Source organism: Georgenia halophila, from assembly GCF_039541595.1.
In genome coordinates, this window is record NZ_BAABGN010000002.1 from 1 (window position 1) to 57,671 (window position 57,671).

Consider the following 57,671-nt stretch of genomic DNA (forward strand, 5'->3'; position numbering starts at 1 on the left):
GTTCGTCCTGAGCCAGGATCAAACTCTCCGTTAAAAACATTCCCCAGCAGCACCCGACCCGAAGACCAGGCACCACGAGAAAAACCATACGAAGAAAACCCCCACCAAAAAAGCAGGAGCCATCAAAACCCAGCCCAACACACCAACCCAAGGACGGGGCCCCAGGCCAGCGCATCAAACCAAAAATACAAAACAGAACACCCAGAACAACCAGCAACCCGACCACCCCAAAAAAGGACCAGCCAAAGCCACCGACGCCCAGGCATCCCACATGGCATCAAAAAACTTGGCACACTGTTGAGTTCTCAAAAAACAGACACACACCGAACGAACCAGAACAACCGCCCTGACCCGAACCGGGGCAACCTCACCAATCTAACTGAGGCGACCGACGCTGTCAATTCGGCCGACTAGTGCTGACCAGGTCGCGCTGATCACATCGATTGGTATCCCGAGCAGGCGCGCCGAACTGCGGCGCTTCTGCTGTTTGGGAGCTCCGCGGGACCGGCCACCTTCTCGGTGTCCGTGCCTCCCTGGCGGAACTCGACAATATTAGGCAGGCGCTCGAGCGAGGGTCAATCCGGACGGACATGGCCTGAGTCACAGGCCGACGTTCACCCCGCGTTTACGGCAGGTTCCTGCCGTTCAGGGCGGTTCAGCGCAGCTTTGCGGGCGCTGCCGTGCTCAGACAGGGACAGGTCCGTTGCCTCCACCGCGCACGAGGGCCTCCTGGGCCCGTCTCCGTCCGCCCGTCTCCGTCCGCCGGTTTCCGTCCAGCCGTCTCCGTCCGCCCGTCCCGGATGCGCCCCTGCGTCCTGACCGACACTGACTCTCCCCGCCGTGCCTGTGTCGCGTCAGGCATGCTCGGTGCTAGGTAGACCGCGGCGTGGAGTGATTATTTCATTCTACGGAAAGTCGTCGATCCGGTGATGATGCCGGTACCTGGAGTGCTCATGGATAACCTCGCGGTCCTCGCACTGCTCGCCGTCCTGCCGATCCTCGTGATCGGCACCCTGCTGATCGGCTTCAGATGGCCGGCCAAGAAGGCCATGCCGGTCGGCCTCGTCGTCGTCATCGTCATCGCCCTGAGCGTCTGGCAGATGTCGTTCACGACGATCGCCGCGTCGATCGTGCAGGGCCTGCTCATCGCAGTGGGTCTGCTGTGGATCGTCTTCGGCGCGCTGCTGCTCCTCGAGACGATCACCAAGAGCGGCGCGCTCCAGTCCATCCGCGCCGGCTTCACGAACATCAGTGCCGACCGGCGTGTCCAGGTCGTCATCGTCGCGTGGCTCTTCGGGTCCTTCATCGAGGGCGCCGCCGGCTTCGGCACGCCGGCCGCCGTCGTCGCCCCGCTGTTGCTGGCGCTCGGGTTCCCGGCCATGGCCGCCGTCATGGCTGGCCTGATCATCCAGTCCACACCGGTGAGCTTCGGCGCGGTCGGAACACCGATGATCACCGGCATCGGCACCGGTCTCGCCGGCAGCGACGGCTCGCTCGTGAGCGGCGCGCAGGCACGCGCCGACTCGCTCGGGCTGGACCACATGGGCTTCGTCGCCCACACCGCCGCACAGGTCGCCACGATCCACGCCATCGTCGGCATCCTCGTCCCGCTGTTCCTGGTCACTCTCATGACCGGCTTCTTCGGCGAGAAGCGCAGCTTCCGGGACGGCCTCGCCGTCTTCCCGTTCACGGTCTACGCGGCGCTCGCGATGATCGTCCCGTACGTCACCGTCGCGTACGTCCTCGGCCCGGAGTTCCCGGCGATGATCGGCGGCTTCGTCGGCCTGGTGCTCGTGATGTACACGTCCTCCAAGGGCTTCCTCATGCCGAAGAAGATCTGGGACTTTCCGCCCCGGGAGCGCTGGAGCAACCGCTGGATGGGCACGGTGAACCCTGACGCGGAGGCCGCGACCCTGACGAAGCGCATGTCCCTGCCGCTCGCCTGGAGCCCATGGTTGTCGTCGCCGTCCTGCTGCTGATCACGCGGAACGTGCCGGCCATCCAGGAGTTCCTGAACGTGACGGCCGTGATCCCGATCCAGAACATCTTCAGCACCGGGATCTCTCAGGACATGAACCTGCTGTACTCCCCCGGCGCGATCTTCCTGGTGGCGTGCCTGACGACCTACCTCCTGCACCGGATGGGCCGCCGGCAGATTGCCTCCTCGTGGAAGGTCGCGAGCGGCCAGCTGGCCGGGGCGGCGTTCGCCCTGCTGTGCGCGCTGCCGCTGGTGCGGATCTTCATCAACTCCGGGCAGGGATTCAACGGCGCCGGGCTCGACTCCATGCCGATCACGCTGGCCGAGGCCGCGGCGAACGCAGCCGGTCAGGGCTGGCCGGTGCTCGCTCCCTTCATCGGCGCCCTCGGCGCCTTCGTGGCAGGGTCCAACACCGTGTCCAACATGATGTTCTCGTTGTTCCAGTTCTCCACCGGTGAGGGAATCGGCGCCTCCGCCCCGGAGACCGTCGTCGCCCTCCAAGCGGTCGGCGGCGCGGCGGGCAACATGGTCGCCGTGCACAACGTGGTGGCCGCGTCCGCCACCGTCGGACTGCTCGGCCGCGAGGGCGACCTCATCCGCAAGACCATCGTCCCGATGACCTACTACTGCCTCGCTGCGGGTTCGATCGGCTACATGTGGATCTTCGGGATCGGTCTCAACGTCGGCACGATCGTGTTCCTGGTCGTGGTCGCTGCGCTGGTCCTCGCGGCGGTACGCATCACGACGAAGACGGACATGGACAACCCGGAGCTGCAGCTCGCCAAGGTCTGACGGCCCACGTACCAGGCCCCCGTCGCGTTCGTCGCGGCGGGGGCCTGGTACATGCTCGAAGGGCGTGCCAGCGGGTGCTCAGCCGCCGCAGCCACCGTCCTTGCCGCACGCGCACGTGCCGCCGTCGGACGTCGTCCGGGCGACGTCCTGCCGGCCGGAGGCCGGCGGCTCCTGCAGAAGCGTCTCGATGCCCTTGCCGCGCAGGGACGCGTCCAGCACGAGGATCATGTGCGCCGTCGACATGTGCTTGCCCTGCCGACCGAGCGCGTCGGTGATCTGCAGCAGGCAGCCCGGGTTGGACGTGACGAGCAGCTCGGCCTCGGTGGCGGCCACATTGGCGGCCTTTCGCTCACCCAGCTCGCGTGCCGGCTCCGGGTTGGTGAGGTTGTAGATGCCGGCGGAGCCGCAGCACAGGTCACCCTCGGCGATCTCCTTGATCGTCAGGCCGGGGATCGCGCCGAGGAGCTGCCGGGGCTGCGAGCGCACGCGCTGCGCGTGGGAGAGGTGGCAGGCGTCGTGGTACGCGACCGTCACCGGAAGCGGATGGCGGCTGGCCACCGGACCGAGCTCGACCAGCACCTCGCTGATGTCGCGGACCTTCTCCGAGAACGCCTGGGCACGCTCGGCGTAGTCCGGGTCGTCGGCCAGCAGGTGGGCGTAGTCCTTCATGGTCGAGCCGCAGCCCGCGGAGTTCACCACGACGCGCTCGACACCGGCGTCAGTGAAGGCGTCGATGAGTCTACGGGCATACCGGAGGCCTTCCTCCTCGCGCCCGGAGTGCACCGACAGGGCGCCGCAGCAGCCCTGGGCCTGCGGCGTGACGACGTCGCAACCCTCCATGTTCAGCACACGCACCGTGGCCGCGTTGACACCCGGGTAGAACTCGCGCTGCACGCAGCCGAGCAGCAGCCCAACCGTCATCCGCTTCTCGCTGCGGGCGCGGACGAGCTCCGGGATGCGCACCTGCCGCTGCATCGGCGGCGCGATGGCCTCCATCGTCGCCAGCGTCGGGGAGAGCTTGTCGAGCACCCCGGACCGGCGCACCAGTGCGCTGAGTCCGCTGCGTTGGTACAGCGAGAGCGGTCCGCGAACGAGTCGGAGGCGGTCCGGCCGCGGGAACAGCGCGAAGATGGCCTCGCGGAGCGCACGGCCGGCCACCGAACGGTGCTGAGAGCCGCGACGCTCGACCTGCTGGCGCGTGGCCTCGATGAGCTTGTCGTACTGCACGCCGGAGGGGCACGCCGTCACGCACGCCATGCAGCCCAGGCACGCGTCGATGTGCTGAACCATCGCCGGCGACATGGGCTCGCCCTCGAGTCCTTCCTTCATCAGGTAGATGCGCCCGCGCGGCGAGTCCATCTCCTCGCCCCACAGCGTGTACGTCGGGCACGCGGGCAGGCAGAAGCCGCAATGCACGCAGTCGTCGACCAGCTCACGTGCCGGTGGGTGGTGGGCATCGAAGGCAGCCAGGCCGAGCACGTCGGGCAGGGTGCTGCCCGCCTCGACCGGTTCCGCCTCCCCCATCTGGCCCTTCGGGGCGTCGACGCTCATCAGATCCCTCCCACGAATCGTCCCGGCGCGAGGTTGCGGCCCGGGTCGAGCTGGTTCTTGATGCTGCGCATGAGGTCCAGACCGGCGACCGGACCCCACGCGTCGAGCCCGGCGCGCAGCTCCGGCGGCGCGACCAGCACCGTGACGGTGCCTTCGCGCGCGCTCGGGGCCGCGGCACGCAGACGGCCGACGACTGCGGCCACGGCGGCCGGGTCCGGCGCCGTGATCCCGAGGTGCAGCACACCGACGGCGGAGCCGCGCACCGCGACCGCGGCACCGTGCTCCTGCTCGGCCGCGCGGGCCGTCCTGAGCAGATCGCTGACCCCGGTGAGCGTGGCGGTGGCCTTGGCGGTCACATCACCGCCGGGCATCCGGGCCCACCACGACGGCGGCGCCTCCCCGACCTCGCCACCGACGAGCGCGGCGGCCTCCGCCGACCGGGACCGGACGGCGTCGTGGGTGCCCTCGAGCAGCACGGCGAGCGTCGCCTGGTCGCTTCCTGCCGCGCGGTCCAGCTCGACGGCGGCCGGTGCGAGCTGGGAGGCGACGACCTGACGCGCCAGGCGGGCGACCTCCTCCGTGGGACCGGCGCGGGTCACCGTGGCGCGCTCGGGGCGTGCGGGGTGGAGCCGGAAGGCTGCCTGCACGATGACGCCGAGGGTCCCCAGCGAGCCGGTCATGAGCTTTGCGAGGTCGTACCCGGCGACGTTCTTGACGACCTTGCCGCCGGAGGCGGTCACGGTCCCGTCGGCGAGCACGACGGTGGCGCCGAGGACGAGGTCGCGCAACGCCAGCCGCTGGAGGCGGCGGGGGCCGGAGGGGCCGGTGGCCAGGGCACCGCCGACGGTCGAGCCCGCGGCGAGGCGTTCGGGCGGCAGGTCAGCGACCAGCTCCTGGCCGGCACGGCCGACCCGCTCCTGCAGATCGCGCATCGCCAGACCGGCCTGGGCGACGACGACGAGGTCGCCGGCCTCGTGCTCGACCAGGCGGTCGAGCGCGGTCGTCTCGAGTAGCAGGTCGGCCCGCTCGGGCGGGTTGCCCCAGCTCATGGCCGTGCCCGCTCCGCGCGCGACGGTGACCAGCCCCTGCCCGGTCGCCTCGCGCAGCAGGGCGGACAGCGCTGCGACCGAGCTGGGGCGCGCGACGGCGGAGGCAGGGACGCCGTCGACCATGTCGTCGGGGCCGGCCTCACGGATCTCTCCGGCGCCGTCGAGACTGCGGTTGAGCGCAGCGAGATCGACCGGTGCGGCGGGGGACGTCGACGTCACCATCAGAAGACCTCCGCCACGCCGGCCTCCTGCAGCGGGTGCGCGCCCTGCTGCCGTCCGGGCCGCTCGCCGCACAGTCTCGGTGTGGGGAAGACCTTGCCCGGGTTGGAGACGTGGTCGGGGTCGAAGGCGCAGCGCACGGCCTGCATCGTGTCCAGGTCGTCCTCGGTGAACATCCTCGGCATGTACTTGGCCTTGTCCGAACCGACCCCGTGCTCACCGGTGATGGACCCGCCGTTGGTGATGCACAGGTCAAGGATGCCGCCGGCGACCTCCTCGGCCCGCTCCACGGCGCCCTCCTCCGAGTCGTCGAAGAGCACCAGCGGATGAAGGTTGCCGTCGCCGGCGTGGAAGACGTTCGCCACCCGCACGCCGTGCTCGGCGCCCAGGTCGGCGATCTGGCGCAGTACTGTCGGCAGCGCAGTACGAGGGATCACTCCGTCCTGGACGATGTAGTCGGGGCTGATGCGGCCGACGGCGGCGAACGCCGACTTCCGGCCCTTCCAGATCAGGGCGCGCTCGACGTCGTCGGCGGCGACGCGCGTCTCGAAGGCGCCGTTGTCCTGGCAGTGGTGCATGACCTCGTCGAACTCGCCGGCGACGTCGGCGGCGTGGCCGTCGAGCTCGATGACCAGGACGGCGCCGGCGCCGTCCGGGTAGCCGCAGTGCACGGCCGCCTCCGCGGCCTCGATCGCGAGTGCGTCCATCATCTCGATGGCGGCCGGGACGACGCCGGCCGCGATGATGGCGGACGTCGCGGCGCCGGCGTCGTCGATGGAGCGGAAGCCGGCGAGGATGGTACGCACCTCCTGCGGCAGCCTGGTCAGGCGCACCGTGACGGACGTCACGACGCCGAGGGTGCCCTCGGAGCCGACGAGGGCCCCGAGCAGGTCGTATCCGGGCGGGTCGGGCGCCGTCCCGCCGATCTCGACGAGCTCGCCCGCCGGGGTCACGAGATCGAGACCGGTGACGTGGTTGGTGGTGAAGCCGTACTTCAGACAGTGCGCGCCGCCGGAGTTCTCGGCGACGTTCCCGCCGATGGAGCACACGGACTGGCTCGACGGGTCGGGCGCGAAGTAGTACCCGTCCGGGCTCGTCGCCCCGGTCAGCTGGAGGTTGATCACGCCGGGGTCGACGACGGCGCGCTGGTTCTCGATGTCGATCTCGCGGATCTGCCGCATCTGGGACATCACGACGAGGACGCCCTCGGCCTGGGGCAGCGCGCCCCCGGACAGGCCCGTACCGGACCCTCGAGCCACGAAGGGGACTTGGTGCTCGGCGCACGCCCGCACGGTGGTGCGCACATCGTCGGCGTCGCGGGCGAGCACGACGAGGCCCGGCACCACCTTGTACTGGGCGAGCCCGTCGCACTCGTAGGTGCGCAGGCGCTGCCGGTCGGTGATGACCCGGTCCGGGCCCAGGGTCCCGGTGAGCTGTGCGGTGACGCTGCTCAGCGCTGACATGGCGTCAACCTCCTGCTGCCTGGTCGGTCTCGGTACCGCGCGACGGCGATGGCTCGGCGGCACGTACAGACTGCCACGCGAGACGAGGTGGTCAGGCCATGCGCTCGTATGCCGGCAGCGTCAGGAAGTCGGCGTAGTCGTCGGCGACGGCGACCTCGAGGAACGTCTGCTTCGCGTCCTCGTATTCTGCCGGGTCGCCGGGCAGCTTGGCGATCTCCTCGTCGACGATGCGGTCGATGAGCTCGCGGGTGACCGTGTGGCCGGTGTCGGCGAGCGTGACGTCGTTGTGCAGCCACTGCCAGACCTGAGAGCGCGAGATCTCCGCCGTCGCCGCGTCCTCCATGAGGTTGAAGATGGCGACGGCGCCGAGCCCGCCGAGCCAGGCCTGGAGGTACTGGATGCCGACGGAGACGTTGTTGCGCAGGCCGTTCTCGGTGCACTCGCCCGGGGTCGAGGCCACGTCGAGGAGCTGGGCGGCGGTGACGTCGACGTCGTCGCGGGTGCGCTCGATCTGGTTGGGGCGCTCGCCGAGCACGGAGGTGAAGACCTCCTTGCAGACCTCGACCATGCCCGGGTGCGCCACCCAGGAGCCGTCGAAGCCGTCGTTCGCCTCGCGCGTCTTGTCGTCGCGGACCTTGGCGTAGGCGGCCTCGTTGACCGCCTCGTCCTTGCTCGGGATGAACGCTGCCATGCCGCCGATCGCGTGCGCGCCGCGCTTGTGGCAGGTGCGCACGAGCAGCTCGGTGTACGCCCGCATGAACGGCACCGTCATCGTGACGGCGTTGCGGTCGGGCAGTAGGAAGTCCTTCCCGCGAGTACGGAAGCACTTGATGACGGAGAACATGTAGTCCCACCGGCCGGCGTTGAGGCCCGAGGAGTGCTCGCGCAGCTCGTAGAGGATCTCCTCCATCTCGAAGGCCGCCGGGTAGGTCTCGATGAGCACCGTGGCGCGCACGGTGCCGCGCGGGATGCCGAGGAGGTCCTGGGCGATGACGAACGCGTCGTTCCACAGCCGCGCCTCGAGGTGGGACTCCATCTTGGGCAGGTAGAAGTACGGGCCTTGGCCCTTCTCGATCTGGCGCAGACCCGCCGTCGCGATGTACAGCGCGAAGTCGACCAGCGACCCCGAGGTCTCGCGGCCGTCGACAAGGATGTGCTTCTCCGGCAGGTGCCAGCCACGGGGCCGGACGATGATGGTCGCCAGCTCGTCGTCCGGCTTGAGGGTGTAGGTCTTGCCGTTGTCGCCGGTGAAGTCGACCTTGCGGTCGATGGCGTCCAGCAGGTTGAGCTGCCCGCCGACGACGGCGCTCCACTGCGGGGTGTTCGCGTCCTCGTGGTCGGCGAGCCAAGCCTTGGCGCCGGAGTTGAGGGCGTTGATCGTCATCTTGCGGTCCGTCGGGCCGGTGATCTCCACGCGGCGGTCCTCGAGACCGGGCGCCGGCGGTGCGACGCGCCAGCTGTCGTCCTCACGGATGTGCTTGGTCTCGGGCAGGAAGTCGAGCGTGCCGCCGCCTGCCAGGTCCTCGATGCGACGCTCGCGGGCCTCGAGGAGCTCGAGGCGGCGGTCGTCCAGCTGGCGGTGCAGGGTGGCGATCACCTCGAGCGCCGCGGGAGTCAGCACCTCCTCGTACCGCTCGCCCATCTCGCCGTTGATCGTCACGCCGTCCGGAATCGTCACGCCGATCCTCCCTCTTCCGCAGTACGGAATCTAGTGTTTCCCTGGTGGAAACTCTAGGGCAGCGCGGTACCGCGGTCAACGCGGCTCGGGGCATCACGAACTGGCCCCGGACCCGTCCTCGGACTCGGGTGCGGCTTCCTGATCGGCCCATCCCGAACGCCCGTACCGCGGGTACGTGCAGCCCTCGAACCGGGCGCTCGCGTGGCGGGGCCGCGAGGTGGCGTTGCGGTCAGAGGGAGGCTGCGATGCGAGCGGCGAGGCGCTCGAGCAGGTTGCCGGCGTCGGCCACGCACCGAGCGACGTCCGGCTCGATGTCGGTGAGTGCGTGGACCGACTGCAGGCCGGCGTCACGTGCCCGCCGGGCATCGAGGGTGCTCCGGCCGCACACGGCGACGACCGGGATCCCGTGCGCGGCGGCGGCCCGGGCCACCCCGACCGGCGTCTTGCCGTGGAGTGACTGCTCGTCCAGGCTGCCCTCACCGGTGACCACGAGGTCCGCGCCCTCGAGGCGGCGGTCGAAGCCGGCCAGGTCGAGGACGACCTCGACCCCGGGCCGGAACTCCGCGCCGAGCAGCAGGCAGCCGTAGCCAACTCCCCCGGCCGCGCCGGCGCCCGGTTCCTCGGCGAGCCGCCGGGCCTCCGGCCGGACCGGCTCGAGCGCCGCCACCCAGGTGGCCAGCGCCGCGTCGAGGTCGTCCACGGTGGTGGGGTCGGCGCCCTTCTGCGGGCCGTAGACGGCCGCGGCGCCGGCGGGCCCGAGCAGCGGGTTGTCGACGTCGCTCGCCAGGACCAGGTGGGCGTCCGCCAGGCGTGGATGCAGCCCGCCCAGGTCCACGCGGGTGAGCGTGCGCAGCGCCTCGCCGCCGTTCGGCACGTCGCCGTCCGGGCCGGACAGGCGGGCGCCGAGCGCGGCGAGCATGCCGGCGCCGCCGTCGGTGCTGGCCGATCCCCCGATGCCGACGACCACGGTCTTGGCGCCGTGGTCCAGGGCGTGGGCGATGACCTCGCCGAGCCCGCGGGAGCTCGCCCGCCGGGCGGTTCCGCCGTCGGGCGTGATCATCTGCAGGCCGGTGACGGCGGCCATCTCGACGACGGCGACCTCCCCGCCCACCGCGTAGCGCGTCTCGACCGGTTCACCGAGCGGGCCGGTCGCGGTGACACGGACCGGCCGGAATCCGGCGGCCAGGGCGGCCTCGACGGTGCCCTCTCCGCCGTCGGCGACCGGCACCTCGTCGACGTCGACGGCGGGCCTTTCGCCGCGCAGCCCGGCCGCGACGCGCGCGGCCACCTCTGTGGCGCTGAGGGATCCCTTGAACTTGTCGGGGGCGACGACGACGCGAGGTGACATGGTGCTCAGTCAAGCAGGGCCGGCGTCGCCGGCCGAGGGGGTTCCACGAGACAGACTCAACCGCCGACGGCGGACCGTCCCTCAGTACGCCGGGTCGATCGACGGCCCACTGGCGGGGTCCATGGCGTACAGGGCCGGCGGCGAGGTGTCCGGCTCGTTTCCGGACTCGTCGGTCGACGCCCGCAGGCGGCGCTCCGCCTCGCTGCGCACGGCTTCGGCGACCGCCTCGGCCACGCGGGTGTCGAAGACGCCCGGGATGACGAATGCGGGGTTGAGCTCGTCATCGGAGACCACCTCGGCGATGGCCACGGCGGCGACCCGCAACAGCTCGTCGGAGATGTGTGTCGCACCGATGTCGAGCAGGCCGCGGAAGAGGCCCGGGAACGCGAGCACGTTATTGATCTGGTTCGGGAAGTCGCTGCGGCCGGTGGCGACGACGGCGGCACTGTCCCCGGCCGCGATCGGGTCGACCTCCGGCGTGGGGTTGGCGAGCGCGAAGACGATCGCGTCGTCGTTCATGCGGGCGACGTCCTCGCCGGTGAGGATGTTGCCGGCGGAGACGCCGATGAAGACGTCGGCCCCCTCGAGGCCGTCGCGGAGCGTGCCGGTGAACCCCTCGGGGTTCGTGCGGTCGATGATCCAGTCACGGTGCTGGTCGTCGTTGCGGACGCCGCCGTGGAGGGCACCGTTGCGGTCGAAACCCACGACGGTGCGGGCGCCCTGGGCGAGCAGGAGCTTGATGATCGCGGAACCCGCCGCACCGACGCCGGAAACGGCGATGCGCACGTCCTCCATCGACTTGCCGACGACCTTCAGCGCGTTGATGAGGGCGGCCAGGACGACGATGGCGGTGCCGTGCTGGTCGTCGTGGAAGACGGGGATGTCGAGCTCTTCGCGCAGCCGGGCCTCGATCTCGAAGCACCGCGGTGCGGAGATGTCCTCCAGGTTGACGCCGCCGTAGACAGGGGCGATCGCCTTGACGGTCGCGATGATCTGCTCCGTGTCCTTGGTGTCGAGGCACACGGGCCAGGCGTCCACGCCGGCGAACTGCTTGAACAGCGCCGCCTTGCCCTCCATCACGGGAAGGGCCGCGGCGGGCCCGATGTCGCCCAGACCGAGCACGGCCGTGCCGTCGGTGACCACGGCGACCGTGTTGCGCTTGATCGTCAGGCGGCGCGCGTCCTCGGGCTTGTCGGCGATGGCCAGACACACCCGGGCGACGCCCGGCGTGTAGGCGCGGGAGAGGTCGCGGCGCGTCTTCAGCGGGACCTTGGGGTTCACCTCCAGCTTGCCGCCGAGGTGCATGAGGAAGGTCGAGTCGGACATCTTGAGCACGCGCACGCCGTCCAGCGCGTCCAACGCGTTCCGAACCTGCTCACCGTGCTCGGCGTCGACCGTGTCGCACGTGACGTCGACGGTCAGCGAGGTCGTCGACGAGTGCGCGATGTCCACGCCCATGACGGCCGCGCCCGTTTCCGCGACGGCGTGCACGACGGTGCCCGTGGCCCGCTGCGACGCCGGGACCTCGACGCGCAGCGTGATGGTGTAGCTCGGGCTGGGCAGCGTGGACGGCGTGGAGCTGGCACCCATGTGGAGGTCCTTTCGGGAGACGCGACACGTGCGTTTCGACATATGAAAGACTACTTCCGATCTGGGCGCAGCAGTGACAGGGAAGGAACCACGTGGCCGAGTCAGGAGTCCAGTCGGTCGACCGGGCGATCGATCTGCTCGAGGCACTGACGGACCTGGGCGGCGACGCGGGCCTCAGCGAGCTGTCGGTCAGCTCGGGCCTCCCGCTGCCGACGATCCACCGCCTCATGCGGACCCTGGTGAGCCGAGGGTATGCCCGTCAGCTGCCCTCCCGCCGCTACACGCTCGGGCCACGGGTCATCCGGCTCGGCGAGGCCGCGGGCCGGCAGCTCGGCGCGGGAGCCCGCCCGTACCTCGAGCACATCGCGCGCGAGCTGGGCGAGACGGCCAACCTCGCGATGCTCGACCGCGAGATGGCGGTGTACGTCGCACAGGCGTCGTCCACGCACTCGATGCGAATGTTCACCGAGGTGGGGCGGCGCGTGTACTGCCACTGCACCGGCGTGGGCAAGATGGTGCTCGCCCAGCTCGACGACGACGCGGTGCGCGACCTCACGGCCCGCACCGGCCTGCCGGCCGCCACCGACCGCTCCATCACCGACATCGATGCCCTGCTGGCCGAGCTGGCCACCATCCGCGAGCGCGGGTACGCCGTCGACGACGGCGAGCAGGAGATCGGTGTCCGGTGCTTCGCGGTACCCGTGCCCGGCGCCCCGACGCCGACGGCGGTCTCGGTCTCCGGTCCGGCGGCGCGCGTCACCTTCGCGTTCGGTGAGCGTGCCGTGCCGGTGCTGCGCGAGACGGCCGTCGCCGTCGGCGAGCAGCTCGCCGGCTGACTGCCGAGAGTCGAGCACCCTCCCGCCGAGAGTTGAGCACCCTCCCGCCGAGAGCAGGCATCTGCACCGAAAGCAGCCGTTGAAGCACCAGCACTCGGTGCGATCGGCTGCTCTCGGCATGGGTGGGCGGTCGGCATGGGTGGTCGGTCGGGTCGGAGTCAGCCCTCGACTCGCGACATGATGATCTCGCGGACCCTGCCCGCGTCCGCCTGCCCGCGCGTGGCTTTCATGACTGCGCCGACGATCGCACCGGCGGCCTGGACCTTGCCGCCGCGGATCTTCGCGACGACGTCCGGGTTGGCGGCCAGCGCCTCGTCGACGGCGGCCTCGAGCGCACCGTCGTCGGAGACGACCTCGAGACCCCGGGCGGCCACGACCTCCTCGGGCGATCCCTCGCCCGCGAGGACGCCGCCGAGAGCCTGCCGGGCCAGCTTGTCGTTGAGGCGCCCGTCGTCGATCAACCGTTGCAGCTGCGCGATCTGCAGCGGGGTGACGGCGAGGTCCTCCAGCGTCACGCCGTCGGTCTTCGCGGTGCGGGAGAGCTCACCCATCCACCACTTGCGTGCGGCCGCGGGTGCGGCGCCGGCGGCGACGGTGGCCTCGATGAGGTCTGCGGCACCGGCGTTGACCAGGTCCCGCATCTCGGGGTCGGAGAATCCCCATTCGCCCTGCAGGCGGCGACGACGCAACGCGGGCATCTCGGGAAGGGCGGCCCGGATCTGCTCCACCCACTCCCGCGGTGGCGCGAGCGGCACCAGGTCGGGCTCGGGGAAGTACCGGTAGTCCTCCGCGTCGGACTTCACGCGCCCGGGCGAGGTCACGCCGGTGTCCTCGTGCCAGTGCCGGGTCTCCTGGACGACGGCGCCGCCGGCGTCCAGGACCCCGGCCTGGCGGGAGATCTCGTGGCGCACTGCGCGGTCGATGGACCGGAACGAGTTGACGTTCTTGGTCTCGCTACGGGTGCCCAGCGGCGAGGACGGGTCGGGTCGGAGCGAGACGTTGACGTCAGCACGCACGTTCCCGCGCTCCATGCGCGCCTCGGAGACGCCGAGGGCGCGGAAGATGTCGCGCAGCGCCGAGACGTAGGCGCGCGCCACCTCCGGGGCGCGCTCGCCCGCACCGACGATCGGCTTGGTGACGATCTCCACCAGCGGGATCCCGGCACGGTTGTAGTCCACCAGGGAGTACTCGGCCCCGTGAATTCGCCCGGAAGCGCCCACGTGGGTGTTCTTCCCGGCGTCCTCCTCCATGTGCGCGCGCTCGATCTCGACGCGGAAGACCTCGCCGTCGTCGAGCTCGACGTCCAGGTGGCCCTCGAAGGCGATCGGCTCGTCGTACTGGGAGGTCTGGAAATTCTTCGGCACGTCCGGGTAGAAGTAGTTCTTCCGGGCGAACCGGCACGTCTCAGCGATCTCGCAGTTCAGCGCCAGGCCGATGCGGATCGCGTACTCCACGGCTGTGCCGTTGACCACGGGCAGCGCTCCCGGCAGTCCCAGGGAGACGGGCGTGACCGCGCTGTTCGGCTCGTTGCCGAAGGTCTGCGGGGCGCCGTCGAACATCTTGGAGGCGGTGCCGAGCTCGACGTGCACCTCGATGCCCAGCACCGGGTCGTAGCGGCGCACCGCCTCGTCGTAGTCCACCATCGAAGCGGATGGCGTCGGCTGAGTCGTTGGCTGAGTCATCGGCTCGTCTCCAGCTCGGGGGCCTTGTCCAGGATCGGGCCGCCCCACTCCTGCGTCAGCAGACGCTCGAGCACCCCGCCGACGCGGTACAGGCGGGCATCCTCGCGCACCGGGGCCAGGACCTGGAAGCCGACGGGCAGCCCGTCGTCGCTCAACCCCGAGGGCAGGGAGAGGCCCGGGACCCCGGCGAGGTTCGCCGGGATGGTGGCGACGTCGTTGAGGTACATGGCCAGCGGGTCGTCGACCTTCTCGCCGAAGCGGAACGCCGTCGTCGGGGCCGTCGGGCTCACGAGCACGTCCGCCTGCGCGAACGCGGCGGCGAAGTCCCGCTGGATCAGCGTGCGGACCTTCTGCGCGGAGCCGTAGTACGCGTCGTAGTAGCCGGCGGACAGTGCGTGGGTCCCGAGGATGATGCGGCGCTTGACCTCGTCGCCGAACCCGGCGCCACGGGTGGCGGCCATCACCGTCTCCGCGGTCACCGGCCCCTCGTGCGGCTCCACGCGCAGCCCGAACCGCATGCCGTCGAACTTGGCGAGGTTGGAGGAGGCCTCGGCCGGCAGGATCAGGTAGTAGGCCGCGAGGGCGTAGTCGAAGCTCGGGCAGGAGACCTCGACCACCTCGGCACCAGCGCTGCGCAACAGCTCGACGGAGTGGTCGAAGCTGGCCCGCACGCCGGGCTGGTACCCCTCGCCGCCGAGCTCCTTGACCACGCCGACGCGCATGCCGGCGAGGTCGCCGGACCTGGCCGCCTCGACGAGCCCGCCGGCCGGGTCGGTCAACGACGTGGAGTCCAGCGGGTCGTGGACCCCGATGACCTCGTGCAGCAGGGCCGAGTCCAGGACGGTGCGCGAGACCGGGCCCGCCTGGTCCAGGGAGGACGCCAGGGCGATCAGCCCGTACCGGGAGACGCCGCCGTAGGTCGGCTTGACGCCCACCGTGCCGGTGACGGCCGCCGGCTGGCGGATCGAGCCGCCGGTGTCGGTACCGATGGCGATGGGCGCCAGATGAGAGGCGACGGCGGCCGCCGACCCGCCGCCGGAGCCGCCGGGGATGCGGTCGGTGTCCCACGGGTTGCGGGTGGGTCCGTACGCAGAGTGCTCCGTGCTGGAGCCCATCGCGAACTCGTCGAGGTTGGTCTTGCCGAGGATGGGCATGCCCGCCTCGCGAAGCAGCCGCACGAGCGTCGCGTCGTAGGGCGGGACCCAGTCCTCAAGGATCTTCGAGCCCGCCGTGGTCACCTGGTTCTTGGTGACGACGATGTCCTTGACCGCGATCGGGACGCCGGCCAGTCCGGGGAGGTCCTCCCCCGCGCCGCGGCGAGCGTCGACGTCGGCCGCGGTGGCGAGCGCCTCGTCGGTGTTGACGTGCAGGTAGGCGTGCACGGCACCGTCGACGGCGGCCATGCGGTCCAGGTGCGCCCGGGTGACCTCGACGCTGGAGACCTCGCCGGCCCTGAGGAGGTCGGCGAGCTCGGCGGCGGTCCTGCGGGTCAGGCCGTCCGCGTTCATGTCGGCAGTGCTCATGCGTCCTCCCCGAGAATCTGCGGCACCGCGAACATGCCGCTCGCGGCCTTCGGGGCGGCCCTCATGACGTCCGCGACGTCCAGGGTCTCGACCACCACGTCCTCGCGCCAGACGTTGGTCAGCGGGACCGGGTGGGAGGTGGCAGGTACGTCGGGGGTGGCGACCTCGTTGACCCTGGTCACGGCGTTCGCGATGACGTCGAGCTCGCCGGCGAGCCGGCCGATCTCCTGCTCCGTCAGCGCGATCCGGGCCAGGGCTGCGACGCGCGCGACCTCGTCGGAAGAAATGGTGGACATGGTGGCGATTCTACGGGCAGCCCCGGCCCCGGCTGTGCGGACCACCAGCTGCGGCGCTCGGGCGCTCAGGCGCTCGTCAGCCGTCCGAGCGGGCGATGAGGTCGAGGAGGGCTGCGCCGTAGGCGTCGGCGGCGGCCGGCGCAGCGTGCTCGACGTCCTCGCTGTCGCCGCCGGCCGGGAAGGTCGCGCGCACCCGGAAGTGGCCGTTCTCGCGCTCGAGTCCACGGAAGGTGCCACCGAGCAGCTCACGGAGCTGGTCCTCGCGCGGCAGCCACAACGTCTCCTCCAGCTCCACGGAGTCCAGCGCCCACTCGGTGGTGCCGTTGAAGCCCAGCACGGTGCCGGTCGAGAAGTCGTGCGGCTCCACGGTCATGTCCGAGACGGTGAAGACTTCCCCGGTCAGGTCGGGCTGGTCGATGGTGAAGCGGTCGCCGGACACCGGCTTCCACTGCAGGCCGGCGTCGGCAAGGGCACGGGCAAGGTCGAGAGAGATCACCCCTCCAGTATCGGCAATTCTCGCGCCGCGCACATGCAGAGCCGGCCGGCGCGCGGATTTGGGGCGCCGAGCCGCCGTGGCGGACGTCCGATCCGCCTCCAGATCGAATGGATCGGCGGGAAGACGACGGCGCACGGCACGGCCTGACGACGCAGGCCACCAGGTGTCCTAGGTTGCTTGTCATGCCCCTTCACAGCCGCCGCGCCACCCAGGCCCGCTTTCCGTACGTCCGTGTCCGCGACATCTGGCTGGCGGCCCGGTGGTACCTCGGCACCGTTGCCACGCTGCAGGCCGCCGCCGTGGTGGCCGTCCTCGCCGTCGACCGGGTCCGAAAACGACGGGAGCCGCCGTCGGGCGAGTTCCCGCACACCAGTCCCAAGACGGTGGACGTGGCCGAGTCCAAGGTGACCACCTTCACCTACGGGGCGGAGCTGTACGCCGACATGCTCGCCCGGATCAACGCGGCCGAGCGCACGGTCTTCTTCGAGACGTTCATCTGGAAGGCGGACGAGACGGGCCACGCCTTCAAGGACGCGCTCGTGGCGGCCGCAGAGCGCGGCGTCGACGTGTTCATCGCCTTCGACAGCTGGGGCAACGGCGTGGTGCCGCCGTCGTTCAAGCGCTTCCCCGAGATGCCGAACCTGCACGTGCTGCGCTTCCCCTTCTTCCGCCCAGGGGTGCTGACGTTCAACGTGCGCAAGACCGGCCGGGACCACCGCAAGGTGCTCGTCATCGACGCCACGACCGCCTACGTGGGTGGCTACAACATCGGCGACCTGTACGCCACGCGCTGGCGGGACACCCACATCCGCGTCGACGGGGCCTCGGCGTGGGAGCTGGAGAACGCGTTCGTCGACTTCTGGAACGACCACCGCAAGCGGGGCCAGCCGGCGATCCCGGACCGCGGCGCACGCTCGTGGGACGCGCGGATCCGGGCGGCGCAGAACTACCCGACACGGTTGATCTTCCCGGTGCGCGGGATCTACCTCGACGCCATCGACCGGGCGGAGCACCACGTCTACATCACTCAGGGCTACTTCATCCCTGACCGCGAGATCCTCGCGGTCCTCGTCGCGGCGGCCCGCCGCGGCGTGGACGTGCGCGTACTGATCCCGGAGGTCTCCAACCACGTGGTGGCCGACTGGGCGGCCCGCACCTACTACGCCACGCTCCTCGAGGCCGGCGTCACCATCTGGCTGTACCAGGACGCGATGGTGCACGCGAAGACGATGACGGTCGACGGCCGGTGGACGACCGTGGGGACGACGAACATCGACCGGCTCTCCATGACGGGAAACTTCGAGATCAATCTCGAGCTGTTCGACCGTGACCTCGCCGAGCACATGGAGACGGTCTTCCGCACCGACCTGACGAACTGCCGCCAGCTCACGCTCGAGGAGTGGGAACGCCGCGGCCTGCTCGCCCGGGTCGCCGAGCGGCTGCTCAAGCCGCTGGGTCCCCTGCTGTAGAGGTCGCGCCGGTCGTGGATCGGGGCGGCGGCCGCGGCGTCACTCGAGCGGCAGCTCGTACACCCACATCGACGGCTGCGGCTCCCACCAGCCCACGTAGTCGCGGGCCTGGTCGCGGCGGAAGCCCATGCGTGCGTACAGCCGGTGCGGCCTGCCGGGGCCGTCGGTGCTGACCACGGACAGCACGAGCGCCCGATGCCCCCGCTCCTCCGCCCAGCGCCGCGCCCCCCGCAGGAGCGCTTCGCCGGCGCCGCGACCCTGGACGCCCGGATCGACGGCGAGCATGCGCACCTCGACCTCGCCGTCGCGCGCCAGATCGGCCCAACGGCTTCCCGCCGGAGCGAGTGTGAGCGAGCCGAGGACGACCCCGCCCGCCCTGGCCACGAGGACGACGCCGTGGGTGGCACGTTCCTCGACCGAGCGCAGCGCCTCGGCGTACTCCTCGTTCAACGAGGGCTGCAGGGAGTCGGCCGCGGAGTAGGCCACGACCCCGATCTCCCCGATCCGCGCGAAGTCCTCGGGCCGCGCGGCCTCGACGGCCAACGGGACGGTGGTCACGGCCCCACCGGCGAAATCTTCCCGGGTCAGGGCGCCTTCCCGGGTCACGGCACCTTTCCGGGTCACGGCTTCTCCCCCAGCTCGACGCGGTCAGCGACGGCGTCCGGTCCGCCCTCGAGCAGGGCCGCGAAGCCGTCCTCGTCCAGGATGGGCCGGCCCAGCTCGCGGGCCTTGACCTCCTTGGAGCCGGCGTTGTCGCCGACGACGACGAAGTCGGTCTTCTTCGACACCGAACCGGACGCCTTGCCGCCCCTGGCGAGGACGGCCTCCTTGGCGGAGTCGCGGCTGAAGCCGGTCAGCGACCCGGTGACGACGACGGTGAGGCCTTCGAGCGTGCGCGGCGTCGACTCGTCCCGCTCGTCCGCCATCCGCACCCCGGCCGCGGCCCAGCGCTCGAGGATCTCGCGGTGCCAGTCGACGACGAACCACTCGGCGAGGGACTCGGCGATCGTGGGCCCCACGCCGTCGACGGCGGCGAGCCGCTCGACGTCGGCCTGCCGGATCGCGTCCAGCGAGCCCAGCTCGGTGGCCAGGGCGCGTGCCGCCGTCGGGCCGACGTGCCGGATCGACAACGCGACAAGGACCCGCCACAGCGGTTGGGACTTGGAGTTCTCGAGCTCGGCGAGCATCCGCTCGGTGTTCGCGGTGGGCTTGGCCTCCTCGCGGACCGTGCCGTCGGGGCGCAGCTTGGGCTGCGTCCAGAAGAACGGGCGCTGCTCCCAGAACCCGGTCCCGGCGCCTTCCTTGCGCACCTCGCGCCAGATCTTGACGTCCTTCAGGTCTTCGGCGGTGAGCTCGAAGAGTCGCGCCTCGGTGCTGAGGACCGGTTCCTGCCGGGGCGGCAGCTCCGCCTCGGCCGCTGCGAGCGCCGCCTCGTCGGGCACCGGTTCCTGACCCGACACGATCGCGCGCGCCGTCACCACCTTCTCGCGGGCGGCCTCGGGGTCGGTGAGCGCGAGGGCCGCCTCGCCGCCGAGGGCTTCGACGTCCAGGGCGCCCCGGGAGCCGATGTGCGCGATCCGCTCGGTAAGCTGGGCAGGACAGGAACGGGCGTTCGGGCAGCGCAGGTCGACGTCGCCCTCCTTGGCCGGGGCCAGGGCGGTACCGCACGAGGGGCACACCTCCGGCATGGCGAAGGCGCGCTCGGCGCCGTCGCGCAGGTCGACCACCGGCGCGACGATCTCGGGGATGACGTCCCCGGCCTTGCGCAGCACGACGGTGTCACCGATGAGCACGCCCTTGCGCTCGACCTCGCTGGCGTTGTGGAGGGTCGCCTGGGTGACGGTCGAGCCGGCCACCAGCACCGGCTCCATGACGCCGTAGGGCGTGACCCGGCCGGTGCGGCCGACCTGGACGCGGATGTCGAGCAGCCGGGTGTTGACCTCTTCCGGCGGGTACTTGTACGCGGCCGCCCAGCGTGGCGCCCGGGACGTCGAGCCCAGCTGGCGCTGGAGGGCGAAGTCGTCGACCTTGACGACGAGGCCGTCGATCTCGTGCTCGACGTCGTGCCGGTGATCGCCGTAGTAGGCGATCATCTCCTCCACCTCGGTGAGCGAGGTCACCAGGCGCGTCCGCGCGGAGACCGGCACGTGCCACGACGCCAGCAGCTCGTACAGGTCAGACATCGAGGACCACGGCTCGGGCGGCCCGGCGAGGCCCCAGTCGACGTGCCCGACGCCGTGGGCGACCATGTCTAGCGCCCGGGATGCGGTCACCCTCGGGTCCTTCTGGCGCAGCGAGCCGGCGGCCGAGTTGCGGGGGTTGGCGAACGGGGCCCTGCCCGCGTCCACCAGCGAGGCGTTGAGGGAGCGGAACGCCTCCACCGGGAAGAAGACCTCGCCACGGATCTCGATGGCCGCCGGGTGCCGGTCACCCGCGAGCTGGTGCGGCACCGAGTCGATCGTGCGCACGTTGAGAGTCACGTCCTCACCGGTCCGGCCGTCGCCGCGGGTCGCCGCCCGCACCAGCCGGCCGTGCTCGTAGAGCAGGTTGACGGCCAACCCGTCGACCTTGAGCTCGCACGTCATCGCGACGTCGCTCCGACCGATCTCGGCGTGCACCCGCGCGGCCCACTCGCGCAGCTCGTCGAGCGAGAACACGTCGTCGAGGCTCTGCATCGGCCGGAGGTGCTGGACGGTGGCGAACTCGGTCGAGTAGGTGCCGCCGACCCGCTGGGTCGGCGACGACGGCACTCGTAGGTCCGGGTGCGCCTCCTCGAGGGCCTCGAGCTCGCGCAGCTTGGCGTCGTACTCGGCGTCGGAGACCGTCGGGGCGTCACGCACGTAGTAGGCGAACTGCGCCGCGTCGAGGGCCTCGGCGAGCGCCGTCCACTCCTGCCGCGCGTCGGCGTCCGCCGCGGGCGGCGCGGTCACGTCGGCGGTCGCGGTGGCCTCGGCGGCGGCTGCTCCGGCGGGTGCAGCGGTGCTGACGGCTTCTGAGTCGGGCGAGGACGCGTTCACGGTCCCATGATGGCGCACGCCACCCACAGCGCGGCAGCCCGCTGATCCCTCGGTATGACGTCCCGAGCCGTGCCTGCGACCGTGGTGTGATGTGGTCGCGCCCGCGGGCCGATCCGCCCGGGCGGCGCGCTCTCTAGGCTGGGTGGCCATGGAGACGATCGGAAGGCTGCTCGCGCGGCTGCGCGATCCCGCCTCCTACCAGCGCGTCGACACCGTCGTCGCCGCCGTCGCTCTCGTCTTCCTCGGGATCCCGGGCGTCGTCGTGGCCGTCGGGTTCAGCCAAGGCGGGATGGCCCTCGGCCTCGTCACGGCCGCCGTCGCCGGCCTCTGCGCCCTCGTCCAGAGCGTCGCCATGGCCTGGCGCCGCACCCGGCCCGTCCACTCGGCAGTCATCGTCTACGCCGCGGCGCTCGTGCACTTCTGCGTGGGCGCCTTCACGCTGCCGACGGACGTCCTCGTCCTCGTCGCCCTCTACTCGGTGACGGTGCACACCGAGCCGCACCAGCGGTGGGCGCGCCGCGCCGGCCTGGCCGGCGCCCTGCTCGGTGCGCTGATGATGGGCGTGCTGCTCGCCGGCGGACCGGTCACCGCGGTCCGCGACGCCTCGCTCCTCGCCGGCGGCTTCCTCACCGTCGCCGCCATGGTGTTCGCCACCTGGGCGATCGCCCTGGCCCGGCGTGGCCGCGTCGAGCGGCTGGAGTCGCTCGAGGATCGCGCCCGGCGCCTGGAGATCGAGCAGGACCAGCAGATCCGGCTCGCCACGGCGGCCGAGCGCACCCGCATCGCGCGCGAGATGCATGACGTCGTCGCACACTCTCTCTCCGTGGTCATCGCCCAGGCCGACGGCGGACGGTACGCGGCCCGGACCGACCCGGCCGCCGCCGAACGCACCCTGTCCACCATCTCGACCATGGGGCGGGACGCCCTGGCCGACATGCGCCGCATCCTCGGGGTGCTGCGTGCCGACCCGGGCGGTGAGGGCGTCGCCCCGACCAGTCCGGAGCCCCAACTCGACGGCGCCGACCTGGAGACGCTGGTGGCCCAGGTGCGCGACGCCGGCCTCGCGGTCTCCCTGGTGCGCACGGGCGAGGCGCGTCCACTGCCGCCCGGTGTGGGCGTCGGCGCCTACCGGATCGTCCAGGAGGCGTTGACGAACGTGCTCAAGCACGGCGGGCCCGGTGCGCGCGTCACCGTGCTCCAACAGTGGTTGCCGGACCGGCTGGTCATGCAGGTCGAGGACGACGGCCGCGGCGCGGCCGCCAGCTCCGACGGGCAGGGACAGGGCATCATGGGCATGCGTGAGCGTGCCGAGCTCTTCGGCGGCAACCTGACGGCCGGCCCCAGGGCCGGCGGTGGCTTCCGGGTCCGGGCCGAGATCCCGCTGCCCGGTGGGGGCGGCACGTCCGCCGTCGAGTGGCAGCAAGCGCCAGACGACCACATGCCCGGCTCCCCCGGCCACCCGGCCGGCCCGACCCCCGTGAATGAGGCCTGAGTTGGACCCAGCGATCCGCGTCGCGCTCGTCGACGACCAGCAACTCGTGCGCGCCGGCTTCGCCATGGTCATCTCCTCGCAGCCGGACATGGAGATCGTCCTCGAGGCCGGCGACGGCGCCCAGGCGCTGCGCCTGCTCGGCTCTCACCCCGTGGACGTGGTGCTGATGGACGTGCGCATGCCGACCATGGACGGCCTGGCGGCGACCCGCGAGCTCACCGGCGCAGCGAACGGCAACGAAGGCGGAGGCAGCGCGGGCAGCGGCAGCGACAGCGCCGACGGCACGCCGAAGGTCATCATCCTGACCACCTTCGACCTCGACGAGTACGTGCTGCACGCCATCAAGGCGGGAGCGTCCGGCTTCCTGCTCAAGGACGCGCCGCCGGAGGAGATGCTGGCGGCGATCCGCACCGTCCGGCGCGGCGACGCCGTCATCGCGCCGTCCTCCACGCGGCGGCTGCTCGACCACCTCTCGACCTTGCTGCCCGGTGAGGAACGCGCCTCCCCGGACCTGCTCGACGGGCTGACCGAGCGTGAGCGCGAGGTCCTCGTCCTGATGGCCCGCGGCCGCTCCAACACCGAGATCGCGAACGAGCTGTTCGTGGCCGAGGCGACCGTCAAGACCCACGTGGGCCGGGTGCTGGCCAAGCTCGACGCTCGGGACCGGGTCCAGGCCGTCGTCATCGCCTACGAGACGGGCCTGGTCTCCCCCGGCTCCTGAGTTCCTGCGGCTGCGAGCGCGTCTGTCCTCATCTGCCTGCGTCCTCGGGGGCGAACCGTCCCGCACGGGTCCACCCCCGGGATGACACCGGAACCAGACCTGGGCGCGACGACGTCGCGGGGCCTGCTCCGTAGCGTCGTGGGTACCGGGTCTTCCGGACCACCCACCATCGTCAAGGAGTGTCATGAACCAGACGCCGCCCCCCGCCGCGAGTGCCGCGGGCCTGGCCAAGATCTACGGGAGCGGTGACATCGCCGTGCGCGCCCTGCGGGGGATCGACGTGTCCTTCGCCGCCGGCGAGTTCACCGCGATCATGGGCCCGTCCGGATCTGGCAAGTCCACCCTCATGCACCTGCTGGCCGGCCTCGACGAGGCGACGGCGGGAACGGTCTTCCTCGGCTCGACGGACCTGACGGCGCTCGACGACAAGCGGCTGACGCTGCTGCGCCGCGAGCGCGTCGGCTTCGTGTTCCAGTCCTTCAACCTGCTGCCGATGTACACCGCCGAGCAGAACATCACGCTGCCGTGCGAGCTGGCCGGCACCGCCGTCGACCGCGCCTGGTTCGACCACCTGGTCGACATCCTCGGGCTGCGGGACCGGCTGACGCACCGCCCGTCCGAGCTCTCCGGCGGCCAGCAGCAGCGGGTCGCCATCGCCCGTGCCCTGGTGACCCGTCCCGACGTCGTCTTCGCGGACGAGCCCACCGGCAACCTGGACTCCTCGGCCGGCGCCGAGGTCCTGTCCTTCCTGCGCTCCTGCGTGCGCGAGCTGGGGCAGACCGTCGTCATGGTGACTCACGACCCGGCCGCGGCGGCCTACGCACAGCGCGTGGTGCTGCTGGCGGACGGACGCCTCGCCGGCGAGATCAGCGACCCGACGCCGGACTCGGTCCTGGCCGGTCTCGACGCCCTGCGTGGTGCCGAGGTGGCCGAGGTGACAGGGCGATGATCCGTTTGACTCTGGCGCAGATGCGCCGAAGCGTCGGCCGCCTCGCCGCGGCCGGCATCGCCATCGCCGTCGCCACGGCGTTCGTCACCGCGACCCTGCTCGCCGGCAACCTCATCACGGGTACCACCAACAGCGCCGTGACCGCCTCCCTCGCGGACGCCGACGTCATCCTTCGTCCCACCGGCGACCCGGTCGGCGCTCAGCAGGTCACCGAGCTAGCCGAGCTGCCGCAGGCGGGCACCGCCGAGGGCGTCGTCGAGATCTTCGGTCAGGTCAGCGCCGAGGGCCAGCGCGACGCCGGCCTCATCACGCCCGTCCCGGGCACCGAGGAGCTCGACCCGTACGAGCTCGCGTCGGGCGAGCGCCCGGGCCCCGGCGAGGTGGCGCTGACCGAGTCCGTAGCCGAACGGCTCGCGGCCGAGCCCGGTGACACCGTCACCGTCGGCGTCGACCTGCCGGACGGCGAGGGCGGCTGGAACACGCAGGACAGACAGCTCACCCTCTCCGGCACGATCGTCGACCCGCCGGCGATCGTCGCACCGGTCGGAACGGTCCTCGTCGATCGTGCCTTGGCCGAGGAGTGGGGCGCTGCCATGGGTGGCGGCCAGCTGTCCTACGACTCCGTGCTGATCACCGCGGCCTCGGGCGTCTCGCCGGACGCCCTCGCCCGGTCGGTCAGCGCCGAGGTCCCCTCGGCACTGGTCCGCACCGCCGAGGAGGAGGCCGCTGCCAAGACGGCAGAACTGACCGGCAGCACCGACATGCTCATCGGTCTCGTGCTCGCCTTCGCCGCGGTCGCGGTGTTCGTCGCGGCCATCGTCATCGCCAACACCTTCCAGGTGCTGGTCGCCCAGCGGCGCCACACCCTCGCCCTGCTGCGGTGCGTCGGCGCCACCCGTGCCCAGATACGCCAGTCCGTCCTCGTCGAGGCCGTGCTGCTCGGGCTGGCCGCCTCCCTCGGCGGGATCGCGGCCGGTCTCGGCCTCGGTCAGATCGCCTTGTGGTTCCTCGGCAACGCCGACCTCGGCATCACGATTCCCAGCGTCATCGCCCCGACCGTCTGGACGGTCCTCGTGCCCCTGGTGACCGGCACCGCGGTGACCCTGCTCGCCGCGCTGGCCCCCGCCCGTGCCGCCACGAGCGTGGCGCCGGTGAGTGCGCTGCGCCCGGCGAGCGATCCCGGCACCCGAGCGGCCGGCGGCAAGCTGCGTCGCGCGATCGCCATCGTCCTGTTCGTGCTCGGAGCGCTGCTCCTGGTGGGCGCCGTCGTCGCCGTCCTCACCCTCTCGGAGCCGGATTCGGGCTCGGTCACGATGCTGGCCCTGGCCGTCGGTGTGCTGGGCGGGATGCTGTCCTTCGCCGGCGTGCTGGTCGGAGCCGTGTACCTGGTGCCGCAGCTCGTGCGAGCCCTTGGTACCGCATGGGCGCGTGTGGCGAAGCGGTCGCGGCCCACGGTCCAGCTGGCTACGGCGAACTCTCGGCGCAACCCGCGCCGGACCTCGGCCACCGCTTCCGCCCTGCTCATCGGCGTCGCGCTGGTGACGATGATGGCCACGGGCGCGGGCAGCGCCCGCTCGAGCCTGAACGCCGCCCTGGACTCACAGTTCCCGGTCGACATCATGGTGAATTCGAGCGGTCGGCAGATCACCCGCGACCAGGTCCAGGCCGTGGCGGAGGCCGAGGGCGTGGAAGACGCCGTGCCCGTGCGCTCGACGACCACCACGATCGAGGGTGGCTCCTCACCCACGCAGACGACCGTGATGTGGATGGATCCCGCCGACCGGGACGTCCTGCGTGACCGCGACATGCTGGCGGGTCTCACCGAGGACGTCGTGCTCCTGGGACAGGACGTCGCGGACGACGCCGGCATCACCGACGGCGGTCAGGTGAGACTGACCGGGCCGGCCGGTGCGTACACGGGCACCGCCGTCGTCCTTCCGGATGCCGGTACGACCGTCGTCGCGCCGCTCAGCGGCCTGGACGACGTCGAGCCGGACGCCCCCGTCACCTCTGTCTGGGCCCGGATCGCGCCGGACGTCGCCGCCGGTACTACCGTCCTGGCCGTCCAGGATGCGCTCGCGGAGTCAAGCGGTACCGGGACGGTGCCGTATGCCCAGGGGGCCGCCGTCGAGCGAGCGGCCTTCACCCAGGTCATCGACACGCTCCTCGCAGTGGTCATCGGCCTCCTCGGCGTGGCCGTGGTCATCGCGGTCGTGGGCGTGGCGAACACGTTGTCGCTGTCGGTGATCGAGCGCCGCCACGAGCACGCCCTGCTGCGCGCGGTCGGCATGACGCGCGGGCAGCTGCGCGGCACGCTGACCGTCGAGGGCGTCCTCGTGGCCCTGGTCGGCACGGGGGTGGGCGCGGTGCTCGGGCTGCTCTACGGCTGGGGAGGTGCGGCCATCATCTTGACCGGCACCGGTGACCTGCAGCTGGTGGTGCCGTGGCCCTACCTCGGCACGGCGGCACTCGGCGCCGTCCTGGCGGGGTTCGTCGCCTCGGTCCTGCCGGCTCGTTCGGCCGCAAAGACTCCTCCGGTGGCCGCGCTGGCTGCCTGAGGAACAGCGAAGGCCCCGGTGACCAGCCCGCTCGGAGGGAGCGGAGGGGGTCACCGGGGCCTTCTGCGTACCCGCGGTCCGTGCCGGAGTCAGTGAGGCACGGCGGCTCGCCGTCCGCTCACAGGACGGCCTTGAGGAACGCCTGCGTGCGCTCGTTCTCCGGCTCGCTGAACATCTGGGCCGGGGGCTTGTCCTCGATGATGTGTCCCCCGTCGAACATGAGGACCCGGTGCGAGACCTCCGAGGCGAACTGCATCTCGTGCGTGACGATGAGCATCGTGATGTTCGTCGTCTCCGCGACGTGGCGCAGCACGTTCAGCACCTCGCCCACCAGCTCCGGATCCAGCGCCGACGTGACCTCGTCCAGCAGCAGCACTTCCGGGTCCATCGCGAGCGCGCGGGCGATCGCCACACGCTGCTGCTGCCCGCCCGAGAGGCGCATCGGGTGCTCGTCGACCTTGTCGCCGAGACCGACGTTCTCGAGCAGCTCCCGGGCCCGTTCCTGAGCCTCGGCCTTTGACCGGCCGAGGACGTGGATCGGCGCCTCGGTCAGGTTCTCCATCACCGTCATGTTCGGGAACAGGTTGAACTGCTGGAAGACCATCCCGATCCGCGTGGTCATCCGGGCGACGTCCTTCTTCTTCCGCTCGACCCGCTTGCCGCCGCGCATCTCGTGCGTGAGCGGATGGCCGTCGACGTAGATGAACCCCCCGGTCAGGTGCTCGAGGGTCATCACGAGGCGCAGGATCGTCGTCTTGCCGGAGCCGGACGGTCCGATGAGCGTGACGCGTTCGCCCTTCTTGACATCGAAGTTGAGGTCGTCGAGGACGGTGTTGTCACCGAACTTCTTCACGACGTTCTCGAACCTCAGGACCGGTGGCGCCTCCGCGCCGGAAGTTCCGGACGGGGTCGCCGTCGCGGATGTGTCATCAGTAGCGGGCAAGTCGCACTTCCAATCGCCTCATGAGGATGGCCGTCGGGTAGCTGGCTGCGAGGAAGATCAGCCCGGCGATCGTCATCGCCTCGACGTAGCGGAACTCGTTGCCGCCGTACACGCGCGCCGCGGTGACCATCTCGCCGACGCCGATGACGATCAGGAACGGCGTGTCCTTGAACATGGCGATCGCCCAGTTGCCCAGGGACGGCAGCGTGGCCCGCAGCGCCTGCGGCAGGATCACGGCCCGCCAGGTGCGGGACTTCGGAAGGGACAGCGCGGTCGCCGCCTCCCACTGGCCGGCCCTGATCGACTCGACACCGGCGCGGTAGGACTCCGCCATGTACGTGGAGTAGTGGATCCCGAGGACCACGATGCCGATCGTCAGCAGGTCCAGGTCGACGAACAGGTGAAAGATCAGGAACGCCTGCATCGGCAGCGGGGTCATCCGGATCACGTCGAGGAGCCACGCCACGGGCGCGCTGATGACCCGGGGCGTCTCGCGCACCAAGACCGTCCAGACCAGACCGAGGACGGCCGCGATCAGCGAACCCAGCACGGTCAGCACCAGGGTCTTCGTCGCGAAGGCCTCGAGCAGCCGCGGCAGGACCTCCAGGGCGCTCTGCATGTCCCACATCAGGCCACCGCCTCCGCCGTCGCTCGTGTCGTTCTAGCCTTCGAGGGCGCCAGTCCCAGCCTCCGCTGGGCACGGCGCTCGAGGAACCGGAGGAAGGACGAGAACCCGAGGGCGATCAGGTAGTAGAGGGCGAACCCGATGCCGAAGGCGAAGGCCGTGCCGTGGTCTTGCCTGACGACCTCGTCGGTGAAGTAGGTCAGGTCGTGCAGGAAGATCAGCAGCGCCAGCGCGGTGCCCTTGATCAGCATCACCATCAGGTTGTTCATCCCGGGCAGCATCAGCGCCCAGGCCTGCGGCCAGATGACTCGCCGGATCTTCGTCGCCCAGGGCATGGACAGGGCCGTGGTGGTCTCCCACTGTCCCTGCGGCACCGCGTTCAGGGAGCCGCGCACCACCTCGGCGCCGTACGCCCCGTAGTTCAGCCCGAGGGCCAAGATGCCGCAGGCCAGCGGCTCCAGCTGGTACCCGAACTGGGGCAGCACGAAGAACAGGAAGAACAGCTGCACCACCAGGGAGGTGCCGCGGAAGAGCTCCACGATGATTCGTGAAGTCCCCCGCAGCACCCCGACCCCGGTGATCGCGGCCAGTCCGAGGACCACGGCGATGACGAACGCGAGGATCGCGCCGCCGACGGACAGCTGGAGCGTGACGACGATGCCGTCCCAGTACCGTGGCCAGCTATCGATCAGGGCCTGTATGAAGTCGCTCAAGACCGGAGCCGATCAGCCCTCGTCCGGAACGGCCTCGGACTGCTCGGCGTCCGGCAGCTCGCCCTCGCAGAGCTGCTCGGTGGTGATGTCCTCCGGCGGACGCCACGGCTCACCGAACCCGAACTCGCCGAGGACCTCCTCGTACTTCTCCTGGGAGCCGACGATCTTGTCGAGCTCCTCGTTCCAGGCCTCGAGCAGGTCCTGGTCGCCCTGGCGGAACACCGCGGCGCCGGCGCCGACCTGCTCCTTGCCGTTGACGATGGCGATGAAGGGCTCGGTGGCCTCGACGGGCTGGTCGCTGTTCTCCACCATCGAGTTCAGCGAGATGGCGGTGAGGGCGAAGACGTCGGCCCGGCCGCTGACCACCGCGTCCATGCCGTCCTCGGCGTTCTGCAGCGTGAGCGTGTCCTCGATGCCCATGTCCTGGGCGTACGTGTCCTCGATGGCACCGGTGAGCACGGCGAGCTGGGCGCCGGACTCCTTGACGTCCTGGAGGTCGTTCAGGTTCATCGGGTTGCCCTCGGGGACCAGCAGGCCGGTGGTGTACATGATCGTCGGGTTGGCGAAGGCGGCCTGCTCGCACCGCTCCGGCAGGATCGACATGCCGGCGCTGATCTGGTCGAAGCGGCCGGCGTTCAGCCCCGGGATGAGCGAGTCCCAGGCCACGACCTGGGTCTCGATGTCGTCGATGCCCAGCTGGCCGTAGATCTCCTCGGCGATGGCGATCGTGGCACCGGTCGGCTCACCGTCCTCCATGTAGGAGTAGGGCCGCTCGCCGGCGATGCCGAGCGTGACGGTGCCGGACTCCTGAATCTCGGCCAGGGTGCCGCTGCCGCCACCGTCGCCCCCACCGCCGTCGCCGCCGTCGCCCCCGTCGCCGCCGCCACCTGCTGGGTCTGTCTGGCTGCACGCCACCATGCCGACAGCGAGCATGCCCGCTCCGGCGATGGCAACGGCCCTACGTCGGGTCGTCCTGATCATCATGGTCCCTTCGGTTCGGAGACGAGGCACTGCCTCCCGGCTCCGCCCGACCCCTCCTGGGTGCGCGGCACCGGACGGGTCACCCCGAGTTCTCATGGTGCTCAGCCACGTTAGAAAGGTCTCCGCGACCACACAAACCCCTTCCGCTCACCAGTGGTGTTGCGGCAGGTCTGCCCAGGCGGTCGGCGAGCAGCACTTTTCCCGCACAGTGGCGCGGATCACGATGGGCAAGACTGCGGTGCGGTGGTGCCGTTCCGGCGGGGAGAGGCACGTAGGTGATTGTTATTCGTCTGTGACGTATTTGCCGTAGCCCTGAGAAACGTTGTCGAAGCGTGAACATCACGTGACTCTATCTTGACTGAGGGCATCCGCCGGCGCACCTGTCCACAAACGTTGTGGCGCGGGTCCTGTCCACAGGCGCGCGCACCTTCGGACACGGTCCGGCACACCCTGTTGCCGTGTCCCCGCCGTCCCCACCACCACTCGCCCCCGGGCCGGATCCGCGGGCCGACCCACACTCGGCGCTGCGCTGCCCGTGGCACCTCGCCGTCGTGTCCGGGCCGGACACCGGGTGGTGCCTCGGTCTCGGTCCGGACGCGGTGGTGGTCGGGCGCGGGACAGCTGATCTGGCCCTCACCGACGCCCAGGTCTCCCGGCATCAGCTCACGGTCCGGGCGCGCCGGGGCCGGATCGAGGCCCGCGACCTGGGCTCGGCGAACGGTTCCGCGTGGCTTAGGCCGCAACGGCGCCGGAGCCGGCGGCGACGGCCCGGGCGCCGCCGATGGTCGCCGCCCCGGCGGCTACCCGCCCGGTGGCGCCGGCTGCCGGAGGGTGCTCGCCTCGTGGCCGGGTCGACGGTGCTCGAAGTGCGCCGTCGTCCGGAGGATCTTCGGGTGCCGGCACCACCGGAGCCGCAGCAGCCGAGGCCGAAGCGGGACCTGATACGGCTGGCGCTGCCGCTGGTCGCGTGCCTCGGCATGGTGCCGCTGCTGCTGGCCGGAACGGCGTCACCGTGGCGGTGGGTCATTCTCGCGGTACCGGTCGGGCTGGTCGTCGCGGTGCTCGCCGGCCGACGCAGCTCCCCGCCCGCCGAGCTCCCGGACCCGGCCACGGTCCTCCTGCTGGCCGCGACCCGCGCGCTGCCCCCTCGGCCCGGCGCGACGCTGCGTGCTCGGCTCACCGCGACCCCGCGGCGGTGCCGCTCACCCGACCTCCTCGACCTGGTCGACGGCGACCGGATCGCGTTCATCGGGCCGCCGGAGGACGTCGCCGCGACCGTGCGATGGGTGGTCGCCCAGCTGGCGACGTGCCACCGCCTCGCCCTCGAGCTGCCCGCGCCGTGGCCGTGCCTGCCCCGCGAGGACGTCACGTGGCGCGTCGTCGTCCACGCGGAACCGCTGCGGGGCGAAGCGGCCGGGCCGGCGCCGGCGCGCAGCACGCCGAACGCGTCCGGCCGCGAGACCTGCGAGGTGCATCTCGTCCTCGCCGGGTCGATCGAGCAGGTGCCGACGTGGTGCACGCGCGTGGTGCCGGTGCCGGCCGACGGCGTGGGCCGGTCGTGGGCGGCGCTCGTCGCCGAGCTGCTCGCCCCGGCCGGCGAGACAGCACCGCAGAGCCTGCCCACCGACGTGCAGCTGAGGGAGCTGCTCGGCGGCGCATCGGAGGTCGGACGAGAGTGGTCAGGTGGCCGGGACGGGCTGTGCGCACCGATCGGGGTGGACTCCGACGGGCCGGTCGAGCTCGACCTCGTCGAGCACGGTCCCCACGCGCTGCTCGCCGGGACGACCGGCGCCGGGAAGTCGGAGATCCTGCTGGCCTGGCTCGTGGCGCTCGCCGTGCGGTACTCGCCGGCGGACCTGCAGCTCGTGCTCGTCGACTACAAGGGCGGCGCCACCTTCGCCGGCCTGACCGAGCTGCCGCACGTCGCCGGGGTGCTGACCGATCTCGACCCTGCCGCGACCTCCCGCGCCCTGAGCAGCCTGCGGGCGGAGGTACGCCGCCGCGAGGCGCTGCTCGCCCGGGCCGGCGTCAAGGACCTGGTTTCCTACCGCGCCACCCGGCCCCATGAGGAGCTGCCCCGGCTGCTCGTCGTGGTGGACGAGTTCCGGGCGCTGGCCGATTCCCACCCGGACGTCCTCGGCTCGCTCGTGCGCCTCGCGACGCAGGGCCGGTCCCTCGGGGTCCATCTGATCCTCGCCACCCAGCGCCCGGGCGGCTCGGTGACGAGCGAGGTGCGCGCCAACCTCACCGTCCGCATCTGCCTGCGGGTGCTGGAGCCGGCGGAGTCGCACGACGTGGTGGGGTCGTCGGAAGCGGCCGAGCTGCCGGCCGTCCCCGGTCGCGCGGTGCTGCGCACCGACCGTCTGCGCACGGTCCAGGCGCCGTGGTGCGGGACGGGCCGCTGGGTGGAGGAGGTCGTCCAGGAGACCCGTCGGGGATGGCGCGCACGGGCCGGTGGCCAGGCCCCGCCGCGACCCTGGGCGCCGCCGCTGCCGGAACGGGTAGGGCTCACCGAGGTCGTCGAGATGGCCACCGAGGAGGCCGCCGACGCCCGCAGCACGCGAACCGGCACCATCCGCACGGCTGACGTGCCAGGACTCGTGCTCGCGCGCACCGATCTGCCCCAGCAGCAACGACTCGGCACGTGGATCTGGGACCGTACCGACCTGCTGGTCGTCGGCGGCCCCGGCACGGGTCACACGGAAGCGCTGCGGACGGTCGTCGCGGCGGCCCTGGGTGCCGGCGTGACCGTGCACGTGGTCGCCGCCGATGCGCGTCGCTTCGCCGACCTGCGCGGACCGTCGCTGGGCACCGTCGTCGGCGGCGACGACCCGCGCCGCATCGCACGGCTGCTCGAGATCCTCACCGGGCCGGCCGTGCTCGTGGTCGACGACGCCGAAACCGTCGTCGAGCAGCTCGACCTCGTCGCGGGCGCCGGGCAGGGCACGGCGCTGCTCTCCCGCGCCGTGCGCGACGGCCGCCGGGCCGGCGTCTCGGCCGTGCTCTCCGGGCCTGCGTCGCTCGTCGGTGCCCGGTGGCTCGAGTCCGTGCGCACCCGGTTGGTCCTCGCGCCCCGTGACGAGAGCGAAGCGCTTGTCGCCGGCGTGCCGCGCGACCTCCTCGGCGGTCCCCCGATCCCCGGCCGGGGTGTGCTCCTCGAACCCGGCGGGGCCACGGCGCTCCAGATGGCGCTCTGCGGCCCGCTCGACGTCGGGACCCCCGGACCCGACGTTCCTCGGGTTGCTGCCCTGCCCGACCACGTCACGCTCGACGCCGACCTCCTGGGCAACCTCGGCAGGGAGCCGTGGCCGGCCCTCGGCCGCGGCGGCGACGACGGCTCGGCCGTGCACGTCTCGTGCGAACCCGGTGAGGTGGTGCTCGTCGTCGGACCGTCCGGCAGCGGCCGGACGACGGCGCTGCAGACCCTGCGCAGTCAGCTCACCGGCGGCGGCCGAGACGTGGTCTCGCCCGATCCGGGTGAGCCGGTGCCGGACGGGGCCGGCGTCGTCGTCCTCGACGACCTCGACCGATGGCCGCCGAACCATCTCGACGAGCTCGCCGCGGCACTGGCCGGCCGCCGCGACCTCACGGTGCTGGCCGCCGCCCGCAGCGAGTCGGTCGCCGCCGCCTACCGCGGTCCGCTCGCGCTCTGGCGGCCGCGGGCGACGCTGCTGATCCTGCGGCCGGCGCACGCGTTCACCGCGCAGCTGACGGACGTGAACCTGCGCTCCGTCGTGGACCCCGTGCGGCCGTACCAGCCGGGGCTCGGTGTGGTGGTCCGGCGTGGTCGTGCGATGCCCGTCCAGGTCGCGCGGGCGAGAACGGCTCAGAGGACCGCCGACGTCGAGCGGGTCGTCGAGGCGTAGTCGCGCGACGACGGCCAGAGCGTGCCGACGACGATTCCGACCGAGACGGCGAGCGCGGCGGCGACGCCCCAGGGCGGCACGGTCCCCAGCACGGTCAGCACGGTCACGATCTGCAGCAGCTGCCAGGTGATGACCGGGCCACGGCCCCATCGCATGCCGCGCCACTGGGCGCGTGAGGAACCGACGAGAAGGAGGGCGAACACGATGAGCAGGACCGCGAACGGGACGGCGACGCCCAATCCGCCCGGCCCGCCGAGCACCGCCGAGGCAACGGCTCCGACGGCGAATGCGGCGAGGCACAGCGCCTCCAGGCACGCCCCCGCCAGGGCCAGCCGCAGCGGGGCGGGGACGTCCGAGAAGGTCGGGCTCATGGGTGACGAATCTACCGGTTACGGCCGCTTCGGGGCCGTGTCGTGACCGCGGCCGGACCGCCTTCGAACCGCCCTGACGGGCCGCTGAGAGCCGCCCGACCAGCCGTGCCGACCCTGTGAGAAACCGCACGGCGTCACCCTCACGTCATTTTCCGGAAACCCTTGTGAGGGATTCAAGGGCCGTGAAAAGGTTGTCGCAGCACCTGATCCTGGACCGCCTCTTCCGGAGCTGCCGGTCCTTGCATGCACTAAGGAGACCCTCATGGACTGGCGTCACCGCTCTGCCTGCCTCACCGAGGACCCGGAGCTTTTCTTCCCCATCGGCAACACCGGTCCTGCACTCGTACAGATCGAGGAGGCCAAGGCCGTCTGCCACCGGTGCACCGTCGTCGACACGTGCCTGAAGTGGGCGATGGAGACCGGGCAGGACTCGGGTGTCTGGGGCGGACTCAGCGAGGACGAGCGCCGGGCGCTCAAGCGCCGCACCGCCCGCGCACGCCGCGCCGGCTGACACACAGGACGTTCCGACACGACGCCGCCGGGTGACCGGCGGCGTCGTCGTCTGTCCGGCCGCGACTCGTCACCTCTGTGCCGACTCGTCATCCCTGTGCCGACTCGTCACCTCTGTGACGACTGGTCACGTCTCGATGTCGAGACATGACCAGTGGGCACGGTGATGACCAACGGACACGCCGATGACCAATCGGCACGGCAGTGACGAATCGGCACGGGCGGGGCGTCAGAACCGGCGGATGATCTTGCCGGGCACGCCGATCCACGCCGACAAGGTCACCTCGGTGCCGCCCTCCTCGCGGCGGCTCCACTCGATCGAGCCCTTCAGCTCACCCTTGACCAGCGTCTCGACGATCTGCGTCCCGAGCCCGGAGAGCACCCGGCCGTCCTCGATGCCGGTGCCGTCGTCGCGCACCGTCACCGACAGGTGCGGGCCGGTCCGGGAGGCCGCCACCGTGACGGTACCCGAGCGGCCCGAGAGGCCGTGCTCGACGGCGTTGGACACGAGCTCGGTGAGCACCACGGCGAGTGAGGTGGCGACCTCGGCACCGACCTTCCCGAAACCACCCTCGACCACCGTGCTCACCTTGGAGTCCGGGGAGGCGACGTCGGCGGCCAGCCGCATCAGCCGCCCGAACACCTCGTCGAAGTCGACGACCTCGTCCAGGCCCTGCGAGAGGGTCTCGTGCACCATGGCGATGGTCGAGACCCGGCGCTCTGCCTCGTCGAGGGCCGACTTGGTCTCCGGGTTGGGGCTCCGGCGGGACTGCAGCCGCAGCAGCGCCGAGACGGTCTGCAGGTTGTTCTTCACCCGGTGGTGGATCTCCCGGATGGTGGCGTCCTTCGTGATGAGCTCGCGCTCGCGGCGGCGCACCTCCGAGACGTCGCGGCACAGCAGCAGTGCGCCACGGCGCTCGCCGTTCTCCGTCAGCGGGACCGCCCGGATGGTCAGGGTCACGCCGCGCGACTCGATCTCGGTGCGCCAGGCCGCCCGGCCCATCACGACGACCGCCATCGTCTCCTCGACCGTGCTGTGGTCCTCGATGAGCTCGGTGACGACCTCGCCCAGCACCTGCCCCTTGATCTCGCCGATGACACCGAGGCGGTGGAAGTTGCTGAGCGCGTTCGGGCTGGCGTAGATGACCCGGCCCTCGGGATCGAGGCGCACCAGGCCGTCGCCGACGCGCGGAGCGCCACGGCGCTGGCCGGTCGGCGCTCCCTGCTGCGGAAACTCGCCGCGGCTGATCATCCCGCACAGCACGTCGGCGATCTCGATGTAGGAGACGTCCAGCCTGGAGGGCACCCGAGAGGTCGGCAGACCGACCTCCCGGGTCAGCACCCCGAGCACTCGCCCCGCGTGCACGACGGGCAGCAGCACCTCTCGCATGGGGAGCGAGGCGCGCCCCTGCGGGTCCGCGCGGACGTGGATGCCACGGTCCTCCATGGTCTGCGCCATCAAGGTCCGGCGGACCTCTGTCGGGTGCTCCCCGACGATGTCCTGGTAGTGCACGGTGGCCGCGGTCGAGGGCCGGCAGTGGGCGGAGGCGACGAAGTCGCCGTCGGACGTGGGCAGCCAGAGCACAAGGTCCGCGAAGGCGAGGTCGGCCACCACCTGCCAGTCACCGACGAGCTGGTGCAGCCACTCGGCGTCGTCCCGCTCGTCGAGGTGGCCGGACTGGGCGATCATCTGGGCGAGCGTGTGGGGCACGGGCCCCAGCGTAAGCCCGGTGCGAGCCCCACTACGCTGACTTCACCGTTCGTCACCATCCGAGGAGTCACCGTGCGCTTCGCCGCCACCATCGCCTACCCCGCGGACGTCGAGACCGTCGCCGCCATGCTCGCGAACGAGGAGTTCGTGACGCGGAAGATGTCGGCCGCCGGAGCGCTGCGCTCGAGCTGCGACGTCGCCCGGGACGGGGCCGCCTTCACCGTGACGACACGGGCGGACATGCCGACGACGAAGATCCCGTCGGCGTTCCGCTCCTTCGTCGGCGAGTCGCTCGAGGTGACCATGGTCGAGGCGTGGGGCGGACCGGCGGCCGACGGCTCGCGCACCTCGACGCTGACGCTCGAGATCAACGGCGTCCCGGTGCGCGTGCGCGGCGGCCAGCGCCTCGTCCCGACGCCGCAGGGGTGTGAGGAGACCTACGAGGGCGACGTCACGGCGTCAGTGCCGCTGATGGGCCGCAAGATCGAGCGGACTGCCGTCGGCACGGTCGACGACGTCGTGGCGGTCGAGCGGCGGCTGGGCCTGGAGCACCTGGCGAAGACGTCCTGAGCCTGGCGAACGGGCGGTGCCGAACGCGTTCCCGCGTAGCGAAGCGTCAGTAACGAGGCGCCAGTAGCGAGATGCCGAGTGAGGTGCCCTGGCTCGCCATTGAGCCAGGTGCGTGCACCACGGTACCCGGATGTGACCGAAGCCACGGCCACTTTCAGGAACGATTTCTCACTGGCCCAGGAACCACTCGTGAGGAGCGGGCAGTCGGCGGGCCTCCTCCGGCCCCCAGGACCCGGGCACGTAGGGCAGCGGGGCCGGGCGCGCGTCGCCCTGCAGCGGCGCGAAGGCGGTGAAGGCTCCCTGCAGCGCCTCCGCCGTCGTGAACAGCGAACGGTCCCCGAGGAGGACGTCGTGGATCAGTGACGCGTACGGGGAGATCGGCTCGCCCCCGGGCACGTCGTCGAGGTCGAGGACAGCCGTGCCTGAGGAGTAGGTCAGGTCCGGGCCGGGAGTCTTGACCGTGATGCCGAGCCGGACCTCGCCGGAACCGCTGAAGTCGATCTGGATGGAGTTGGGCGTGTCCAGCTCGGGGTCCAGCGGCCCGTAGGGCGGGCCCAGGACCAGCGTGATCCGCTGCGCCTTGGCCGCCATCCGCTTGCCCGTGCGCAGGAGGAACGGCACGCCGCGCCAACGCTCGGAGTCGACCCACAGCCGCACGGCCACGTACGTGTCCTGCTCGGAGTCGGGCGCCACGCCCTCGATGTCGCGGTACCCCTCGAACTGCCCGAGCACGACGTCCTCGGCCGGCTCCAGCGGACGGAAGGAACGCAGCGCGTCCTCCCTCGCCTGATGGATGGCGGCAGGCTCGCGCAGGCTGCGCGGCGGCTCCATCGCGACCTGCCCAGCCACCTGGAACAGGTGGGTGACGATCATGTCGAGGGCCGCTCCGGTCGCCTCGTAGAAGCCGATCCGGTTCGCGACGTCCAGATCCTCCGGCACATCGATCTGCACCTGTTCGACGCTCGCCCGGGACCACTCCGAGCCGAAGAGCTGGTTTGCGAACCGCATGACGTAGATGGTCTGCACCCCCTCCTTGCCGAGGAAGTGGTCGATCCGGAAGATCTGCTCTTCGTCGAGGACCTCCTTGACAGCGCCGTCGAGCTCGACGAACGACTCCAACGACGTGCCGTAGGGCTTCTCGAAGACGACACGAGCGCCCTCCGCGAGACCGTGCGCGCCCAGCCCGCGCGCGATGGGCGCGAAGGCTCCCGGCGGGACGGCGAGGAAATGCAGGACCAGCGGCTCGGCGTCCGTCTCGCCGGCCAGGTCCTCCCGTACCTCGTTCAGCACGCCGGGCAGGTCGCCCGGATCCTCGGCGCTGAAGCCGCCCCCGGCGTACCGAACGCGGCCGAGCACCTCGTCGACGTCGTCGGGGGTTCCTTGCTCGCTGCCCTCGAGCGCGGCCGCGACACGGTCACGAAAGGCGTCGTCGTCCAGCCGGCCGGTCGAGCACCCGACGAGCCGCCAGTGAGCGGGCATGAGGCCGCGCCTTCGGACCTCGTCGATCGCCGGCAGCACCATGCGGCTGGCCAGGTCTCCGGTCGCGCCGTACAGGACGACGATGGCGGCCTCGGGCAGGGATTGCGGGCTCTCGTACGTTGTCACGTTTCCCAACGTAACGGCGCGGGCGCACAGCGGCCTCTCACGTGCGACGATGGCAGCCATGACAGGCATGCCCGAGAGGGAACCGTCCGCAACGCCGGACGAGGAAGAGGCGCCGTCGAAGGCCCTGTGGGCCGAACGGACGGGCACCCGCTCCTACACCGGTCGCAACGCGCGCGGGGCGGAGGTCCTCGTGGGCGACGGCGAGGGCCGGTTCACGCCGGGCGAGCTGCTCCAGATCGCCCTGGCGACGTGCAGCACACTGTCCGCCGACCACCGCCTCGCCCATGCGCTGGGTGACGACTTCGCCGCCGTCGTCGGCGTCTCGGCCGAGAAGAACGCCGAGGACAACCGCTACGGCTCGATCACGGCGGAGATCGTCACCGACCTCTCCCGCCTCGACGAGGAGACCATGGCCAAGACCGTCGAACGTGCCGACGCCGCCATCGAGCGGCAGTGCACCGTGAGCCGCACCCTCACCGCGGGCGCCGGCAACACCGTCTTCTTCACGAACGAGGCGGTCCGATGACGAGGCAGGAGAGCCGAGGTCCCGATCTGGCCGACCGCCGAGCTCTCGACCGGCTGCTGGACGCCGCGGTCCGCCGGGCCGACAAGGGCGAGGACGCGGTCGCCGAGCTGCGGCGCGAGCATGCCGGTATCTCGCCGGCCGAGCTGATCGGCCGGCTCGAGAAGCGGTATCTCGCCCGGAGCGCACGCCTCGGCGGCGCGGTGGGCGCGGTCGCCGCCTTCCCCGGCATCGGCACCCTGGCCGCCGTCGGCCTCACCGGGGCCCAGACGGCAGCCTTCCTCTCGGCGTCCGCCAACCACGTCATGGCGGTCGCCGCCGTCCACGGCGTCGCGGTGGACGACGTCGAGCGTCGCCGCGCCCTGCTCCTCGCCGCCCTGCTCGGTGAGGACGGCGCCAAGGCGGTCTCCGGTCAGCTGGGCCTCGGCACCCTCTACTGGGCCCGTGCGGCGCTGACCCGGCTGCCGCTCGGCACCATCAGGGCGGTGAACAAGACGCTGACCCGCCGGCTCGTCCAGGCAGGGCTGGCCCGCGCCGGAGCCGTCTCCCTCGGCCGACTGGCGCCCTTCGGCGTCGGAGCAGTCATCGGTTATCAGGGGACGAAGATCATGGGCAAGAACGTCCTGGACGGCACTCGGGAGGCTTTCGGTCCCCCGCCGGCGACGTTCGGAGCGACGTCGTGAGCCCCACCGTGCCGGCAGTCCACCTCACCGCGCGCGACGGCGCGGTCGACATGCCGCTGCTCGGACTGGGGACCTGGCAGGCGCGTGGCGAGGAGGCGTACCGGATGGTGCGCACCGCGCTGGAGCTGGGCTACCGGCACCTCGACACCGCGACCATGTACGGCAACGAGGCAGAGATCGGGCGTGCCCTGACGGACTCCGGCCTGGCCCGTGAGGACGTCTTCGTCACGACGAAGTGCCCGCCGGAACGGGTCGGCCGGGAGGACGAGACGCTCGAGCGCTCGTTGTCGGACCTCGCGCTCGACCACGTCGACCTGTGGCTGGTGCACTGGCCGCCGCGCGGCGACAACGCCGGCGTCCGCATGTGGGAGCGTGTCGTCGCCGCGCAGGAGGCCGGCCGCGCCAGAGCAATCGGGGTCTCGAACTACTCGCCGGACCTCATCGACGAGCTCGTGGGCGCCACCGGCGTCTCCCCCGCCGTCGACCAGGTCCCCTGGAGCCCGTCCGACCACGACGCCGCCCTCGTCGACGCGCTTCGCGAGCGCGGCGTGGTGCTCGAGGGGTACAGCCCGTTCAAGCGGACCGACATGGACGACCCAGTGCTCGCGAAGGTCGCCGCGGCCCACGACGCGACGCCCCAGCAGGTGGTGCTGCGCTGGCACGTCCAGCACGGCTACGTCGTCATCCCGAAGTCTGTCCACGCCGATCGGCTCGAGGCGAACCTCGCGGCGGCGGACCTCGATCTGACGGACGAGGAGATGGCGGCCGTCGACGCCCTCGGCAGCTGAGGCCGCTGCTACCGTCCCGATTGTGTTCCCCAAGTCGCCCGTGCGGCGTTCCGGTCATCTGCCCGTCGAGGGCGACCACGAGATCTACTGGGAGGAGTCGGGCAACCCCGACGGCATCCCGGCGATCTACCTCCACGGCGGACCCGGCGGCGGTCTCGGAAACGGCGGGTACCGCGCCAAGCTGGACCCCGAGCGGTTCCGCATCATCGCCCTGGATCAGCGTGGCTGCGGGCGGTCGCGACCGCTGGTGACCGAGCCGGGCTACGACCTGGCCGAGAACACCACCGCCCACCTGATCCGCGACATCGAGCGGCTCCGCGAGCACCTGCAGGTCGAGGCGTGGCTGGTCAACGGGGTCTCGTGGGGCTCGACGCTCGCCCTCGCCTACGCGCAGAAGCATCCCGACCGGGTGCACGGCGTCGTCCTCATGGCTGTGACGACGACGAGCCGGTTCGAGGTCGACTGGATCACCGAGACGGTCGGTGCGCTCTTCCCCGAGGCCTGGGAGAGGTTCGCCGGCCACGCGGAACGGGCGGGTGCCTGCCGCAGGGGTGACGACCGGCTCGTCGAGGCGTACCTGCGGCTGCTGACGGACCCGGACCCCGCCGTGCGCGATGCCGCATCCCAGGCATGGGCGGACTGGGAGGACACCCACATCTCGATCGGCACCGGCAGGGTCCACCGTGACCCGCGTTGGGACGACGACAGGTTCCGGCACGTCATGACGACGCTCGTGACGCACTACTGGGCGCACGACGCCTTCCTCGACCCACCGCTCCTCGAGCGCGCGGAGCGGCTCGCCGGCATCCCGGCCACGCTCATCCATGGGCGCCGTGACGTCAGCGGGCCCGTGGTGACGGCCTGGCGCCTGCACCGAGCATGGCCCGGCAGCGAGCTGCTCGTCGACGAGGGCGAGGGGCACGGCGGAGGCGACATGGTGCAGGCGTGGTGCGCGGCGAACTCCCGGCACGCGGACCGGATCGAGAGCGGCCGGTCCTGAGCGGTCGGGCCGTGTCTGAAGTGCCGGGCCGCCGGCCGGCACCTTCGCCGCCCTCAATCCGCCCCTCCACGACGCTCTGGGCCGCCTCGCCTGGTTCCGGAGCATCGGCCTGACCTGCGTCGATACCGCTGCTTGAGCGCGACGCGCTCAAGTTTTCGCCCTGAGCGATCACCGCTTAGCACTCGAATAAGGAGAGTGCTAAAACTGTTGCTGTGAACGAAGCATCCGACCGGGCCACGAGGGCGGTCCCGGCCGGGCGGCCCGGAGGGTCCGGGCCGGCAGAGTTGAACCAGAGGTGATCTTCATGGCAACCCGTTTCGACCCGTTCCGCGAGATGGACGACTGGCTCGCCACCATGCGGCGCCAGGCCCCGACCGTCCCGGGCATGCCGCTGGACCTCTACCGCGAGGGCGAGTCCTACGTGGCACGCATCGACATGCCGGGCGTCGACCCCGCGAGCATCGACGTCGACGTCGAGGACCGGACCCTGACGGTCCGCGCCGAGCGGCGCACGGAGGTCCCGCAGGACGCCCAGTGGCTCAGCCACGAGCGTCCGACCGGCACCTTCGCCCGCCAGCTCTCCCTCGGCAACGGCCTGGCGCTCGACCGCATCGAGGCCGGCTACGCCGACGGCGTGCTCACCCTGACGATCCCGGTGGCCGAGGAGGCGCGGCCCCGCAAGATCGAGGTTGCGCACTCCGGCAACCGCGCCGAGGTCGAGCAGCGCAAGCAGGAGCCGGCCGTCGCCTGACGTTCCGACCGCTCCAGACGCCCGCGTCCGCCACGGACGCGGGCGTCTTCGCGTGGCTTCTCCTGCCGTGTCGCCACCCGGACCTACGATGGTCGCGTGACTCAGACGCCGACCCGTCCCCCCGGCGAGGACGCCGCCGCGACGGCCGAGACCCGTGGCCCGAACACCGCGTACGAGGACCTGCTGCGGCACGTGCTCGAGAACGGCACCCCGAAGGGCGACCGCACCGGAACGGGGACGCGCAGCGTCTTCGGGCACCAGATGCGGTTCGACCTGCGCGAAGGGTTCCCCCTCGTGACGACGAAGCGGGTCCACCTGCGCTCCGTGATCGGCGAGCTGCTGTGGTTCCTCCGCGGGGACAGCAACGTGCGCTGGCTGCAGGAGCACGGTGTCCGGATCTGGAACGAGTGGGCCGACGAGGACGGCGAGCTCGGCCCGGTGTACGGCGTGCAGTGGCGCTCGTGGCCCACCCCGGGCGGCGGGCACGTCGACCAGCTGGAGCGGGTGCTCGAGACGCTGCGCAGCAACCCCGACTCGCGTCGCATGCTGGTCTCCGCCTGGAACGTGGCCGACCTCGGCGAGATGGCGCTCATGCCGTGCCACGCGTTCTTCCAGTTCTACGTCGCCGACGGTCGGCTGAGCTGCCAGCTGTACCAGCGCAGCGCCGACCTGTTCCTCGGCGTGCCGTTCAACATCGCGTCCTACGCCCTGCTGACCCACATGGTCGCTCAGCAGACCGGCCTCGAGGTCGGCGACTTCGTCTGGACGGGCGGCGACTGCCACATCTACGACAACCATGTCGACCAGGTTCGCGAGCAGCTCGGCCGCGACCCCTTCCCGTTCCCCACCCTCGTGCTCCGCAAGGCGGCCTCGCTCGACGACTACGACTTCGACGACGTCGAGGTGCTCGACTACCAGCACCACCCGGCCATCAAGGCGCCGGTCGCGGTCTAGTGCTGGGACTCATCTGGGCCCAGGCCCACGACCGCATCATCGGCGCGGACGGCACCATGCCCTGGCACGTGCCGGAGGACATGGCCCGGTTCGTGGACGTCACGTCCGGGACGAGCGTGGTGATGGGCCGCACCACGTGGGAGTCCTTCCCGCCGCGCTTCCGGCCGCTGCCCGACCGTCGCAACATCGTGCTCACCCGCCGCCCGGACTACGAGGCGCCGGGCGCGCACACGGTGCCGGATCTCGCGGCCGCTCTCGAGCTGGCCGGCGAGGGTGGCGGTGACGTGTGGATCCTCGGCGGCGGGGAGGTGTACGCCCGGACCATCGGCCGTGCCGACGTCCTCGAGGTCACCGACATCGACGTCACGGTCGACGGCGACACTCGGGCCCCGGAGATCGACCCGGCCGTGTGGCGACTGACCGCTGCGGACCCGGCCGAGGGCTGGCACGTGTCCGCCAAGGGCCCGCGCTACCGGTTCCTGACCTACCGCCGCTGAAGGCCTCGGCCGAGCCGACGTCAGTGCGACTCGCGTGCGACCCGGTCACCCGTCGCGCCGACGAGGAAGTCCAGGTCGGCGCCGGTGTCGGCCTGCAGGACGTGCTCGATGTAGAGCTTCTCCCAGCCGCGCGTCGGCGCCGCGTAGGCGGCCGCGGCCGTCGCGCTGGGCTCCCGTTCGGCGAGCTCGGCCGCGGGCACGTCGAGGCTCAGGCGCCGCCCGGGCACGTCGAGCTCGATCCAATCACCGGTGCGCACCTTCGCCAGCGGACCGCCGGCGGCGGACTCCGGGGCGACGTGCAGGATGACGGTGCCGTAGGCGGTGCCGCTCATACGGCCGTCGCAGACGCGCACGACGTCGCGCACGCCCGCCTCCAGGAGCTTCGTCGGCAGCGGCATGTTGGCCACCTCCGGCATGCCGGGGTACCCCTGCGGGCCGCAGCCCCGCAGCACCATGACGGAGTCGGCGTCGATGTCGAGGTCCGGGTCGTCGAGCCGCGCGTGCAGGTCCTCGATGCTGTCGAAGACCACCGCACGGCCGCGGTGCTGCAGCAGGTGCGGCGAGGCGGCCGCAGGCTTGATGACGGCACCCTGCGGCGCGAGACTCCCGCGGAGAACGGCGATGCCGCCCTCCTCCAGGACCGGGGCCGCGCGCGGACGGATGACCTCCCGGTCCCACACGGCGGCGTCGTCGAGGTGTTCGATGTACCGCCGGCCCGTCACCGTCAGGGCCGCCGGGTCGAGAAGGTCCCGCACCTCTCCCATGACGGCCGCCAGCCCGCCGGCGCGGTGCAGGTCCTCCATGAGGAACCGGCCGGACGGCAGCAGGTCCGCCAGGAGCGGCACCCGTGACCCGATCCGGTCGAAGTCGTCCAGCGTCAGGTCGATGCCGAGACGGCCGGCGATCGCGAGCAGGTGCACGACGGCGTTCGTGGAGCCACCGATGGCGCCGAGCGCCACGATCGCGTTGTGGAACGAGGCCGTGGTCAGCACGTCGCTGGGACGGCGCTCCTCGCGGACCAGCTCGACGGCGAGCCGTCCGGCGGCGTGCGAGGACTCGAGCAGGCGGCTGTCCGGTGCCGGGATGCCGGCCGTCCCGGGGATGACCGTGCCCAGGACCTCCGCCAGCGCCGCCATGGTGGAGGCGGTGCCCATCGTGTTGCAGTGGCCGCGGCTGCGGATGGTCGCCGACTCCGACGTCACGAAATCTTCCTGGGACAGCGTGCCCGCCCGGACCTCCTCCGACAGTCGCCACACGTGGGTGCCGCAGCCCAGCGGCGCGCCGCGGAAGGTGCCGGTCAGCATCGGCCCGCCGGGCACCAGCACGGCCGGAAGGTCAACGGACGCCGCCGCCATGAGGAGCGAGGGGATCGTCTTGTCGCAGCCGCCGAGCAGCACCACGCCGTCGACCGGGTTGGCGCGGAGCATCTCCTCGGTCGCCATGGCGGCCATGTTCCGCCACAGCATCGCGGTGGGCCGCACCTGGGTCTCCCCGAGGGACACGACGGGCAGCTCGAGCGGGATGCCGCCCGCCTCGTAGACGCCGTTGCGGACCGAGGCGGCCACCTCGCCCAGGTGCGCGTTGCAGGGCGTCAGGTCCGACGCCGTGTTCGCGATCGCGATCTGTGGCCGGCCCTCGAACGCAGAGCCCGGTACGCCGCGGCGCATCCACGCCCGGTGGATGTAGGCGTTGCGGTCCTCGCCGGAGTACCAGGCGTCACTGCGCAGGGGCATCGTCGCGCTTTCCGTTCGTCGGGGCGGCCGGTTCGCCGCACGGCCGTCAGCAGGCTAGCCCATGACGTTCCGCCGCTTCCGTACCGGTCCGTGACGTGGCGCCCGGTCGGCGACCGCGGTACCGCAGAGATCCGATGCGGCATCCCGTACGGTCCCCGTCAGGAGGTCGATCGATGCGTGCGTTCGTCATCACCGCGCCCGGCCGCAGCGAAGTGCGGGACGTCCCCGGGCCGGGATCGAGGCTGTGAAAGTTCTGGGCGTAGAGAATGAGAGGGTGACCTCGCTGGCAAAACACCGTTCTCCCGCTAATCCGCACACGCTCGGACCTCTACCGCTACAGCGCCGCGAACGCCCATGGTTGCGAAATGCATGAGGCCGTCGACATCCTCGAGAACGCGATCCCGACGACGGATCCGGCCGAGATCTACACCGTGACGCACAAGGCCCTGGCATCGGCGATCAGGGTGATCGCACGCGCGGACGACTCCAGCGGGGTCATCGGGGACGCATGCCGTCGTCTGCTGGACCTACACCCGAAGGCGGCTGCCGCCGCCAAGACTCCGGTCGACAAGCTGGTCGACTGGATGATCACGTTTCAGTTCGACGATGACCAGGTCGACTACTTCGAGCTCGACCCTGTGGCGTATGCACCGGCGCTTGGGGATGTCGGCATGGCGGCGTACCGGAGGCGGCTATCCGAAGTGGAAGCCGGCCTCGGACCCCGGCCCTCCGAAGAGGATCGCTGGACATCGCGTCACTCGCACGAGTGGTTCGCCCTCGACTGGAACGCACAACGGCTCGCGGTGCTCGACCGCGACATCGACGCGATCATCCGTACGCACGCGAAGGACCGGAGGGTCGCGGCCTGGCTGGAGGACACCGCCGAGGCGTTCGAGGAGATCGGCGAGATCGACGTCGCCATCGACTGGGCAAAGCAGGCCAGCGACTTCGACCATGGTCACCAGTCGCAAAAGGCCGCGGACTACCGGTGCCGACTTCTCGAGGAGCACCGGCCCGACGAAGCTCTCAACGCGAGGCTTGCGATGTTCCGGCGCTGGCCTTCGTCGACAACTGCGGCTCGATTGCACAAGGCTGCGGGGAAGGCGTGGCCCGAGCTCCGCGACGAGGTCGTTGCCACCTTGGCAGCGAGCCCGAACGACGCCGCCCTCCTTGTGCTCCTCACCCTTAAGGAGCCTCAGTTCGCCTGGGAACTCGCGCACTCACTCGCCCTCGACAGCGACCACACGTGGGCGGAACTGGTGAAGTCCTACGAGAAGATCGACCCGACCGCAGTCCTCCCGATCCATCAGCGACTCGTGGAGAAGGAGTTGGCGAATGCGGGCGCGCAGTACTACCGACTCGCGGCACGGAGGCTGGGGAAGATGCGCAAGCTGGCCGCGGGGACCGAGCACGCTGCCGACGTCGACGACTTGATCGCGAGACTGCGTGAGACCCATCAGCGCCGGCCGCGGTTGCAGCAGGAGTTCGACCGCGCTGGCCTTCCGCGCTCCCAGGAAACCTAGGAGACAAGGGCCTCAAGGAGGTCCTGCGCCAGCAGCGCCACACTCTCCGACACGGCAGCCGGGTCACCAACCAACTCCTCCGCGGCGCCGGCCATGAGGGAGCCGCGGGCACTTGCTCCTTGTGCGAAGAGGTCTCGGAGTTGGTCGAGCGCCTCGCGGGTCACCTTCGCGCTGACGTCCTCGGCCCGCAGCCGACTGATCGCTTCGACGAAGTCCTGGGTCTCGATTGCGCGCAGCAGACGGTAGACGTCGTGGGCGTCCTTGTTGTCCTGCCTCGAAGGCTTCTCGAGCCGGTCGTGGATCTTGTGCAGCTTGGCCACCAGCAGCGCTGCGGACCCGGCCACGGAGACCTCGAACTCTCGAGCGTCAACTGCACGGTCGAGTGCCCGGATCAGCATCTTCGAGTTGTCGACCAGCGCCGCCTCGATCCCTCGCGCTCTTCGCATCGACTTGTCGTTGTGCGGCGGCACGCGGACGCTTCGGCGTCCGGCTCCCGCGACAGCGTCGGGCACCATCAAGTCGACCGGAACTCCGCGCGCGGAGATCCAGGAGCCGATCGCGCTCGGCCGCCGATCCGGCGTGAAGCCCGCGGCGCTCATCGCCTCCTCCACCAGCGGATCGGAACTCAGCACCTCGGGGTCCACTGCGACGTCGCCGTCGGTAGTGAACTCGGCAAGGGCAATCTCCGTGGCCCCCGTGTGGAGGTAGACGGCCTGTGCGCCGATGATGACGAGCGCGTCGAGATGCGACTCCAGTGCTTCCAGCGCGTCAAGCAGCCCCATGCGCGCCAGGGTCACGGGTCACTTCGTCAGCCACGGCGCCAGCGCTTCTCGTTGGCCTTCATCCATTCGATGAGGTACTCACCTTCGGCGGGTTCGCGCCCCGGTCCGTTCAGGAGGTCGGCCGCCACCTGCGCGGGAGCCGCTACCAGGTAGCCTCCCTCGGCCGGCGCGGTGTTCTGGAACGGGACGTCGCCGACCGTCTTGGGCTCCAAGAGGATTACGTTTGGCGCAGCCGCATTGGGTCGCAGCCCCCACTGCTCCGATGCCTCCTGAATCGACGAGACATAGACGTAGGCGGCCTTGGCTGGCGCGTAGGTCGCCCACTCCTTGGCAGCGATTGATCCCGTCACCGCCTTGGGGAATGTCGACCGTTGGGCTACCTTCGCCAGGAAGGCATCCACTCCCCTCGGTTCGATGAACGCCATCACGCGCGTAGTCAGCTGGAAGGCGGCATCGGTACTCCATGCGCGCAGCAACCGCTCCCAGTCGGTCACTCGATAACGCTTGCCATCCTTGACGACAAGATCCTCGCGTTCCAAGTACTCCAGCACCCGGTAGGCCGCACCCGTGGATGCGCCCGACGCAACAATCAGCTCACGGACTGTCCAGTCGCGGTCGTAGTCCAACAGAGCGCGAGCGACGCGCGCGGCGGGCTCACCCTTGAGCGTTCCCCGCGGCCGGCCCTTGCGCCACGGATCCCGGTCCTCACCCCGGTCGGCGATGAACAGGGCCGGAGAGTGGACAACGACGCGCATGTTGCCCGTGGCGTCTACGTAGGAGAGACCGTCCTCCGCCAGAGCCTCGCGAACCGATGGCGACAGATAGCGAGCTGCCACGATGGGAACGTCGCCGGCGTCCGCCGCCATGAGGCGAACCTGGTCCGCGAGACGCGCAACGTCGCGGCGCTCGACGACCTGCTTGACCTCGACGACGAGTCTCGCAGCCCTCCCGTCAGGCCCATCAAGCTGTATCGACAGATTGGGCCGCCGCGAGTCCGGCCCTGGCTCAGCGGCGTCCGTGACCATCCAGGTAACGGGCAGGCGGTCACGCAAGAGGTTGACGACGCGACGCTCTACCTCCGCAGCATTCAGCACCACATCGGTTGCCATGGGTTCACCACCTCTGTTCAGGTATCAGGCGGACTCCGCTGGCGGCGGAATTTGAGACTTTCCCGAACAGCCTAACATGTTCGGAAAACACACACTCTCCGCTGGCGGCGGACATCGTGCCTTACCCGAACAGCGGCCGCCGCTTCCTAGTCCTCCGTGGCGCTCACCCGACCGCGTGAACGCCGCGTCGAGCAGGTCGGCGGTCGGCGGTCGGCGGTCGGCGGTCGGCGATTCACGTGATCGCCGTCGGCCGCGTACCGGCCCGCGACGTGGCACCCGTGTGGCAACCCCGCGGCGCTCCCTCGTGACCGGCATCCCGTACGGTCCCGGTCAGGAGGTCGATCGATGCGTGCGTTCGTGATCACCGGCCCCGGCCACGGCGAGGTTCGGGACGTCCCGGAGCCGGAGGCCGGTCCGGGACAGGTCGTCGTCGACGTCGAGCGCGCCGGCGTGTGCGGCACGGACGCCGAGTTCTTCAGCGGCCACATGGCCTACCTCGCCACCGGGGACGCGTCGTACCCGGTGCGTATCGGCCACGAGTGGTGCGGCCGGGTCTCGGCCGTGGGCGCCGGCGTCGACCCGACGTGGGCGGGCCGGCGAGTCACCGGCGACACCATGCTCGGCTGCCGGCGGTGCGAGCGGTGCCGCGCCGATCGCCAGCACCTGTGCGCGGACCGGTTCGAGATCGGCGTGCGCGGGGGCTGGCCGGGTGCGCTCGCCGAGCGGCTCCCCGTGCCGGTCTCGGCGCTCGTGCCCCTGCCGGACGCCGTGGACGAGACGCTCGGGGCACTGGTCGAGCCGGGCGGCAACGCCGTGCGATGCGTGCGCGCCGCTGACGTCCGGCCCGGCGCACGGGTGCTCGTGCTCGGCGCCGGCACCATCGGCCTGCTCGTCGCCCAGGTCGCTCGTGCGCACGGCGGGGAGGTCAGCGTACTGGAACGCAGTGAACACGCACGGGACTTCGCCGCCTCGCTCGGGTTCCACCAGGTCGCGACGGCGCGTGACCTCGAAGGGCTCGCCCTCGACGCGGTGGTCGATGCGACCAACGGCGCGGAGATGCCCTCGTTCGCCGTCGAGCGGGTCGAACCGGGCGGGCGGGTGGTCCTGATCGGACTCGCAGCCCAGCAGAGCGTCATCGACACGCGCCGGCTCGCCCTCAAGGACGTGACCGCCGTCGGCGTCCTGTCCGCGTCCGGCGGGCTGGCGGGCACCGTGGAGCTGTACGCCTCGGGGCGGGTCGACCCGCGACCGCTCGTCGCCGCGACGGTCGGCCTGGAACGGGTCGGGGACGTCCTTGCGGGTGAGCGACCGCCGACGGCGGGGCCCGGCCCCAAGATCCACGTCGACCCCCGGCTCTGAGCTTCCGCCCCGACACTGCGGACCAGCCGTACAGACCGGAGCTCGCGACAACGACGAAGGCCCGAACCAATCGGTCCGGGCCTTCGTCTTCTCGTAGCGGGGGCAGGATTTGAACCTGCGACCTCCGGGTTATGAGCCCGGCGAGCTACCGAACTGCTCCACCCCGCGCCGTCCTGTACAGGTTACTTCGCGGGTGCTCCGCTCAGCAAATCTGCCAGGGGTGGGCTGACTCACACCGGTGGTCAGCCCTCGGTCGGCTGGTCGGTGGGCGTCTCACCGCCGCTCCCCTCGGCCGCGGCGATCTCCTCCTCCGCGGCCAGGGCCTCGTCGATGGCCTCCTGCAGGCGCTGCTGGGCCTCGCCGTACGCCGCCCAGTCACCCGAGGTGCGCGCCTCGTTGGCCTCCACCATGGCCTCCTGCGCCGCGGCGAGCGCCTCGTTCAGCCGCTGCTGGGCCTCGGCCGGCACCTCGGTGGTGCCGCCGGGCTCCTCGGCGCCTTCCTCGGGCTGCTCATCCTCGGGCTGCCCCTCCTCCGTCGGAACGTCGGTCTCACCGGTCTCGGCACCGGAGTCGCCACCGAAGACCTGGTCGAGCGCCTCGTCGAGCGTGGACGCGAACCCGATCTCCTCGCCGAAGGACACGAGCACGCGACGCAGCAGCGGGTAGGACGTGCCGGCCGAGGACTGCACGTACACCGGCTGGACGTACAGCAGTCCACCACCGATCGGCAGCGTGAGCAGGTTGCCGTGCGTCACCTCGGAGTTGCCCTGCGACAGCAGGTTCAGCGCGGAGGAGATCTGCGGGTTGGAGTTGAAGTTGTTCTGCACCTGGCCGGGGCCGGGCACGGTGATGTCCGAGGGCAGCTCAAGCAGCCGCATCTGGCCGTACCCCTCGCGCACCTCGCCGGCCGAGTCCCCGGTCTCGGAGTCGACGGCGAGGAACCCGGTGAGGATGTTGCGGTCCGTCTGACCGCCCGGGATGAAGCTCGACGTCAGCGAGAACCTCGCGTCCTCCTGGTCGGGCATCTGCATCGACAGGTAGTACGGCGGCTGCAGCTCACCGGTGTTCGTGGTCGGGTCGGTCGGCAGGTTCCACTCGTCCGAGCCGGAGTAGAAGGTCGATGGGTTCGTCACGTGGTACTCGGAGAGCAGCGTGCGCTGGACCTTGAAGAGGTCCTCGGGGTAGCGCAGGTGGCTCATGAGGTCCCCGCTGATCTCCGACGTGGGCGTTATGTGGCCGGGGAAGACGTTCTGCCACGTGTCGAGGATGGGATCCTCCTGGTCCCACTCGTACAGCGTCACCGACCCGTCGTAGGCGTTCACCACGGCCTTCACGGAGTTCCGGATGTAGTTGACCTGCTCGGGAAGCGCCCCCACGGAGGCGTTGCCACCCTGCGCCTGGACGATGGTGTCGGTCGTCGCCTCCTCGAGGGACTCCCGGGCCGAGTACGGGTAGTCGTTCGTGGTGGTGTACGCGTCGACGATCCAGACGAGCTGCTTGGGCGTCGAGGAGTCGTCGTCGTTGTCGACGACGGCCGGGTAGGCACGGTTGTCGAGCGTCAGGTACGGCGCGGCCTTGGCGACGCGCTCGTGCGGGTCGCGGTCGTAGAGGATCTGGGACTCGTCGGTGACCCGGTCCGAGAACATGATCTGCGTGTCGCCGAACTTCAGTGCGTACAGCAGCTTCTCGAAGAACGAGCCGATGGTGGGGCCGCCGTCGCCGCTGTACGTGGTCGGTTCGTAGGAGTTCGCGGCGTCGTCGTCCGGGTAGTCGAGCTCCCAGGGGTCGGCGCCCTCGGGCGCACCGACGATGGAGTACGTCGGCATCTGCTGGCCGAAGTAGACGCGGGGCTGGTAGTCGCCGAGCTCGCCGACGCTGGGGATGCCCTGCTGGAAGAAGGCCGGACGCCCGTCCGGGCCGGTGGTGTTGCCGTACGCGGCGACGACGCCGAAGCCGTGCGTGTAGACGGTGTGGTCGTTGATCCAGCTGCGCTGCTCGGGGGCGAGCCCGTCCAGGTTGAGCTCCCGTACGGCGATGACCGTGTCCCGGCTCTCGCCGTCGATCTCGTAGCGGTCGACCGCGAGGACGTCGGCGAAGCCGTAGTACTGCCTGGACTGCTGCAGCTGGTTGAACGTCGGCGAGACGATGTTCGGGTCGAGCAGCCGGATGGAGGCGGTCGACTCGCTGTACTCACGCAGCTGGCCGGCCTCGGCCTCCGTCGTCGCCGAGTACGTCTCGGACTGCACGTCCTGCAGTCCGTAGGCGGCGCGCGTCGCGTCGATGTTGCGCTGGATGTACCGGCTCTCCGCCGAGATGGCGTTCGGGTCGACCTGGAAGCGCTGGATCATGGCGGGATAGGCCGTGCCGACCACGAGGGCCGAGACGATCATGACGGCGATGCCGGCCGCGGGCAGCGTCCAGCTGCCGCGGAACGCCGTCACCACGAACAGCACGACGACGATGAGCGCGATCCCGGCCAGGATCAGCTTCGCGGGGAGCACCGCGTTGATGTCGGCGTACGAGGCGCCGGAGAAGCGCCCGTTGTCACCGACCAGCAGGGAGTACTGGTCCAGCCAATAGCTCAGGGCGATCAGCAGGACGAACACCGCGGCGAGGATCGACAGGTGCACGCGGGCGGCCGTGCTGACGCGCTGCTGTCGCGGCGCCAGCGAGACGCCACCGTAGAGGTAGTGGGTGATGATCGCGGCCACCGCGCTGAGGAACACGACCGTCATGAGGAACGAGACGATCGAGCGCACGACGGGCAGGGTGAAGACGAAGAAGCCGATGTCGATACCGAACTGCGGGTCCGTCGCGCCGAAGGGCTCCTGGTTGAGGAAGGTGAGCACCGAACGCCACATGCCGCTGAAGGACGCGCCGGCGAAGAGGCCGAGGACGACGGGGGCACCGAACATGATCAGGCGGCGCAGCGGCTCGATGCTTTCGCGATAACGGTCGAGGTTGCGCTCCTCCGGCGTCGTCGGCGGGTAGATCTGGCGCCGGGAGTACGCCAGGTGCAGGTTGAGCCAGACCGCCGCTCCCATGACCAGGAAGCCGATGACGAAGAGCACCCCACGGGTGGTCCACTCGCGGATGAGCACGTCGGTGAAGCCGAGCTGCTCGTACCACCGGATCTCGGTCCAGACCTGCGCCAGCGCGAGGACGACGGCCGCCACCACGGCGAGGACCACGAGGGTCGGCACGAGGGCGCCTCGGCGGCGCGGGCCCCTCTCCTCCCGGCCGGACGAACGGGGGACGGATGCGAACGTCACTGAGTAGCACCTCTAGGTTCTCGAACAAGCGTGTGTGTGGCCGCCTGGGGCGCCCTGGTCCGGCCGCGCACGACGTGCGCAGCCACCATGGCCAACGTGCCGGCCTGGTACTAGGTTCCCATACCGCGGGCCACGGTGCGCAAAACGCCGCGGAAGTCCGGTGCTCGGAGCGCCCGGAGCCGAGCACGCGATGATGGGGGCATGACGGACGACACGACCCCAGAGGCACCCACCACCGAACCGACGGGTCGCGCGCTCGCCCTGCGCGTCGCCGTCGGCGACATCGAGCGGCACGTCGCGGCGCGTGGCTGGGACGGGCCGGTGGCCGTCTTCGCGCTCGTGCGCACGACCGACGCGCTCGCCGCCACTCCCGCGCTCGGCGAGGAGCTGCCCGCCGACGCGCTCGCCGCGGCCGAGCGGGATCCGGAGCACCTGACGAGCATCGAGCAGGAAGGCCTCCCGGCCGCGGAGACGATCGAGGAGCTGCTCGGCCAGCTCGGGTGGCCGGAAGAGGTGGACGGCGCCGCCGTCGTCCTCGAGCGGATGGTGGTGCCGCCGGAGGCGGAGCAGGGACTGCCGGAGGACCAGGAGGAGGCCGTCGAGCAGCTGATGGCCCACCCCGAGCGTCAGGACGTCCGGATGGCGGCCGGCGTGCTGCGCAGCGGCGAGTCCTGGTGCGCGATCCGGAGCCGGCGCCACGACTCGGACGACGCGGTCGCGGGGTCTGCCGACGCGGTGCCGGGGCTGGTGGAGGCGCTGCACGCGACCCTGCGCTGACCGCGAGAGGTCTGGCGCAAAGGGGCGGCCGGCGTAGGTCAGGAAGCTTCGGCCGCGCACGTGGGAAGGTCGTCGCCCTCGTGCGCACCGATGGCCTGGACGGCGTCCCGCGCCTCGCTGAGCGTGTCGACGCTGACCACACGAAGGCCGTCCGGGACGTGGCCCACGACGTCGCTGCAGTTGCCCTCCGGGGCCAGGAACCACTGCGCACCGTCGCGGCGGGCACCCACGAGCTTCTGCTCGATGCCACCGATGGCCCCGACCTGTCCGGCGAGGTCCATCGTCCCCGTACCGGCGATCTGCTCGCCGCCGGTCATCTCGCCCTCCGTGAGCCGGTCGATGATCCCGAGCGCGAACATCGTGCCGGCGCTGGGTCCGCCGATGTCGTCGATGTCGAAGTCGACCTCGAACGGGATCTCGACGTCGGGCTCGAGGAAGACGCCCAGCACGGACCCCTCCTGATCGGAACCGTGCCCGGGATCGCTGGTCTCGACCTCGAGCTCGACCTGCTCGCCGTCGCGCGTGACGCCGAGGCTGACCGTGGTGCCGGGTTCGGTCCGCCGCAGCACCTCGACGAGCTCGGAGAAGGCCTGCACCCTTGTGCGCTCCTTCCCGGGCACCTCGATCGAGGTGATCACGTCGCCGTTCTCGACGACGCCGCGGGCACCGCTCCCCTGCGCCGTGCCCGTCACGGTGAGCACCATGGGTACCTCGCGGCCGAGCTCCTCGAGGGCGGAGACGGTGGCGTTTGTCTGCGACGAGGCCATCTGCTGGCTGGACCGCTCGTCGAGCTGCTCGCGGGTGGCTTCGTCGGGGAAGAGCGCCTCGACCGGTAGCACCACCTGGTCGGACCGGAGCCAGCCGATGAGCACGTCGAACGCCCCCACCGGGTATTCCGGTCCCCCGATCACCGAGACGGTGGTCAGCATCAGCGCGCCCGAGGTGGCATAGGTCTGGGCGCCATCGACGTGGATGAGCGGCTCGCCGTCGTGCTCACCGAGCGTGTCCACCGTCGGCCCGGGCCGCTGCACGGCGTAGGGCAGCGGCACGAGCATGGCGACCAGGAGCGCGAGCGCGAGCAGGCCGCCGGAGATGACGAGCGTGACGGCGCGCCGCGAGGAGCGTTCGGCCGGCGCGGCGGTCTCGTCCCGCCCTGGGAACTCGACCGGGGCCGCGGACTCCTGCTCACGCACCGGCCCATCATGCCGCACGTGTCGGAGCGCCGCGTCCGCTGCGCCCTGAGCGAACCCCGGCCGAGCGGGCCGGTTGCCGCTCACCCGCCGGGCCGCGGCGGTTTACCGTGGAGTCCCACCACCCGTTTCAGGAGCCGCCATGAGTCAGGAACCCGCGCGCAGCGAGGGCGAGGAGCCCGGCAGCTGGGAGGAGCTCCTCCGCTCGATGATGGGTGGACCCGCCGCCGAGGAGGCCATGCGTGCCATGCGGGCCTCGGGCATGGATCCCGAGGCGATGTCGCAGGCGGCCGGTCTGCCCGCCGACCGCAATCAGCTGATGCTGATGATCTCCCAGATGCAGCAGATGCTGGCCTCCGGCGGTGGCGAGCCGGTCAACTGGCGCGTCGCCCACGACCTGGCCCGTCAGGCCGCCCACGCGGGTGGCGACCCCGCGGTCACCGCCGCCGAGGCGCAGCGGGTCCGAGAGGCCCTCTCGGTCGCCGACCTGTGGCTGGACACGGCCACGGAGCTCGATCCCGCCGGCGGGACACAGGAGGCGTGGAGCCGGGCGGACTGGGTCGAGCGCACGATGCCGACCTGGAAGCGGCTGTCTGAGCCCGTGGCGACTTCCGTCTCCGACGCGCTCGTGGAGACCATCCGGTCGCAGGCTGAGCAGCTGCCGCCCGAGGTCCAGGCGATGGCCGCCGACTCCGGGCCCGTGCAGGGCATGCTGCGTCAGCTGGGCAGCGCCGTGTTCGGCATGCAGGTCGGTCAGGCGGTCGGCGCCCTCGCCCGCGAGGCGTTCGGCCCCTCGGACACCGGTCTGCCGCTCGTCGAGAACACGACGGCGGCACTCGTCCCCGCGAACGTCACCGACTTCGCCGAGGGCCTCGACGTGCCGGAGGAGGAGGTACGCCTCTTCCTCGCCGTGCGAGAGGTGGCGCACGCGCGCCTCTTCGCGCACGTGCCGTGGCTGCGTGCGCATCTGCTCGGCATCGTCGAGGCGTACGCGCGCGAGATCACCATCGACGTCGAGGCGATGGAGGAGGCCGTCCGCGGGATCGACCCGACCAACCCCGAAGAGCTCCGCGAGGCGCTGTCCGGAGGGGTGTTCGCGCTCGAGCAGTCCCCCGCCCAGCAGGCGGCCCTGGTCCGCCTGGAGACGGCGCTGGCCCTCGTCGAGGGTTGGGTGCAGGAGGTCGCCGGCAAGGCCGTCGCCGCACACCTGCCACAGGCGGTCGCCCTTCAGGAGATGCTCCGGCGGCGGCGGGCGACGGGCGGGCCCGCGGAGCACACGTTCGCGACGCTCGTCGGGCTCGAGCTGCGGCCCAGGAGGCTGCGGGAGGCGGCCGCGCTGTGGGCTGCGCTCGGGGCGGAGTACGGGACGGCCGAGCGTGACGCGCTGTGGTCGCACCCGGACCTCATGCCGAGCGCGGACGAGCTCGACGACCCGAGCGGTTTCGTCGCCGGCCGCAAGGCCGCCCGCGCCGCCGAGGAGGACGTCGACGCCGCGCTCGCGGCCATGCTCGACGGCACGCTGGCGAGCGAGGACACCGACGAGACCGACCGGTCCGACACCTCCGACGAGGGCGACACGTCCGACGATGCCGGCACCGAGACCGGCGGGACGGGCAGCACCGGCGAGACCGGCGACGCGGACGGCCGGGACTCGTAGGGCGTTCGCCGGCACTCGGCGTGGTGACCGGGGGCCGGGCGCGCTGAGCGGCGGTCTTCGGCGCCTCCGCGTCCACCGCACCCGCCGCTGCTCCCCTTGTCCACACGCTGTGGAAGCCGTCTGCACCGACGCTCGGCCGCGTGCGAGAGTCCCTCGCACGACGAGGAGGCGGCATGCGGTTACGGACAGGACTCTCGGTGCTGTGGCGCGGGCAGGGCGAGAGCCAGATCGGCGTCGACCCGCGGTGCGCGGTGGTCCTCGAGGACCTCTCCCCCGGCGAGCAACGCGTCCTCGACCACCTCGACAGGGGCGGCTACGAACCGACAGAGGCGGACCTCGTCCGGGTCGGCCGGACCGCGGGGGTACGGGCAGGTCGGGTCCGCGAGCTCATCCGGCTGCTCGAGCGTTCCGGAGTGCTCGACCCGGTGGCCGACCGGGCCACCAGCACGCCCGTGCCGCCGGAGGACGCGT

At 71.3% G+C, this 57,671-nt stretch carries 46 protein-coding genes, 1 tRNA gene and 2 pseudogenes (1 of these 49 running past the window's edge); 23 read left to right on the top strand and 26 right to left on the bottom strand.

Annotated features, from left to right (window positions below; translation table 11 throughout):
• Window positions 1-271 (bottom strand): hypothetical protein (locus ABD907_RS01665; RefSeq protein WP_345214759.1); only part of this gene is annotated, 271 nt, incomplete at its 3' end.
• Between the two features lie 682 nt (window positions 272-953).
• On the opposite strand from ABD907_RS01665, the pseudogene ABD907_RS21200 reads away from it, so the two are divergent.
• Window positions 954-2,770: pseudogene (locus ABD907_RS21200) on the top strand (L-lactate permease).
• Between the two features lie 78 nt (window positions 2,771-2,848).
• On the opposite strand, the gene glcF reads toward ABD907_RS21200, so the two are convergent.
• From glcF to ABD907_RS01705, 6 genes are all read right to left on the bottom strand, one after another.
• The gene (gene glcF, locus ABD907_RS01680) at window positions 2,849-4,294 is read right to left on the bottom strand and encodes a glycolate oxidase subunit GlcF (protein ID WP_486334049.1); all 1,446 of its coding nucleotides are present in this window, start codon (window positions 4,292-4,294) and stop codon (window positions 2,849-2,851) included.
• A gap of 26 nt (window positions 4,295-4,320) precedes the next feature.
• Window positions 4,321-5,592 carry an FAD-binding oxidoreductase gene (locus ABD907_RS01685; protein WP_345214763.1) on the bottom strand — a complete coding sequence of 424 codons (1,272 nt, stop codon included), beginning with the start codon at window positions 5,590-5,592 and terminating at the stop codon, window positions 4,321-4,323.
• Window positions 5,592-7,052 (bottom strand): FAD-linked oxidase C-terminal domain-containing protein, encoded by a 1,461-nt coding sequence (locus tag ABD907_RS01690; RefSeq protein ID WP_345214764.1) that lies wholly within the window; start codon window positions 7,050-7,052, stop codon window positions 5,592-5,594. The genes ABD907_RS01685 and ABD907_RS01690 overlap by 1 nt, the downstream gene beginning before the upstream one ends.
• 91 nt (window positions 7,053-7,143) lie before the next feature.
• Complete coding sequence (gene aceB, locus ABD907_RS01695) at window positions 7,144-8,694, bottom strand: malate synthase A (protein WP_425555692.1); 1,551 nt, start codon at window positions 8,692-8,694, stop codon at window positions 7,144-7,146.
• A 265-nt stretch (window positions 8,695-8,959) separates the two neighbouring features.
• The gene (locus ABD907_RS01700; protein WP_345214766.1) at window positions 8,960-10,078 is read right to left on the bottom strand and encodes a glycerate kinase; all 1,119 of its coding nucleotides are present in this window, start codon (window positions 10,076-10,078) and stop codon (window positions 8,960-8,962) included.
• An 81-nt stretch (window positions 10,079-10,159) separates the two neighbouring features.
• Window positions 10,160-11,668 (bottom strand): NAD-dependent malic enzyme, encoded by a 1,509-nt coding sequence (locus tag ABD907_RS01705; RefSeq protein WP_345214767.1) that lies wholly within the window; start codon window positions 11,666-11,668, stop codon window positions 10,160-10,162.
• Window positions 11,669-11,760: 92 nt separating this feature from the next.
• Between ABD907_RS01705 and ABD907_RS01710 the strand changes: the two genes are divergently transcribed.
• Window positions 11,761-12,504, top strand: coding sequence for an IclR family transcriptional regulator (locus ABD907_RS01710; RefSeq protein WP_345214768.1), 744 nt, complete (start codon window positions 11,761-11,763; stop codon window positions 12,502-12,504).
• Window positions 12,505-12,662: 158 nt separating this feature from the next.
• Here ABD907_RS01710 and gatB read toward each other — a convergent pair whose 3' ends face one another.
• The 4 genes from gatB to ABD907_RS01730 form a co-directional block, all read right to left on the bottom strand.
• On the bottom strand, window positions 12,663-14,186 hold the full coding sequence (gene gatB / locus ABD907_RS01715) for an Asp-tRNA(Asn)/Glu-tRNA(Gln) amidotransferase subunit GatB (RefSeq protein WP_345214769.1): 1,524 nt from the start codon (window positions 14,184-14,186) through the stop codon (window positions 12,663-12,665).
• Window positions 14,183-15,709, bottom strand: a complete 1,527-nt coding sequence (gatA, locus tag ABD907_RS01720; protein ID WP_345214770.1) for an Asp-tRNA(Asn)/Glu-tRNA(Gln) amidotransferase subunit GatA — start codon at window positions 15,707-15,709, stop codon at window positions 14,183-14,185. Before gatA ends, gatB begins: the two co-directional genes overlap by 4 nt.
• Window positions 15,706-16,005 carry an Asp-tRNA(Asn)/Glu-tRNA(Gln) amidotransferase subunit GatC gene (gene gatC, locus ABD907_RS01725; RefSeq protein WP_345214771.1) on the bottom strand — a complete coding sequence of 100 codons (300 nt, stop codon included), beginning with the start codon at window positions 16,003-16,005 and terminating at the stop codon, window positions 15,706-15,708. Before gatC ends, gatA begins: the two co-directional genes overlap by 4 nt.
• 76 nt (window positions 16,006-16,081) lie before the next feature.
• Complete coding sequence (locus tag ABD907_RS01730) at window positions 16,082-16,501, bottom strand: pilus assembly protein CpaE (protein WP_345214772.1); 420 nt, start codon at window positions 16,499-16,501, stop codon at window positions 16,082-16,084.
• A 182-nt stretch (window positions 16,502-16,683) separates the two neighbouring features.
• Here ABD907_RS01730 and ABD907_RS01735 point away from each other — a divergent pair, with 182 nt between their 5' ends.
• Complete coding sequence (locus tag ABD907_RS01735) at window positions 16,684-17,970, top strand: phospholipase D-like domain-containing protein (protein WP_345214773.1); 1,287 nt, start codon at window positions 16,684-16,686, stop codon at window positions 17,968-17,970.
• Between the two features lie 39 nt (window positions 17,971-18,009).
• Here ABD907_RS01735 and ABD907_RS01740 read toward each other — a convergent pair whose 3' ends face one another.
• Both ABD907_RS01740 and ligA read right to left on the bottom strand, forming a co-directional pair.
• A complete protein-coding gene (locus ABD907_RS01740) occupies window positions 18,010-18,576 on the bottom strand; it encodes a GNAT family N-acetyltransferase (protein ID WP_345214774.1) in 567 nt (188 codons plus the stop codon).
• A gap of 14 nt (window positions 18,577-18,590) precedes the next feature.
• On the bottom strand, window positions 18,591-20,900 hold the full coding sequence (ligA, locus tag ABD907_RS01745) for an NAD-dependent DNA ligase LigA (RefSeq protein ID WP_345215398.1): 2,310 nt from the start codon (window positions 20,898-20,900) through the stop codon (window positions 18,591-18,593).
• A 235-nt stretch (window positions 20,901-21,135) separates the two neighbouring features.
• Here ligA and ABD907_RS01750 point away from each other — a divergent pair, with 235 nt between their 5' ends.
• The 4 genes from ABD907_RS01750 to ABD907_RS01765 all read left to right on the top strand — a co-directional run bounded on the left by ABD907_RS01750 (window position 21,136) and on the right by ABD907_RS01765 (window position 26,707).
• Window positions 21,136-22,479, top strand: a complete 1,344-nt coding sequence (locus tag ABD907_RS01750) for a sensor histidine kinase (protein ID WP_345214775.1) — start codon at window positions 21,136-21,138, stop codon at window positions 22,477-22,479.
• Complete coding sequence (locus tag ABD907_RS01755; protein ID WP_345214776.1) at window positions 22,469-23,200, top strand: response regulator; 732 nt, start codon at window positions 22,469-22,471, stop codon at window positions 23,198-23,200. Before ABD907_RS01750 ends, ABD907_RS01755 begins: the two co-directional genes overlap by 11 nt.
• Before the next feature lie 184 nt (window positions 23,201-23,384).
• Window positions 23,385-24,149 carry an ABC transporter ATP-binding protein gene (locus tag ABD907_RS01760; RefSeq protein ID WP_345214777.1) on the top strand — a complete coding sequence of 255 codons (765 nt, stop codon included), beginning with the start codon at window positions 23,385-23,387 and terminating at the stop codon, window positions 24,147-24,149.
• Window positions 24,146-26,707 carry an ABC transporter permease gene (locus ABD907_RS01765; protein ID WP_345214778.1) on the top strand — a complete coding sequence of 854 codons (2,562 nt, stop codon included), beginning with the start codon at window positions 24,146-24,148 and terminating at the stop codon, window positions 26,705-26,707. The genes ABD907_RS01760 and ABD907_RS01765 overlap by 4 nt, the downstream gene beginning before the upstream one ends.
• Window positions 26,708-26,825: 118 nt before the next feature.
• Here ABD907_RS01765 and ehuA read toward each other — a convergent pair whose 3' ends face one another.
• Genes ehuA through ABD907_RS01785 form a run of 4 tightly spaced genes read right to left on the bottom strand, consistent with a single transcriptional unit; the run spans window position 26,826 to window position 29,921 of the window.
• Entirely contained in the window at window positions 26,826-27,650 is an 825-nt protein-coding gene (gene ehuA, locus ABD907_RS01770; protein ID WP_486334040.1) for an ectoine/hydroxyectoine ABC transporter ATP-binding protein EhuA, read from the bottom strand.
• Window positions 27,637-28,278, bottom strand: a complete 642-nt coding sequence (locus ABD907_RS01775) for an amino acid ABC transporter permease (RefSeq protein ID WP_345214779.1) — start codon at window positions 28,276-28,278, stop codon at window positions 27,637-27,639. Before ABD907_RS01775 ends, ehuA begins: the two co-directional genes overlap by 14 nt.
• Entirely contained in the window at window positions 28,278-28,988 is a 711-nt protein-coding gene (locus ABD907_RS01780; protein ID WP_345214780.1) for an amino acid ABC transporter permease, read from the bottom strand. Before ABD907_RS01780 ends, ABD907_RS01775 begins: the two co-directional genes overlap by 1 nt.
• Before the next feature lie 12 nt (window positions 28,989-29,000).
• Window positions 29,001-29,921 carry a transporter substrate-binding domain-containing protein gene (locus ABD907_RS01785; protein WP_345214781.1) on the bottom strand — a complete coding sequence of 307 codons (921 nt, stop codon included), beginning with the start codon at window positions 29,919-29,921 and terminating at the stop codon, window positions 29,001-29,003.
• Between the two features lie 650 nt (window positions 29,922-30,571).
• Here ABD907_RS01785 and ABD907_RS21055 point away from each other — a divergent pair.
• A pseudogene (locus ABD907_RS21055) lies at window positions 30,572-30,703 on the top strand (FHA domain-containing protein); the annotation flags it as partial.
• A gap of 159 nt (window positions 30,704-30,862) precedes the next feature.
• A complete protein-coding gene (locus tag ABD907_RS01790) occupies window positions 30,863-33,835 on the top strand; it encodes an FtsK/SpoIIIE domain-containing protein (protein ID WP_345214782.1) in 2,973 nt (990 codons plus the stop codon).
• Here ABD907_RS01790 and ABD907_RS01795 read toward each other — a convergent pair.
• Window positions 33,796-34,206, bottom strand: a complete 411-nt coding sequence (locus tag ABD907_RS01795; RefSeq protein WP_345214783.1) for a hypothetical protein — start codon at window positions 34,204-34,206, stop codon at window positions 33,796-33,798. The genes ABD907_RS01790 and ABD907_RS01795 overlap by 40 nt on opposite strands.
• Before the next feature lie 262 nt (window positions 34,207-34,468).
• On the opposite strand from ABD907_RS01795, the gene ABD907_RS01800 reads away from it, so the two are divergent.
• The gene (locus ABD907_RS01800; protein WP_345214784.1) at window positions 34,469-34,717 is read left to right on the top strand and encodes a WhiB family transcriptional regulator; all 249 of its coding nucleotides are present in this window, start codon (window positions 34,469-34,471) and stop codon (window positions 34,715-34,717) included.
• 228 nt (window positions 34,718-34,945) lie between these two features.
• Here ABD907_RS01800 and ABD907_RS01805 read toward each other — a convergent pair whose 3' ends face one another.
• A complete protein-coding gene (locus ABD907_RS01805) occupies window positions 34,946-36,406 on the bottom strand; it encodes a sensor histidine kinase (RefSeq protein ID WP_345215400.1) in 1,461 nt (486 codons plus the stop codon).
• Window positions 36,407-36,499: 93 nt separating this feature from the next.
• On the opposite strand from ABD907_RS01805, the gene ABD907_RS01810 reads away from it, so the two are divergent.
• A complete protein-coding gene (locus ABD907_RS01810) occupies window positions 36,500-36,997 on the top strand; it encodes a DUF2505 domain-containing protein (RefSeq protein WP_345214785.1) in 498 nt (165 codons plus the stop codon).
• 168 nt (window positions 36,998-37,165) lie between these two features.
• Here the strand turns inward: ABD907_RS01810 and ABD907_RS01815 are convergent, their stop codons facing one another.
• Window positions 37,166-38,602: a glucose-6-phosphate dehydrogenase gene (locus ABD907_RS01815; RefSeq protein ID WP_345214786.1), complete on the bottom strand. Its 1,437-nt coding sequence runs from the start codon at window positions 38,600-38,602 to the stop codon at window positions 37,166-37,168.
• A 67-nt stretch (window positions 38,603-38,669) separates the two neighbouring features.
• Between ABD907_RS01815 and ABD907_RS01820 the strand changes: the two genes are divergently transcribed.
• From ABD907_RS01820 to ABD907_RS01850, 7 genes are all read left to right on the top strand, one after another.
• A complete protein-coding gene (locus ABD907_RS01820; RefSeq protein ID WP_486334050.1) occupies window positions 38,670-39,128 on the top strand; it encodes an OsmC family protein in 459 nt (152 codons plus the stop codon).
• The gene (locus ABD907_RS01825; RefSeq protein ID WP_345214788.1) at window positions 39,125-39,808 is read left to right on the top strand and encodes a hypothetical protein; all 684 of its coding nucleotides are present in this window, start codon (window positions 39,125-39,127) and stop codon (window positions 39,806-39,808) included. The genes ABD907_RS01820 and ABD907_RS01825 overlap by 4 nt, the downstream gene beginning before the upstream one ends.
• A 50-nt stretch (window positions 39,809-39,858) precedes the next feature.
• Window positions 39,859-40,596, top strand: coding sequence for an aldo/keto reductase (locus ABD907_RS01830; protein WP_486334051.1), 738 nt, complete (start codon window positions 39,859-39,861; stop codon window positions 40,594-40,596).
• Between the two features lie 22 nt (window positions 40,597-40,618).
• Window positions 40,619-41,596 carry a prolyl aminopeptidase gene (gene pip / locus ABD907_RS01835; protein ID WP_345214790.1) on the top strand — a complete coding sequence of 326 codons (978 nt, stop codon included), beginning with the start codon at window positions 40,619-40,621 and terminating at the stop codon, window positions 41,594-41,596.
• A gap of 304 nt (window positions 41,597-41,900) precedes the next feature.
• Window positions 41,901-42,347 (top strand): Hsp20/alpha crystallin family protein, encoded by a 447-nt coding sequence (locus ABD907_RS01840; protein WP_345214791.1) that lies wholly within the window; start codon window positions 41,901-41,903, stop codon window positions 42,345-42,347.
• Window positions 42,348-42,527: 180 nt separating this feature from the next.
• Entirely contained in the window at window positions 42,528-43,301 is a 774-nt protein-coding gene (locus ABD907_RS01845) for a thymidylate synthase (RefSeq protein WP_345215401.1), read from the top strand.
• Window positions 43,301-43,798: a dihydrofolate reductase gene (locus tag ABD907_RS01850; RefSeq protein ID WP_345214792.1), complete on the top strand. Its 498-nt coding sequence runs from the start codon at window positions 43,301-43,303 to the stop codon at window positions 43,796-43,798. Before ABD907_RS01845 ends, ABD907_RS01850 begins: the two co-directional genes overlap by 1 nt.
• Window positions 43,799-43,818: 20 nt before the next feature.
• On the opposite strand, the gene ABD907_RS01855 is transcribed toward ABD907_RS01850, so the two are convergent.
• On the bottom strand, window positions 43,819-45,531 hold the full coding sequence (locus tag ABD907_RS01855; RefSeq protein ID WP_345214793.1) for a dihydroxy-acid dehydratase: 1,713 nt from the start codon (window positions 45,529-45,531) through the stop codon (window positions 43,819-43,821).
• 365 nt (window positions 45,532-45,896) lie between these two features.
• Here ABD907_RS01855 and ABD907_RS01860 point away from each other — a divergent pair, with 365 nt between their 5' ends.
• On the top strand, window positions 45,897-47,054 hold the full coding sequence (locus tag ABD907_RS01860; protein ID WP_345214794.1) for a DUF6880 family protein: 1,158 nt from the start codon (window positions 45,897-45,899) through the stop codon (window positions 47,052-47,054).
• Here the strand turns inward: ABD907_RS01860 and ABD907_RS01865 are convergent.
• Window positions 47,051-47,836 (bottom strand): hypothetical protein, encoded by a 786-nt coding sequence (locus tag ABD907_RS01865; protein WP_345214795.1) that lies wholly within the window; start codon window positions 47,834-47,836, stop codon window positions 47,051-47,053. The two genes, ABD907_RS01860 and ABD907_RS01865, sit on opposite strands and share 4 nt — an antisense overlap.
• A gap of 26 nt (window positions 47,837-47,862) precedes the next feature.
• Window positions 47,863-48,945 (bottom strand): hypothetical protein, encoded by a 1,083-nt coding sequence (locus tag ABD907_RS01870; RefSeq protein WP_345214796.1) that lies wholly within the window; start codon window positions 48,943-48,945, stop codon window positions 47,863-47,865.
• Window positions 48,946-49,290: 345 nt separating this feature from the next.
• Between ABD907_RS01870 and ABD907_RS01875 the strand changes: the two genes are divergently transcribed.
• Complete coding sequence (locus tag ABD907_RS01875) at window positions 49,291-50,304, top strand: zinc-dependent alcohol dehydrogenase (protein WP_345214797.1); 1,014 nt, start codon at window positions 49,291-49,293, stop codon at window positions 50,302-50,304.
• 94 nt (window positions 50,305-50,398) lie between these two features.
• On the opposite strand, the gene ABD907_RS01880 is transcribed toward ABD907_RS01875, so the two are convergent.
• Both ABD907_RS01880 and ABD907_RS01885 read right to left on the bottom strand, forming a co-directional pair.
• Window positions 50,399-50,472 (bottom strand) — tRNA-Met (locus ABD907_RS01880).
• 74 nt (window positions 50,473-50,546) lie between these two features.
• Complete coding sequence (locus ABD907_RS01885) at window positions 50,547-53,576, bottom strand: UPF0182 family membrane protein (protein ID WP_345214798.1); 3,030 nt, start codon at window positions 53,574-53,576, stop codon at window positions 50,547-50,549.
• A gap of 201 nt (window positions 53,577-53,777) precedes the next feature.
• Here ABD907_RS01885 and ABD907_RS01890 point away from each other — a divergent pair, with 201 nt between their 5' ends.
• Window positions 53,778-54,353 (top strand): PPA1309 family protein, encoded by a 576-nt coding sequence (locus tag ABD907_RS01890; RefSeq protein ID WP_345214799.1) that lies wholly within the window; start codon window positions 53,778-53,780, stop codon window positions 54,351-54,353.
• Between the two features lie 38 nt (window positions 54,354-54,391).
• Here ABD907_RS01890 and ABD907_RS01895 read toward each other — a convergent pair whose 3' ends face one another.
• Window positions 54,392-55,546, bottom strand: a complete 1,155-nt coding sequence (locus tag ABD907_RS01895) for a YlbL family protein (RefSeq protein WP_345214800.1) — start codon at window positions 55,544-55,546, stop codon at window positions 54,392-54,394.
• Window positions 55,547-55,685: 139 nt separating this feature from the next.
• Between ABD907_RS01895 and ABD907_RS01900 the strand changes: the two genes are divergently transcribed.
• Entirely contained in the window at window positions 55,686-57,200 is a 1,515-nt protein-coding gene (locus ABD907_RS01900; protein ID WP_345214801.1) for a zinc-dependent metalloprotease, read from the top strand.
• Between the two features lie 173 nt (window positions 57,201-57,373).
• Window positions 57,374-57,671: the start of a ubiquitin-activating E1 family protein gene (locus ABD907_RS01905; protein ID WP_345214802.1), read on the top strand. The gene runs 758 nt beyond the window's last position; the window shows 298 of its 1,056 coding nt (coding positions 1-298); it begins with the start codon at window positions 57,374-57,376; its stop codon lies off the right edge, out of view.

Coding starts and splice junctions, on each gene's coding strand:
- glcF (WP_486334049.1), bottom strand. CDS start 4,294: ATGGGGGAGGCGGAACCGGTCGAGGCGGGCAGCACCCTGCCCGACGTG.
- ABD907_RS01685 (WP_345214763.1), bottom strand. CDS start 5,592: ATGGTGACGTCGACGTCCCCCGCCGCACCGGTCGATCTCGCTGCGCTC.
- ABD907_RS01690 (WP_345214764.1), bottom strand. CDS start 7,052: ATGTCAGCGCTGAGCAGCGTCACCGCACAGCTCACCGGGACCCTGGGC.
- aceB (WP_425555692.1), bottom strand. CDS start 8,694: ATGGGCGAGCGGTACGAGGAGGTGCTGACTCCCGCGGCGCTCGAGGTG.
- ABD907_RS01700 (WP_345214766.1), bottom strand. CDS start 10,078: ATGTCACCTCGCGTCGTCGTCGCCCCCGACAAGTTCAAGGGATCCCTC.
- ABD907_RS01705 (WP_345214767.1), bottom strand. CDS start 11,668: ATGGGTGCCAGCTCCACGCCGTCCACGCTGCCCAGCCCGAGCTACACC.
- gatB (WP_345214769.1), bottom strand. CDS start 14,186: ATGACTCAGCCAACGACTCAGCCGACGCCATCCGCTTCGATGGTGGAC.
- gatA (WP_345214770.1), bottom strand. CDS start 15,709: ATGAGCACTGCCGACATGAACGCGGACGGCCTGACCCGCAGGACCGCC.
- gatC (WP_345214771.1), bottom strand. CDS start 16,005: ATGTCCACCATTTCTTCCGACGAGGTCGCGCGCGTCGCAGCCCTGGCC.
- ABD907_RS01735 (WP_345214773.1), top strand. CDS start 16,684: ATGCCCCTTCACAGCCGCCGCGCCACCCAGGCCCGCTTTCCGTACGTC.
- ABD907_RS01750 (WP_345214775.1), top strand. CDS start 21,136: ATGGAGACGATCGGAAGGCTGCTCGCGCGGCTGCGCGATCCCGCCTCC.
- ABD907_RS01755 (WP_345214776.1), top strand. CDS start 22,469: ATGAGGCCTGAGTTGGACCCAGCGATCCGCGTCGCGCTCGTCGACGAC.
- ABD907_RS01760 (WP_345214777.1), top strand. CDS start 23,385: ATGAACCAGACGCCGCCCCCCGCCGCGAGTGCCGCGGGCCTGGCCAAG.
- ABD907_RS01765 (WP_345214778.1), top strand. CDS start 24,146: ATGATCCGTTTGACTCTGGCGCAGATGCGCCGAAGCGTCGGCCGCCTC.
- ABD907_RS01775 (WP_345214779.1), bottom strand. CDS start 28,278: ATGTGGGACATGCAGAGCGCCCTGGAGGTCCTGCCGCGGCTGCTCGAG.
- ABD907_RS01785 (WP_345214781.1), bottom strand. CDS start 29,921: ATGCTCGCTGTCGGCATGGTGGCGTGCAGCCAGACAGACCCAGCAGGT.
- ABD907_RS01795 (WP_345214783.1), bottom strand. CDS start 34,206: ATGAGCCCGACCTTCTCGGACGTCCCCGCCCCGCTGCGGCTGGCCCTG.
- ABD907_RS01800 (WP_345214784.1), top strand. CDS start 34,469: ATGGACTGGCGTCACCGCTCTGCCTGCCTCACCGAGGACCCGGAGCTT.
- ABD907_RS01805 (WP_345215400.1), bottom strand. CDS start 36,406: ATGATCGCCCAGTCCGGCCACCTCGACGAGCGGGACGACGCCGAGTGG.
- ABD907_RS01820 (WP_486334050.1), top strand. CDS start 38,670: ATGCCCGAGAGGGAACCGTCCGCAACGCCGGACGAGGAAGAGGCGCCG.
- ABD907_RS01825 (WP_345214788.1), top strand. CDS start 39,125: ATGACGAGGCAGGAGAGCCGAGGTCCCGATCTGGCCGACCGCCGAGCT.
- ABD907_RS01830 (WP_486334051.1), top strand. CDS start 39,859: ATGCCGCTGCTCGGACTGGGGACCTGGCAGGCGCGTGGCGAGGAGGCG.
- ABD907_RS01840 (WP_345214791.1), top strand. CDS start 41,901: ATGGCAACCCGTTTCGACCCGTTCCGCGAGATGGACGACTGGCTCGCC.
- ABD907_RS01855 (WP_345214793.1), bottom strand. CDS start 45,531: ATGCCCCTGCGCAGTGACGCCTGGTACTCCGGCGAGGACCGCAACGCC.
- ABD907_RS01860 (WP_345214794.1), top strand. CDS start 45,897: ATGCATGAGGCCGTCGACATCCTCGAGAACGCGATCCCGACGACGGAT.
- ABD907_RS01865 (WP_345214795.1), bottom strand. CDS start 47,836: ATGGGGCTGCTTGACGCGCTGGAAGCACTGGAGTCGCATCTCGACGCG.
- ABD907_RS01870 (WP_345214796.1), bottom strand. CDS start 48,945: ATGGCAACCGATGTGGTGCTGAATGCTGCGGAGGTAGAGCGTCGCGTC.
- ABD907_RS01875 (WP_345214797.1), top strand. CDS start 49,291: ATGCGTGCGTTCGTGATCACCGGCCCCGGCCACGGCGAGGTTCGGGAC.
- ABD907_RS01890 (WP_345214799.1), top strand. CDS start 53,778: ATGACGGACGACACGACCCCAGAGGCACCCACCACCGAACCGACGGGT.
- ABD907_RS01900 (WP_345214801.1), top strand. CDS start 55,686: ATGAGTCAGGAACCCGCGCGCAGCGAGGGCGAGGAGCCCGGCAGCTGG.